Source organism: Bradyrhizobium sp. 21 (assembly GCF_023073335.1).
GTDB lineage: Bacteria > Pseudomonadota > Alphaproteobacteria > Rhizobiales > Xanthobacteraceae > Bradyrhizobium.
On record NZ_JADPJG010000002.1, the window covers coordinates 246,172 to 303,842 of the forward strand.

Below are 57,671 nucleotides of genomic sequence, written 5' to 3' on the forward strand. Positions count from 1 at the left end.
ATTCCTCGGCAGGGCCGGCAAGAACTCCACGCTCTTCGGGGTCTTGAAGCCGGCGATGCGCTCGCGGGTGAAGTTGATGATGTCGGAGGCGGTCGCCTGCTTGCCCGGCTTCAGCACCACGACGGCCTTCACCGCCTCGCCCCATTTGTCGTCGGGGATACCGATCACGGCGGCTTCGGCGACATCAGGATGATCGCACAGCGCGCTCTCGACCTCGGCCGGATAGATGTTCTCGCCGCCGGAGATGATCATGTCCTTGATGCGGTCGTGGATGTAAAGATAGCCGTCCTCGTCCATGTAGCCCGCATCACCGGTGCGCAGCCAGCCGTCGCTGCGCAGCGTCGACGCGCTTGCTTCAGGCAAATTCCAGTAACCGGCCATGTTGGAGCCCGAGCGGGTCGCGATCTCGCCGACCTCGCGCGGCGGCAGCGGCTTGCCGTCGGCGTCCAGGATCGCGATCTCGACGCCCGGCAGCGCCTTGCCGGCCGAGCGCATCCGCTCCAGGCCCTCGACGTGATCCTCCGGCGGCAGCGCGACGATGGTGCCTGTGGTCTCGGTCATGCCGTACATCTGCACGAAGCCGCATTTGAAGATCGCGATGCATTCCTTCAGCAGCGCCGCCGGAATAGGCGAGGCGCCGTAGAGCATGTATTTCAGCCGCGAGAAATCGACCGTTTTCGCACGCGGCTGCCGCACCACGAATTGCATCGCCGCCGGCACCATGAACAGCTTTGTGATGCCGGACCGTTCGAAGAAGTCCAAAACCTTGGTCGGGTCGAACTCGCGCGCGATGACGCCGCGGGCGCCGTGATAGAGCCCCATGACGCCCCAGCCCGAACCGCCGATGTGGAAGATCGGCATCGCCACCAGCGACACGTCGTCGGTCGACCACCGGTTCCATTCCGGCTTGTCCGCGGCATTGCCGGTCTGCACGAGATTGAGGAAGTTCGCGTGCGACAGCATCGCGCCCTTCGGCTTGCCCGTCGTGCCTGATGTGTAGAGCTGGATCGCGATGTCTTTCGTGGCGATCGCGACCTTGGGATCGTCGCTGCTCTGCGCATCGCGCCATGCTGTGTAGTCCGGCCACTCCGGCGCGCCGCCTTCGGTGGTGATGATTGTGCGGACGCCCGGCAGCCTGTCCTTGATCTGGCTGACCTGCGTGATGAACTCCGGGCCAACGAACAGCACCGGCGCCTTGCAGTCTTCGACGATGAAGGCGACCTCGGGTCCCGCGAGACGCCAGTTCACCGGCGCCATCACCACGCCGGCCTTCACCGCGCCCATCAAGAGCTCGAAATAGATATCGCTGTTCTTGCCGAGATAGGCGATGCGTTCGCCGCGTCTCACGCCCATCGCGAGAAGCGCGTTGGCGACGCGATTGGTCTTGATGTCGAACGCGGCAAAGCTGGTGACGCGGCCTTCGAACTCGAAGGCGATGGCCTTGCCGCGGCTCGTCGCGCGCTCGCGCACCATGTCGGCGAGGTTCGCCAGAGGCTGTGTGGTCATGTTTCTCCCGCGGCGTCTTGTTCTTATGCCGCGGAGTGTGGCGTCATCCGCGGGCAAAGACAAGATGGGGGAGGTTCGTGGCCCCGCTCTCTCAACACGTCGTCCCGGCGAAGGCCGGGACCCATAGCCACAAGACGCAATTTGGCGAAGACTGGTCATGACCGATCTCGCCAAACAACATTCGGTGGTTGTGGGTCCCGGCCTTCGGGAGGACGACGGAGTGTGAAGCGACGTCGTCACGTCTTACGTTGCAGAGAGCACTATCCCCGCTTCGCCCGATCCTTCTCGTTCTGCGCCATGATGCTTTCGCGCGCCGTCTTCCAGTCGTCGTCGCTCCAGTCGCGGAGCTGGTAGAAATTGCCGCCCATCGCGAGGGCCTGGGCGCCGTCCATGGCGATGGTCTCGCCGGTGATCCAGTCGCAGCCGCCGGAAATCAGGAACACCGCGACGTTCTGCAATTCCTCCATGGTGCCGACGCGGCCCATCGGGTTCATCGCCTTGGTGCGCGCGCCGGCCTCGTCGCCGGGCTTGATGCGCTTGCTCATGCCCTCGGTCGGGATCTCGCCGGGCGCGATGGTGTTGAGACGGATGCCGTATCGGCCCCATTCGGCCGCGAGCGACATCGTCATGGCGTGGATCGCGGACTTGCTCATCGCCGACGGCACCACGTAAGGCGAGCCGTTGCGCACCCAGGTCGTGGTGATCGACACCACATTGCCGGGCTGCTTCAAAGCGATCCAGCGCTTGCCGACGGCCTGCGTCACGTAGAACGTGCCGTGCATGACGATGTTGGCGACCGCGTCGAAGCCGCGCGGCGACAGCTCTTCGCTGCGCGAGATGAAATTGCCGGCGGCATTGTTGATGAGGTCGGTGAGGGGACCATCGCGAAAGATGTTCTCGGTCATTTCCTCGACCGCGAGCGCGTTGCGGATGTCGACGCCGTGGCTGGTGACGCGGCCGCCATACTGATCCATCAGCTCGGTCGCGGTTTCATCGCAGACGATCTTGCGCCGGCCGCAGATGTGCACCTCGGCGCCGAGCTCGAGGAAGCGCGCCGCCATCGACTTGCCGAGACCGGTGCCGCCGCCGGTCACGAGAATGCGCCGGCCCGCCAGAAGATTTTCCTTGAACATGGCTGTTTCCTCTGTCGCTATTGTCAGTTAATTGGTCGATTGACTAAATCCGGCCGTGGTCTTCCTGTAAAGCGGCACCGAACAAGAACAGGCAAGAACTGGGGGAGAATTCATCCATGGAAGAGCGCGTCTCGATATCGATCTCGGAAGGCGTCGCCGACGTGCGCCTGATGCGTGCGGACAAGATGAATGCGCTCGATCAGGCCATGTTCGAGGCGCTCGTCGCTGCGACCGAGCGGCTTTCGAAGGACAAGAGCGTACGCGTCGCCGTTCTCTCCGGCGAGGGCCGCGCCTTCTGCGCCGGTCTCGACATGGGGCGTTTTGCCGCCATGAAGGAGAAGGGCGGCAACGGAATTCCGGGTGGCGAAAATCGCGACCTCACCGCGCGCACCCACGGCCAGGCCAACTTCGCGCAGCAGGCGGTCTGGGGCTGGCGCCAGCTTCGGGTCCCCGTGATCGCGGCTGTGCACGGTGTTGCCTTTGGCGGCGGCTTCCAGCTCTCGCTCGGCGCCGACATGCGTTTCCTGTCGCCCGATGCGCGGATGTCGGTGATGGAAATCAAATGGGGTCTGGTGCCCGACATGGCGGGCACGCCGATCCTGGCCTCGCTGGTGCGCGACGACATTTTGCGCGATCTCACCTACACCGGCCGCATCTTCTCGGCGCAGGAGGCGATGGCTTACGGCCTCGCCACGCGCATCTGCGACGACCCGCGCGCCACGGCGCTCGAAGTTGCGCGCGAGATCGCCGGCAAGAGCCCCGATGCCGTCCGCGCCGCGAAGCGCCTGCTCAACAATCTCTCGGTCGATCCGGGCCCGGCACTGCTCGCCGAATCCGTCGAGCAGCAGAAGCTGATCGGCAGTGCAAACCAGACCGAAGCGGTGCGCGCCAATCTGGAGAAGCGCGCGCCGAGATTTGCGGACTGATACAGACCTCATCCCGAGGAGCCGCAAAGCGGCGTCTCGAGGGATGGGCCGCAGGCTCTCATGGTTCGAGACGGCGCCTCGCGTCTCCTCACCATGGGGGGCAATTTCATCAACGAAGAAAAGCAAAAATGAGCGAAACGTCCCAATTCCTCGGCATCGTCTCCGGCGACCGCCGTCGCACCCATGCCGAAATCGCCGGTCGAGCCGATCGCATTGCAGCCGGTCTCGCAAGGATCGGCGTCAAGCAAGGCGATTGCGTCTGCATGCTGATGCGCAACGACATCGCCTTCCTCGAGGCTGCGTACGCCGCGATGCGGCTCGGGGCCTATGGCGTGCCGATCAACTGGCACTTCAAGCCCGAGGAGATCGACTACATCCTGAAGGATACCGGCACGTCCGTGCTGATCGGACATGCCGACATGCTGCATGCCTTGCGCGGTGCGATCCCGAAAGGCGTCACCGTGCTCAGCGTGTCGACGCCGCCGGAGATCCTGTCCAACTACAAGATCGATCCCGATCATCTGAAGACACCGGACTTCGCGATCGATTTCGAATCCTGGCTTGCACAGCATCAGCCCTATGACGGCCCGATCGTGCCGCAGCCCATGAACATGATCTACACCTCGGGGACAACAGGCCACCCCAAGGGCGTACGGCGCAATGCGCCGACGCCGGAGCAGGCGGCGGCCGGCGAACGCATGCGCGCCATGATCTATGGGCTCAAGCCCGGTGCCCGCGCAATCCTGCCGGGCCCGCTCTATCATTCCGCGCCGAACTCGTTCGGCATCCGCGCGGGAAAGCTCGGCGGCGCGCTGGTGCTGATGCCGCGTTTCGAGCCGGAAGAATTCCTGGCGCTGATCGAGCGATACAAAATCGATACCATCTTCATGGTGCCGACCATGTTCATCCGCCTGATGAAATTGCCGGAGGAGATCCGCAAAAAGTACGACGTCTCCTCGCTGCGCCACATCATCCATGCCGCCGCGCCCTGTCCGGCCGATGTCAAGCGCGCCATGATCGAATGGTGGGGGCCGGTGATCTACGAGTTCTACGGCTCGACCGAATCCAGCGCCGTCACCTTCGCGACCTCCGAGGACGCGCTGAGGAAGCCCGGCACCGTCGGCAGGATATCGCCCGGGGCCGAACTGCGCTTCATCGGCGAGGACGGAAGCGTGCTGGGCGTGGGCGAGATCGGCGAGATCTACTCACGCATGGCCGGGATGGCGGACTTCACCTACCACAACAAGCCGGAGAAGCGCGCCGAGATCGACCGTGACGGCTTCATCACCTCGGGCGACGTCGGCTATATCGACGAAGAGGGCTACGTCTTCATCTGCGACCGCAAGCGCGACATGGTGATCTCCGGCGGCGTCAACATCTACCCGGCCGAGATCGAGTCGGTGCTGCACGCCGTTCCCGGCGTGCACGATTGCGCGGTGTTCGGCATCCCCGATGCCGAGTTCGGCGAAGCGCTGATGGCGGTGGTCGAGCCGCAGGCGGGCGTCACGCTCGACGCCGGCGATATTCGTGCACGGCTGAAGGCGTCCCTCGCCGACTACAAAGTACCAAAGCACATCGAGATCCGCGCCGGGCTGCCGCGCGAAGATTCCGGAAAAATCTTCAAGCGCCGCCTGCGCGATCCCTATTGGGAGCAGGCGGGACGGAAGATCTGAGGGCCTCGTAGCCCGGATGGAGCGATGCGCAATCCGGGGCGGTGCTTGCGATTAAAACCCCGGATTACGCTGCGCTCCATCCGGGCTACAGGAACCGGCGAAGACCTGGGTGGCGTCACGGGCCACTGGTCATGCTATACCAACGGGATCATCGAACCTCGGATCGTCCCATGGCTCCCGTTTCCATCCTGCTCAACCTGCTCTGGATTTTCATCGGCGGCGCCTGGATGGCGGTCGGCTGGCTGATCGCCGCGGTCATCATGGCGATCACCATCATCGGCCTGCCTTGGGCGCGGGCGGCGTTCAACATCGCCGTCTACACGCTGCTGCCGTTCGGCTCGAAGGCGGTCAACCGCTACGACGTCACCGGCATGAGCGATATCGGCACCGGCCCGCTCGGGGTGATCGGCAACATCATCTGGTTCGTGCTCGCGGGCTGGTGGCTGGCGCTCGGCCACTTATTGACCGCACTGGCGCTCGCCATCACCATCATCGGCATCCCCTTCGCCTGGGCCCATCTCAAGCTCGCGGGCATCGCGCTCTGGCCGATCGGAAAGGTGATCGTGCCGGCGTGAGGGCGGATGCGTAGGATGGGTAGAGCGCCAGCGAAACCCATCAGACTGTCTGCCGTCGACGAAGCATGATGGGTTTCGCAAGGGCTCAACCCATCCTAGCGTACTGATCAGTCATTCGCGTCGATATCCGTAAAAAGGAACCCCGCCGGCGTCTTGGTAAAGACGAAGATGAGCTCGCCGCAGAAGACGAAGTAACTGTCATTGTTCTCTTGATCGCGATCGTAGACGGCCTTGCCGCGCTGGATACACGCGCGATTTTTCGCCGTGAACGAGGTCGGATAGGTCTTGGCGCGAAATTGCGCGGCGTCGCGAATTGCGCTGTCGTTCATGAACGGCAATCGTGTCATACCGGCGACGGCGGCGGAATCGTTTGTCTTCAGCGCCGCGCGAAACTTCTCGATGAAGCCATCGAATTCCTTCTGCAAGGCAGGAGAAGCGACGGCTTCCTTGGGCGCCTTGGCGACGGCTGGAGCAAGGTTCACGAAAGCGGTTGCGAGCATAATTCTCAGCAAAAATCCCACGGGTCGGCTCCGTCCATCGATCAATCAAGGTGTTCCGACCGATCCAAATCCACGGTGTTCTGTCGCGTCAAGGACTTTCTGGCTCGCCGGCGCAGCGTTAACTCCGCTGAGTTCTTCGCATCTTGACCCGAAGACGACACGGCTGCGTGGCTTCGTGCGTCATCCCGACGGCATCGCGCGACAGCGTGCCTCGTCGGACACTTCGTTGGAGCGATCACCTACTGCCCAGATCTTCCGCAAAACGTAGCAGATAACCATCTGGGTCTTGCACCAGGAACTGCCTATTGCCCCGCTCTTCGCCCGCAATCCTGTACCAGGCATCGTGACAATCTCTGAACAGCGGCCAATTCGTCCGCCGCAGGGCTTCGACAAGAGGAGCCACGGAATTGACGAACATTTGGAAGTTGATCCCGCGCCCCAACGGACGTTCAAGGGCCCCGGTCTCCCAATTGCCATTTCGTTGGCTCAACATGACTTGGGAGCCCTGCAACTCGATGTACATGAAGCGGCTTTCAGGTCGCCGATATGCAATCTGGAAACCTAGCATTGCGCACCAAAACGCCTCGCTCTGCTCCAAGTCAAACACGTCGAGTTCAGGGACGAGCCGGGCGAAGCCGCCATTGGGCAATCTATCCCTCGATGCTTCCATGACTCGCGAACTCCCAGAGTAACTTCGCTGCAGCGCCACTGCGGCTGCGGCGCCATTCACGCAGGGATATTCTACCATTGGTTGGCGCGTCGAGGAACACATCTCACCTTGTGAGAGCCCTCGGTCAGTGCCGGAGATGTCCACTTCTGGCCAAAGTACGCGCCATGGGGTCATCGGCATCTCTTATGCTCCCCGATCAGTCTGGGCGTGGGCCCGAGGACAAGCCGCGAGATCCTTAGGCTACGACGTTGCAGGTGTTCGATGCCGTCGTTGGGAAGCGGCCGAAAGTGGCAATGTCAATTGTTGGTATTCGAGTTTTGCGCTCGGAGCTCGTAGGATGGGTAGAGCGCCAGCGAAACCCATCAAACCATCTGACGGTGACGAAGCATGATGGGTTTCGCAAGGGCTCCAGATTAAGACGACGAGGCGATCCCGTTTTCCAGCAACACTCTGGCTGCATCGCGGTTAGCCTCGATTATGGCGAGGTCACGCGTTGACTGTGCAATCACGAGCGAACCTTGGAAGAGCGACAGGATCTGCATCACGACTCTTTCGGGTTTGCTCAATGACAAGGGCTCGATGAGTGACGCAACGAAGTCGTGCAACCTTGTAAAATACGCTGCGATGGCGGCCTCTACGTCCGGGGAGTTTGCCTCCGGGCCGAATTCGGCCATTCCTTTCGCGAACGGACAGCCGCGGAACGAAGGCGCAAGGAGAGGTTGTTCGAGTGCGTCGAAAACAGCGAGAACGCGCTCCAGTGGCGAGAGACCAGCCCGCTCGGTGGAGGTCGAAAGCATCTGAAACCACACGGCGCTCTTGTAGCGCAGATAGGTCGCGATGAGGTCCGCCTTCGATGGAAAGTGCTTGTAGAACGTCATCTTGGCCACGCCGCTTTCGGCGATGATCCGATCGATTCCGACGGAGTTGATGCTGAACCGGTAAAACAGGTCTGACGCTGTCTTCAAAATGCGCTCTCGCGGGGCGAGCGCATCGAGCGGTTGGATGTCTACGTCCACGAAATCGAGCACCCTGCCCATCTACTGTCCTTACCCGGAGCCATTTGCACCTCTAGACAGACTATTCTGTCAATAAAGGTATTGCAAATACATACAGGTCTGTCTATAGCCCTTTCCGCCCTTGGATTTCAGAGAAAGGTCTTGAGATGAGCGGAAAAATCGTTGTTGTGACTGGTGCGAGCAGTGGTTTTGGAAAACTCACCGCCTTGGAGCTCGCAAAGCGGGGTCACACGGTGGTTGCCACCATGCGCGATGTCGCAGGAAGAAATAGCCGTGTTCGCGACGAGCTTGTCGAAGCAGCAAAGGCTGAAGGGCATGCGCTCCAGGTCCTCGAGATGGACGTCGCCGACGAACTATCCGTCAACGCCGCGATCGCGGATGTCATCCGGCAGCACGGCAGGGTCGATGTCTTGGTCAACAACGCGGGAATGATGCCCGTCGGTGTCACGGAAGCTTATACGGTCAAGGAAATCGAAGCGCAGTTCGCCGTGAACTTCTTCGGCGCCGTTCGGACCGATCGCGCCGTTCTGCCGCACATGCGGGCCGCCGGCAGCGGCGTCCTCGTCCACGTCACGTCGCTCATGGGTCGGGTGGTCTTCCCGTTCTTCGGTGTCTATTCCGCCAGCAAGTTCGCGCTCGAAGCCCTCGCGGAAGCCTACCGCTACGAGCTTTCGAGCTTCGGCATCGATTCGGTCATCGTCGAACCAGGCCCGTTCCCGAGCAACCTTCTTCCATCCAGCCCCGAACCCTCCGACCATGTCGTGCTGAAAACCTATGGCGATGTCGCGGCGATCCCGGGTCGGATCAAGGAGCACTCCAACGATGGAAACGATCCGCAGAATCCGCCACAGCCCCACCGCGTCGCGAATGCCATCGCGCAGCTGGTCGAGGCCACGGAACGGCGGCCTCTGCGGACAGTCGTGATGCCCGAAGGCATGGATTTCGGTGTCCAGCGGCTGAACGAGGCCGTCGCCCCGATTCAGAACGACCTCCTTCGCGCGCTCGGCATGGCGAGCATGATTTGACGGGACGACGACGAGGAACAAACTCCACAGCACCAGGGTCACCGCGATGGGCGGGCGAAGCGGCAGCATCCGTAGCGAGGACGGGGTCCTCGAGCTTCCGCTGGCGCTTCCCGAGAGATGGGCGGCAAGGGCGCCGCAACCAATCCGGAGCAACTCTTTGCAGCCGGCCTATTCCGCCAGTTCGCGCATGACCTTGATGAGATCCGACTTGCCCTCGAAGCCGATGCCCGGAATGTCCGGCATGACGATGTGACCGTCCTGAACCCGGACCGAATCCGGGAATCCACCGTAGGGCTGGAAGAGGTCCGGGTAGCTCTCGTTGCCGCCGAGCCCTAGACCGGCGGCGATGTTCAACGACATCTGGTGACCACCGTGCGGGATGCAGCGCGACGGCGACCAACCGTGTTGGGCTAGGACGTCCAGGGTCCGGAGATATTCGACGAGACCGTACGACAGGGCACAGTCGAACTGCAGCCAGTCGCGGTCCGGGCGCATGCCGCCGTAGCGGAGCAGGTTGCGAGCGTCTTGATGCGAAAACAGGTTCTCGCCCGTGGCCATCGGACCGGGATAGAATTCGGCGACGGCGGCCTGGAGGGCGTAGTCGAGCGGATCGCCAATCTCCTCATACCAGAACAGCGGGTACTGGCGCAGCATTTTGGCATAGGCGATGCCGGTCTCGAGATCGAAGCGGCCGTTGGCATCGACGGCGAGCTTGGCCTGCGACCCGATTTCCTTGAGCACGGCCTCGATGCGGCCGCGGTCCTCGTCGATCGACGCGCCACCGATCTTCATCTTCACGACGTTGTAGCCGCGGTCTAGATAGCCGCGCATTTCTGCCTGCAATGCGGAGTTGTCCTTGCCGGGATAGTAGTAGCCGCCGGCAGCGTAGACGAAGACCCGCGGGTTGGCCTCCTTGCCCTTCATTTCGGCCAGCAGCCGGAAAAGTGGCTTGCCGGCGATTTTGGCGGTCGCATCCCAGATTGCCATATCGAGCGTTCCGACGGCGACGGAACGCTCGCCGTGACCGCCGGGCTTCTCGTTCGACATCATCTTGGCCCAGATGCGATGCGGATCGAGATTGGTACCGTCGTCGTTCAGCAGGCTGACGGGTTCGGCTTCCAGAATGCGGTCGCGAAAGCGCTCCCGGATCAGTCCACCCTGACCGTAGCGGCCGTTCGAATTGAAGCCGTAGCCGATCACTCGCCGCCCGTCGCGGACGACGTCGGTTACGACGGCGACGAGGCTGGACGTCATCTTCGAGAAATCGATGTAGGCATTCCGGATCGGAGACGAGATTGGCTTGGTCGCCTCGACGACATCTACGATACGCATGGCATTCTCCGTTTTGAGTTGCTGACTCGGGTTAGTGGATTGTGTCGGGAAGTTCGCATTCGCCTGTGATGGGCTCCTTGCCATGAAGGCGCATGGCCTCCGCTGCCTGCTTCTGGTCAAAGGCGCCGTCCCACTTGGCGATCGCGATCGTCGCGATCCCGTTGCCGATCAGGTTGGTCACGGCGCGGGCTTCGTTCATGAAGCGATCGACGCCGAGCAGTAGAACGAGCCCGGCTACGGGAACGGTGTGGATCGAAGAGAGGGTCGCGGCGAGCGTCACGAATCCCGCGCCAGCGACGCCAGCGGATCCCTTCGACGTCAGAAGAAGCACGCCCAGCAGAACAATCTGGTCGCCGAAGGAAAGATCGGTGTTCGTCGCCTGGGCTACGAAGATGGCGGCCATGGAAAGGTAGATCGACGTGCCGTCGGCATTGAACGTGTAGCCGGTGGGCAGCACCATGCCGACGACGGTCTTGTCGCAACCGAGCCGTTCGAGCTTGACCAGCATCTGCGGCATCACCGCTTCGGTCGAGCAGGTGCCCAGGACGATGAGGATCTCGTCCTTGAAGTAACGGAAGAACTGCGGCAGCGAAAAACCGGCCCACCTCGCGATGCCGCCGAGCACCACGACGACGAAGAGAATGGTGGTGACGTAGACACCGAGCATCAGATAGCCGAGCGACCAGAGCGTCGCGATCCCGTACTTCCCGATCGTGAACGCGACCCCCGCCCCGGCTCCTAGCGGGGCCAGGCGCATCACCATGGCCACGATCCGGAACAGGGCGTGCAGCAGGATGTCGATCACGTTCACCAGCGGCTTGCCGTAATCGCCGAGTTGAACCATGGCGATGCCGATCAGCACCGAAACCAGGATGACCTGCAGCATCATTCCCTTGGCGAAGGCGTCGACGATTGTCGTCGGGATGATGTCGAGCAGGAACTGCACGAAACCGTGGTTGCCGTCAGCGGCCTTTACGTAGGCCGAGATCGATCCCGCGTCGATGTGGCTGGCGTCGATGTTCATGCCGACGCCCGGCTTGATCACGTTGACGACGACCAGGCCGATCACCAAGGCCAGTGTCGAGACGACCTCGAAGTAGATCAGCGACTTGACACCGATCCGGCCGACTTCCTTGATGTCGCTCATCTTGGCTATGCCGACGACGACCGTACCGAAGATGATCGGAGACAGCAGCATCTTGATCAGTTTGATGAAGCCGTCGGCGAGCGGCTGAAGGCTCGTCCCGACCTGAGGCCAGAGATAGCCCACCAAACCGCCGAGCAGGATGGCAAGGAGGACCTGCACATACAGTTCGCTCAAAAGTCCGAATGATAGCGCTTTTCTCAATGTTTTCTTCCCTGATGGCTGAGCTGTGCTGGGCCGTGGATCGGCCTCTATAGCTGTTTGGAAAGAGCCACTCCGATGTCCGGAACGACTTCCGTCCTGCTGCGGTGTTGTATAGCCTGCAGTGATCCGTAGGCTTCAGGCGGGGAGAAGGCTAATGCTGTTGCCGAGAATAGTTATGCCGATTTGGCATTACCGATGGAGCTGATCTGGTTTGAGGACTATCTGGCTCTCTCCGAGACCTTGAGCTTCTCCAAGGCGGCCGAAGCCCGTCACGTCACCCAGCCGGCCTTCAGCCGGCGTATCCGGGCATTGGAGGACTGGGTGGGGGCGCCGCTATTCGTTCGCACGACGCACAGCGTGACGCTCACGCCCGCCGGCGAGCATTTCCACGCCCAGGCAGAGGTCCTGACCAGAGCGCTTCACCAACTGCGCCGCGAGTCCCTCGAAGTGGCCGGCCGGGGCGTGGGGCCGCTGTCGATCGCGGCGACGCATGTATTGTCGTTCACGTTCTTTCCGAAGTGGGTCCGGAGCAGCGAGAAGATCCTCGCCTTAGGCAATCTCAATCTGGTTTCCGACAGCATGCTGGCGTGCGAGCGGATGATGCTCCGGGGCGACGTGTCGTTCTTGTTGTGCCACTATCACCGCAGCATGGGCAGCCGGCTCGATACCAGGCAATTCAAGAGCATTGTCGTAGGGACCGACACGCTACTTCCGCTCAGCGCAGCGGGCACCGGCCGGAAGCCGCGGTGGTCGCTGCAGAGCGACGAGACCATTCCCTACTTGGCCTACAGCCCGCAGTCAGGGCTGGGCCGTATCGTTGCAAGTCAGTTAGCGAAAAGAGACCTGAAGAAGATCTTCACGTCGCATCTCGCCGCGACGCTGCTATCGATGGTCAGGTCCGGAGACGGTGTCGCCTGGCTTCCTCGAACGTTGGCCGAAGACGACATCAAGGCGGGTTCGCTGGTCGAGGCCGGCGATGCCAAGTCCGTAATCCCGATCGAGATACGGCTCTTTCGCCCGGCTGCACGACAGAGTCACGAAGTTGAAGCTCTCTGGTTGGCATTCGAACCTGCAGAGGTCGGCTGAAGAAACATTCGGCTCCCATGGTGGCTACTACGCCCACGGTCTTCCGACGCCAAAACACACGACATGCAGGTCAAGGAGTGGCACCGACAAATATTCTGATTGACCGAATTCACGGCTTCGGGTAAACCGCAAGACGTCCCGGCCCGCTAAAAGGGCGTTTCGCGATCGTCACGATACGTAGGCCGGGATGCGATGGACGCGGTAGCGCCGGCGCGTGACGGGATGGCAGGGCGGGCTAAACCTCGTGAGCCATCGCGATCCGCGGGATCGACACGGCGCGGTCACAGCGTTTCCTTTCGGCTTCGGGAGCGGGCACGCGCAAGCTTCCGGATGTTCGGGGAGGGACGTCCGCGGACGGCAAAAGCGTGTGGTCCTGACGCCCGGGGTCTGTGCGTCAAGGCTTGCGGTGATGTGCGGCCCGACCGGGTGCGCGCGTCGATCATCCGCGAGGCGACGGGGGCAATAGTGCATCGCTCCCCGGGGAGAGCGCGCCATAAGCCGTAAAACCGTTGCGCAGGGAAGGCCGGGATGTCCCGGCGTCACCTGTGGTCACCCCGCGTGCGTCTTTCGTATGCGGATCCTGGGTGCCAGCCGGCGCCCGGCCTTCCCTGCGCCCTTTCATCTCGATGAGGGCTAAACGGACAGCAAAGCTCGGGCGTCTGCGCCGCGAGACCGAGGATGTGTGTCCGCCGGTCAGCAGGACGTATTCCCGCCCATGGACGGCGATGTTGCCGCACCGCTCCCAACTTCATCTTGCGCTGCGGCAAAAAACTTGCACACTCAGCCGGGCCGGGGAGCCAAGGGTCCTCTTAGAGCGGAGCGAGCCATGTCCCTCCAGACCGTACCATCCGACGCCACCGATCAGCGCCCCAACCGCCCTGAGGACATCCAGGCGCTGGAGGCGGATGCGCGGCTGCGCGACGACATTCGCCTGCTCGGACGCATCCTGGGCGACACGGTGCGCGACCAGGAGGGCGCCGAATTGTTCGACCTGGTCGAGCGCATCCGCCAGACCTCGATCCGGTTCCACCGCGACGAGGACCGGGTCGCCCGCCGCGAGCTCGAGCAGATCCTCGACAGCATGTCGACCTCGGAGACGGTGCGGATCGTTCGCGCCTTCAGCTATTTCTCCCACCTCGCCAACATCGCCGAGGACCAGAACAACATTCGCCAGATGCGCGCCCGTAGCGTGGCCAACGGCTCCGGCGTGCTGGCCGAGACGCTCGCCCACGCCAAGGCCGCGGGTATCAGCTCCGACGAGCTGCGCAACTTCTTCAAGACCGCGCTCGTCAGCCCGGTCCTGACCGCGCATCCGACCGAGGTCCGCCGTAAGAGCACGATGGACCGCGAGATGGAGGTCGCAGCCCTGCTCGACCGCCGCGAGCGGGTCGCGCTGACCGCGGACGAGGCCGACGCCAGCGACGAGCAGCTCCGCCGCGAGGTGCTGACGCTGTGGCAGACCAATCTGCTGCGCCGGACCAAGCTCACCGTGCTCGACGAGGTCGCCAACGGCCTGTCGTTCTACGACTACACCTTCCTGCGCGAGGTGCCGCGCCTGGTCAACGTGCTGGAAGATCGGCTGGAGGAGGGCGGCGAGGCGGCGGCCAGCGAACTCGCCTCGTTCCTGCGCATGGGAAGCTGGATCGGCGGCGACCGCGACGGCAATCCCTTCGTCACCGCGGACGTGATGCGCGGTACGCTGCGGCTGCAGTCGAGCCGGGTGATGCAGTTCTATCTCAACGAGCTCCATGTGCTCGGCTCCGAGCTGTCGATCGCGGCGCATCTCGCCGACGTCTCCGAGGAGCTGCGGACGCTGGCCGAGCGCTCGCCGGATACCTCGCCGCACCGCAGCGGCGAGCCCTATCGCCTCGCGGTCTCCGGCATCTATGCGCGGCTGACGGCGACGGCCGAAAAGCTCGAGGTCGAGATCACGCGCCGGCCGGTCGGCAAGGGCGCGCCGTATGACAGCGTGAGGGAGCTGCAGGCCGATCTCGACGTGCTGCACCGCTCGCTGATCTCCAACAACGCCCGCGTCATCGCCCGCGGCCGGCTGCGGTTGCTGCGCCGCGCGGTGGACTGTTTCGGCTTCCATCTGGCGCGGCTCGACATCCGCCAGAACTCGGCGGTGCACGAGCGCACCATCGCCGAGCTGATGGATGCCGCCAATCCCGGCATGTCCTATCTCGCGCTCGGCGAGGAGGCGCGCATCTCGCTGCTCACCAACGAGCTGCGCAGCACGCGTTCGCTGGTGTCGCCGTTCGTCAAATACAGCGACGAGACCATGGGCGAGCTCAACGTGTTCCATGGCGCGGCGGAAGCTCATGCGAAGTTCGGCTCGGACTCCATTCCCCAATGCATCATCTCGATGTGCAAGGGCATGTCCGACATGCTCGAGGTCGCGGTGCTGTTGAAGGAGGTCGGCCTCGTCCATCCGTCCGGGCGCAGTGCCATCAACATCGTGCCGCTGTTCGAGACCATCGAGGATTTGCAGGCCTCCAGCAGCATCATGGACCGCATGCTGTCACTGCACGATTACCGCCGCCTGGTCGACAGCCGCGGCAGCGTGCAGGAGGTCATGCTCGGCTATTCCGATAGCAACAAGGATGGCGGCTTCGTCACCTCGGGCTGGGAGCTCTACAAGGCCGAGATCGGCCTGGTCGACGTTTTCGAGCGCCACGGCGTCCGGCTGCGCCTGTTCCACGGCCGCGGCGGCTCGGTCGGCCGCGGCGGCGGCCCAAGCTATGACGCCATCATCGCCCAGCCCGGCGGCGCGGTGAACGGCCAGATCCGCATCACCGAACAGGGCGAGATCATCTCCTCGAAATATTCCAACGCCGAAGTCGGCCGCAACAATCTGGAGATCCTTGCTGCCGCGACGCTGGAGGCGAGCCTGTTGCAGTCGCGCGAGAGCGCGCCGCGCCGCGAATATCTCGCCGCGATGGACGAGCTGTCGAACCTCGCCTTCAAGGCCTATCGCGGCCTCGTTTACGAGACCGACGGCTTCGTTGAATATTTCTGGGAATCCACCGTCATCAACGAGATCGCGACGCTCAACATCGGCAGCCGTCCGGCCTCGCGCAAGAAGACCCGCGCGATCGAGGACCTTCGCGCGATCCCCTGGGTGTTCTCATGGGCGCAATGCCGCCTGATGCTGCCGGGCTGGTACGGCTTTGGCAGCGCGGTCGAGCAGTGGATCGCGGAGCATCCCGACAAGGGGATGCCGTTCCTCAAAGAACTCTACCGGGAATGGCCGTTCTTCCGCATGCTGTTGTCGAACATGGATATGGTGCTGGCCAAAAGCTCGATCGCGATCGCCTCGCGCTATGCCGAACTGGTGCCGGACGAGGCGCTCCGCGAAAAAATCTTCGGGCGCATCCGCCGCGAATGGCATTCCTGCATCGAGACGCTTCTGGACATCATGGGCCAGGATCGGCTGCTGCAGGGCAATCCCCTTTTGGAGCGCTCCGTGCGCCATCGCTTCCCCTATCTCGATCCGCTCAACCATGTGCAGGTCGAGCTCTTGAAAGAGCACCGCGCGCAGAACCCGGACGAGCAGGTGCTGCGCGGGATTCAGCTTACCATCAACGGGATTTCGGCGGGGCTGAGGAACACGGGGTAGAGCGCGAATAGTAAAGTGGCGAATGGCGAATGGAGTCCATTCGCCACTCACCATTCGCGTCACTCAACAGAAATGCGCGCCTTGCGTCTCCACATAGACCGAATACAGCGATTGGCTGGCGGTCATGAACAGACGGTTGCGCTTTTTGCCCCCGAAGCAGAGATTGGCGCAGGTCTCGGGCAGCAGGATCTGCCCGATGCGCGCGCCGTCGTTTGGTGCGAACACCTGTACGCCGTCATAGCCCGGTCCGACCCAGCCGGCACCGACCCAGATGTTGCCCTCGGTGTCGACGCGCAGTCCGTCGGGGAAGCCGGACTTGCCGTCGAGCTTCATGTCGATCAGCCGCTTCGGGTTCGATAGCTTCGCCCCGTCGATGTCGTAGGACCACACCACGTTCTCGGCTTGCGGATAATGTGTGATGCCGGTGTCGCAGACATAGAGCTTCTTGTAGTCGTGGCTGAAGGCGATGCCGTTCGGCTTGAACGGCTCGTCCGCGACCTTCGCGACCTGTCCGGTCTGGGTGTCGAGGCGATAGACCGCCTCCTTCTGGAACGGCTGCAGCGAGCCGGTATTGGCGAGCTTGCCCTCGTAGATGCTGATCGCACCGTAGCCGGGATCGGTGAACCAGATCGCCTTGTCGTTGGGATGCACGACCATGTCGTTCGGCCCGTTGAGCGGCTTGCCATTGGCCTGCTCGGCCAGCGTCGTGACCGAACCGTCGTGCTCGTAGCGGACGAGGCGGGTGCGCTCGGCGGTGATCTGGCGCCCCTCGGTGTCGAACGAGTTGCCGTTGGCCTCGTTCGACGGCTTGTGGAACTGCTCGGAGATGTGGCCGTCGTCGTCGAGATAGCGAAGCTGCCGATTGGCGGGGATGTCGCTCCAGACGAGATATTGCCCTTGCGCATTCCACGCCGGCCCTTCCGCCCAGAGGCAGCCGGTGTAGAGCCGCTTGATGGCGGTGTTGCCGACCTTGGCCTTGAAGCGCTTGGGATCGATGGCGACGATATCAGGATCGGGATAGCGCTGCGGCTCGGCATTGGCGCCGAAGTCGCGGGCGTCCGCGCGTGAGACGAGCAAGGCGGATGCGGCCATCGTCGCCGCACCCTTGAGGAGCGTGCGGCGGCCGAAGCCGCCGGCTTCTGTTGCAGTCGTACCGTTGTTGGTCAGTATTCTTGTCATGGTTTCCTCCCAAGATTGTGTTGGGAGGTCACCATTCGCCCGCAATCGGGCGTAAAGCGGGGCGATCTCCGGACAAGACAACCGGAGATCGCAGGGCAGGGATGCCGATAATGCGGCTGGACGGATCCTTAGACGGGATCCCAAGGGAAGATATCGGCGGAGCGATCGAGCTTGTAGAACGACCCCTTGAGCGCCGGCATGCCATGTTCGGCGATCGACTGCGGCGTCCAGCCTTCGCTCCGATGCACCGAGCGCAGCGGACGGTTCTGGCTGAACAGGAACAGCTCGTTCATGCGCGCGCCAAAGATCTGCCCGGAGACGTCCTTGGCGGCATCGGAGAGCAGATAGGCGCAGACCGGCGCGATCTTCTCCGGTCCCATCTGCTTGATCTTCTCGACGCGCGCCTTCTCGGCTTCGGTCTCGGTCGGGATGGTGCCGATCATCCGGGTCCAGGCGAACGGCGAGACGCAGTTGGAGCGGACGTTGAAGCGGCCCATGTCGAGCGCGATCGACTTCGACAGGCCGACGATGCCGAGCTTGGCGGCGGCGTAGTTGGCTTGTCCAAAGTTGCCGATCAGGCCCGAGGTCGAGGTGAAGTGCACGAAGGAGCCAGACTCCTGCTCGCGGAAAATGCGCGCCGCAGCGTGCGAGACGTAGAACGAGCCCATCAAATGCACCTTGATGACGGCCTCGAACGCTTCCACGCTCATCTTGTGGAAGATCATGTCGCGCAAGATGCCGGCATTGTTGACGACGCCGTCGAGCCGGCCGAAATGATCGGTCGCGGTCTTCACGATCTTGCTGGCGGGAATCGCCTCCGCCACCGACTCGAAATTGGGAACGGCCGTGCCGCCGCGCTTCTTGATCTCCTCGACCACCTCCTCGGCGGGGGAAGCGCTCGAGCCGGCGCCGTCGGCGGCCACACCGGGATCGTTGACGACGACCTTGGCGCCCTCGCCGGCGCAGAGCAGCGCGATCTCCCGCCCGATGCCGCGGCCCGCGCCGGTGACGATGATGACCTTGTCTTGTAGTGATTTCGTCATGTCGATTACCTCTCGTTCGTAAACACGATCGTGCCTGACGCGGCGAACATGCCGCCGACGCCATGGCACACTGAAATCTTCGCGCCCGCGACCTGCGCCGGCGCGATGCCGCGCATCTGCCGCACGCTCTCCTGGAGCGCGTACATGCCGTACATGCCCGAATGCATGTAGCTCAATCCGCCGCCATTGGTGTTGAGCGGCAGCTTGCCGCCAGGCCGCGTGTTGCCGTCCGCGATGAACCGGCCGGTCTCCTCATGCGGCATGAAGCCGAGGTCGCCGAGGCCGAACAACGGCAGATGCGCAAACGCGTCGTAGATCATGAGATGATCGACGTCCTTGTGCGCGATGCCCGCCTCCTTGAAGGCCAGCGGCCCCGCGGTCTTGAACGCGCGCGAGGAATTGAACGTCTCCATCTGGCTGACCATCGGCGTCTCCACGCTCTCGCCGGTGCCCATGATATAGACGGGCTTGCGCGGAAAATCCCTGGCGCAATCGGCCGAGGTCAGGATCAGCGCGCCGCCGCCGTCGGTGACGAGGCAACATTGCAGCAGACGGAACGGATAGGCGATCATGCGCGAGTTGAGCACGTCGGCGACCGTGATCGGGTCCTTCATCATCGCCCGCGGATTCTTCGCCGCCCATTCCCGCTGCACCACCGCGACCGAGGCCAGCTGCTCATGGGTGATGCCGTAGGTCTTCATGAAGCGCAGCACGGGGATCGGGAACATGCTAGGCGGCCCGTAGACGCCGAACGGCGCCTCGAACTGGCCTTGCAGGCTGTCGGCGGGGATCGAGCGCGGCGCCTTGCCGATCATCGACTTGCCGCTCTCGGCATGGGTGATCAGCACGGTCTTGCAGAGGCCGGCCTCGATCGCCGCGGCGGCATGGCGGACGTGCAGCATGAACGAGCAGCCGCCGACCGAGGTGCCGTCCACCCAGGTCGGCTTGATGCCGAGATAGTGGCAGACTTGCTGCGGCGTTTCGACCGCGGTGGCGAAGCCGTCGATGTCCGACAGCTTCAGCCCGGCATCGGCAATGGCATTGAGCGCCGCATCCGCGTGGAGCTGGAGCTGCGAGACGTTGGGGATGACACCGAGCTCGGTGGTCTCGGCCGCGCCGACGACGGCAACCTGATTGCTGCGCATGGGCTTACCCCTTCGCCGGACGGAATACGGGAAGGGTGATCTTGTCGTCGAGCGCCTCGAAGGCGACCTCGAGCTTCATGTCGAGTTCGAGCGCCTCCGGCGTCTGCGGGCAATCGATGATGTTGCTCATCATCCGCGGTCCCTCGGCAAGCTCGACCACGGCGATCGCGTAAGGCGGCGTGAAGCCGGGCGCGGCGGGACGGTGGTTGATCACGTAGCTGTAGAGAAAGCCCTTGCCGCTCGCCTTGAAGATGCTGACCTTGCGCGAGGCGCAGGAGGGGCAGAACGGGCGCGGCGGGAAATAAACATGGGCGCAGGCATCGCAGCGCTGCAGCCGCAATTCGCCCGCCTTGGTGCCGTCCCAGAAATGTTGGGTCTCCGGCGTCGGTTTCGGTCGTGCGCGCTGCGGTTCGGCCATCTCGGAAAGCCCTCCCAAATAAGGCAGGGGCTCTACGCCCGCCTGTTTCGATCTTGATGCGACAATCGACCATCGCGCGTCAACGGTCCAGCAATGCGCATGCATGCCATCATGCGCACAATGCTTGTGTCGAACTGAGGCGGCGTTATAAATGCGCGCGAAATATTCCGTGAGACAGACATGCCCGATTTTCCGACACTGGCGAAGCTTGCCGAAGACCTCGAAAGCGGCCGAACCACCTCCCGCAAGCTGGTCGAGGCCTGCATCGCCAGAATCGCCGATCCGGCCGGCGAGGGGCAGCGTGCCTTCATCCATGTCGACAAGGACGCCGCGCTCGCGGCGGCGGATGCGATGGACGGTTTGCGCAAGGTGAAGGCGGCGCCGTCGCGCTATGCCGGTATTCCGATCTCGATCAAGGATCTCTTCGACATCAGGGGCCAGGTGACGCGCGCCGGCTCCCGCGCGCTCGACGATTCCCCGCCGGCCGAGCAGGATGCCGCCACGGTGGCGCGGCTGCGCAAAGCCGGCTTCGTCGTCATCGGGCGCACCAACATGACCGAGTTCGCCTATTCCGGCATCGGCATCAATCCGCATTACGGCACGCCGAAGGGTGCCTGGAACCGGACTGCGGGCCACGTGCCCGGCGGGTCTTCCTCGGGCGCCGCGGTCTCCGTGCTCGACGGCATGGCGCATGGCGCGCTCGGCACCGACACCGGCGGCTCCTGCCGGATTCCGGCCGCCTATAACGGCATCGTCGGCTACAAGCCGACGCAACGCCGCGTGCCGCTCGACGGCGCGGTGCCGCTGTCATTCTCGCTCGACAGCATCGGACCGCTGGCGCGATCGGTCAGCTGCTGTGCCATACTCGACGCGGTACTCGCCAACGAGCCGGTCGTCGCGCTGAAGCCGCGCGCCGTGAAGGGCATGCGACTGGCGGTCCCGACCACGATTGCGCTCGACGATCTCGACCCGGACGTGGCCGAGACGTTCGAGCGTGCGCTCAAGAGCCTCGCCGATCACGGCGCCATCATCGAGCGTATCGAGATGGCCGAATTCCACGACATCGGCCCGATGAACGCCAAGGGCGGCTTTGCGGCTTCTGAAAGCTTCGCCTGGCACCGCTATCTCATCACCGCCAAGGGCGACGTTTACGATCCCAGGGTCTCGGTGCGCATCATGCGCGGCGAGGCGCAGAGCGCGGCCGACTACATCGATCTCCTCAACGAGCGGCGCTCGCTGATCGCCCGCGTCAATGCGCGCATCGCGCCCTATGACGCCTTGGTGCTGCCGACCACCGCCAACACGCCGCCGAAGATTTCCGATCTCGCCGACGACAAGGCGTTCACCAGAGAAAACCTGCGGGCGCTGCGCAATTGCACCCTGATCAACATGATCGACGGCTGCGCCATCTCGCTGCCCGCGCATCGCGAGGGCGATGTTCCGGTGGGCCTGATGCTGGCGGGCGCGGGCGGGTCCGACCGTCGTATCTTTGAACTTGCTGCCGGCATGGAGGCCGTAATTCGTGTTTGACCTGACTTTCACCATCGACGCCCAGGACACCACCACGCCGCTGACATTGGCGATCGACCAGATGGTCATCGCCGGCTGGACCGGCCGCGATCCGATCGCGCGCGACAAGCACATTGCCGAGCTGCAAGAGATGGGCATCGCCCCGCCGGCTTCGACGCCGATCTATTATCGCGCCTCGGCGCGACGGCTGACGCAGGAAGACAGCATCGAGTGCACCGGCGGCGATTCCTCCGGCGAGGTCGAGTTCGTGCTGATCGGTTGGCAGGGCCGCATCTTCGTCGGCTGCGGCTCCGACCACACCGACCGCAAGGTCGAGGCCTACAATGTCACCGTGTCCAAGCAGATGTGCGACAAGCCGATCGCCTCGACGCTGTGGGAGCTCGAGGACGTCCTCGGCCATTGGGACAAGATGATTTTGCGCTCCTGGGCCACGATCAAGGGCGAGCGCGTGCTCTACCAGGAGGGCACGCTGGACGCGATGCTGCCGGTCGCCGATTTGATTGCGCGCGGGTTTGACGGCAAGAAGCTCCCCGACGGCTGCGCCATGTTCGGCGGCACCTTTGCCGCCAAGGGCGGCATCCGCCCTGCCGACCGCTTCGAGTTCGAGCTTGAGGATCCCGTGCTGAAGCGGACGATCAAGCACGGCTACGACGTGGTGACGCTGCCGGTGAGGGGCTAACCTCTCTCCACCCTCATTGTGAGTGCAACTCTCTCCGCGTCATTGCAGGGAGCCCTTGCGACGAAGCAATCCAGACTGGTTCCGCGGAGGATTCCGGATTGCTTGGCCGCGCTCGTAATGACGAGGAGATCGTCATCGGAATTCGGGTGGCGGGGTGAACCTGAGACTGCAAAGGTGATTGCTATGACAATGACCGCACGAAAATCAGTCCGCCCCTCCGCCGACCTCGCCACCCACGTCGATGCCCTCGACTGGCCGGAGATCACCAGCGAACTCGATACCCAGGGCTGCGCTGTCCTGGAGGGGCTGCTCACCCCGGAGCAATGCCGCGCCATCGCCGAGCTCTATCCGGACGACACGCATTTCCGCAGCCGCATCGTCATGGGCCGCCACGGTTTTGGTCGTGGTGAGTACAAATATTTCTCCTATCCGTTGCCCGATCTGATCGGGGAACTGCGTCCGGCGCTGTATGCGCACCTGCAAGGCATCGCCAATCGCTGGAACGAGGCGATGGGGATCGATATCCGCTATCCCACAGCGCATGCGGCGTTCCTCAAGCGCTGCCACGAAGCAGGGCAGGCGCGGCCGACGCCGCTGCTGCTGCAATACGGGGACGGTGACTTCAACTGCCTGCACCAGGATCTCTATGGCGAGCATGTGTTCCCGATTCAGGTCGCGATCCTGCTCTCTGAGCCCGGCCGCGATTTCACCGGTGGCGAGTTCGTGCTGACCGAGCAGCGTCCGCGCATGCAGTCCCGCGCCGAGGTCGTGCCGCTCGCGCAAGGCGATGCGGTGGCTTTTGCCGTGCATCATCGACCGGTGCAGGGGACACGCGGCACCTACCGCGTTAACCTGCGCCACGGGGTCAGCCGGATTCGCTCCGGCCAGCGCCACACGCTGGGTGTGATCTTTCATGATGCCAAATGAGCGCGACGATTGACGTCTGACTTGTTCGATAGCGTGGCCGAAGCACAGCCATCGCGCGAAAAAATCGCCGACGGCGCGGTGCTCCTGCGCGGTTTCGTCAAGCCGATCGAGAGCGGGCTGATCGCCGCGGTGCGCGCCATCGTGGCGCAATCGCCGTTCCGGCGGATGACCACGCCCGGCGGCTACCAGATGTCGGTGGCGATGACCAATTGCGGCGAGCGCGGCTGGATCACCGATCACACCGGCTATCGCTACGATCCGATTGATCCGCGCAGCGGCGCGCCGTGGCCCGTGATGCCGCCCGTGCTCGGCGATCTGGCCCGCCGTGCGGCGGAGCAGGGCGGTTTCAAAGACTTCGCGCCCGATGCCTGCCTCGTCAATTGCTACGAGCCCGGCACGCGGCTGTCACTGCATCAGGACAAGGACGAGCTGGACTATTCGGCGCCGATCGTCTCGGTTTCGCTTGGGCTGCCCGCGACGTTCCTGTTCGGCGGCCTGGCGCGCAGCGACAAGCCGCGCCGGTTTCGGCTCGTCCATGGCGACGTCGTGGTCTGGGGCGGGCCCAGCAGGCTCGCCTATCACGGCGTCGCACCGCTCGCCGACGGCGAGCATGCGCTGCTTGGACGGAAACGGATCAATCTGACGTTCCGCAGGACGCGGTGAGGATCAAGGCTTCGGCGGGTGGATAAACGCCCAGGGGCTGACTTCGGAATCCCGCGTCACTTCCACCGAGATCAGATACGGCCCGCTGTGGCTAAGCGCTTTCTCCATCGCCGCCTTGAACTGATCCGGCGCGGTCACGCGCGCAGCCGCGACGCCAAAGGACTCCGCGAGCTTGACGAAATCGGGGTTGACCAGATCGGACGCGACCACGCGGCCGTCGAAGCGTTCGCGCTGGTCGCGGCGGACATTGCCATAGGCGTTGTTGTTGAACACCAGCGTGACGACGCCGATGTTGAACTGCACGGCGGTGGCAAGCTCCTGCACGCCGAACATGAAGCCGCCGTCGCCGGTGATCGCCACCACCGGCTTGTCGGGATTGGCGACCTTGGCGCCGAGCGCGGTCGGGAAGCCCGATCCGAGCGTGCCCTGATAACCCGAGGTGATGAAGGTGCGTGGCTCGTAGATCGGAAAGCCGTACCAGGAGGCGAAGCCGAACTGCGACAATTCATCGGTCACGATCGCGTTTGCCGGCAGTACCTCGCGCAGGATGTTGAGATAGGCCATCTGCGGCTGGATGCGCTGGATCTCGGCTTGCGCCGTCGCAGTAGCCTCGCGGATGTCTTCCCGCCGGCCGCTGGTCCTGGCATAGCCGGCCCTCTTCACGGCGGTGAGCAGATCGGCCGTGCCGGCTTTGGCGTCGGCAACGATAGCGACATCGGAGGCGAGCCGGCGCACCTCGGCTGGATCGATATCGACACGAATGGATTTCAGCCCCTTCGGCTGATACGGCCAGCGGAAGCCCGATGCTGGCAGTTCGGCGCGCGTGCCGATTGCGATCATCACATCGGTTGTCGGCCACAGCTTGTAGGCCGCCGCCATCGTGAGCCCAAGCTCATGCGCGTTGGAGACGATGCCGCGGCCGCTGCGGAAGGCGACGACAGGCGCATCGATCATCTCGGCGAGCTCGAGGATTTCCTCGCGCGCCTCGATCGCACCGCTGCCGACGAAGATCATCGGCGCCTTGCTGGCTTTGATGAGGGCTGCGGCCTGCCTGATCATGTCGGGGTCGGGGAGCGGCGCGGGCAGCGGCTCCAGCACCTGCGCGGCGGCGGTGTCTGCACGCTGGGTGAAGACATCCCAGGGCATTTCGACCGAGGCCGGGCCGCGGCGGCCGGACGTCATTTCCTGGAACGCGCGCGCGACGACCGTCGGCGCATTGCCGGGATATTCGATTCGGTCGGCCCATTTCACGTAGGTGCGCAAGGTCGCGAGTTGGTCCGGCATCTCGTGCAGATGGCCACGGCCCTTGCCCAGAAACTGCGTCGGCACCTGGCCGGTGACGCATAGCACTGGCTCGTTGCAGCCGAACGCCGTGAGCAGTGCGGCGCTGGCGTTGAGCACGCCGGGGCCGGGCACCACGCTGAATACGCCGGGCCTGCCGCTGGAGCGCGCATAGCCGAACGCCATGTAGCCGCAGGCCTGCTCGTGCCGCGCGCCGATCACCTTGAGCTGGGCCTGGTGGAAGGCGTCGAACAGGCCGTAGACCTGCGCGCCGGGCAGGCCGAACACGGTGTCGACGCCATGGGCGACAAGGCCGCTTACGATCGCTTCGCCGCCGGTGAGGGTGGTCATTGCATCATTCCACTTCGATTGTTGTTCAGGCTTCGTCGACGATGCCATTTCGGAGCATGCCGATACCCTCGGCTTCGATCTCGACGACATCGCCAGGCTTCAAATAGCGCGGCGGATCGAACCGCGCACCGGCGCCGGTCGGCGTGCCCGTGACGATGACGTCGCCGGGAACGAGCGTTGCGAAGGTCGAGATATAGCTGATGAGATAGCGGAACGGGAACATCAGCCTGCTGGTGCGGTCGTCCTGCCGCAGCTCGCCGTTGACATGCGTCGTCAGGCGGATGTCGGCGATCTGCGATTCCTGTGTGTAGGGCACCAGCCACGGGCCGAGGCTGCCGCTGGAATCGAAGTTCTTGCCTTGGGTGACGTTGAACTTGGCGTGACGGAGCCAGTCGCGCACCGAGCCTTCGTTGCAGAGCGTGAGCGCCGCGATATGATCGAGCGCGGCGCTTTCCGCAATGTGCCGGCCGGCCTTGCCGATCACGAGCACGATCTCGCCTTCATAGTCCAGCTGCACTGATGCGCGCGGGCGCACCAGCGGCGCGTCGTGGCCGACGAAGGAGCGTGGGCTCCGCATGAACATGCTCGGATATTTCGGCGCGTCCTGGCCGTCCTTGTACTCGGCGTTGCGGTCGGGATAGTTGACGCCGATGCAGATGATCTTTTCCGGCGCCGGCACCGGCGGCAGCCAGACGATGTCACCGAGCGCAAGATCCGGCTTGCGGCCGGCAGCTTCCTCGGCAAAGCTCGCGAGCTTTCCGGCCGCGATCACCTCGCGCAGCGTCGGGTACTCCTTGGCGTGGTGCGGGGACAGATCGACGATGCCGCTCCCCAGGACGGCGCCGTAGCGGATTTCACCCTTGACGGAATAGGTGGCGAGGCGAGGGAGCTTCATCGCTTAATCCGCCACCAGCACGTCGGCCACGAATTTCGGCTCACGCACGGCTTGCCCTGAGAACGGCGAGCCTTGCTCGAACCAGGAGCGCGGGGCAGGCGCGCCCCACAACGTCTGGCGGCGCGGATCGCGCAGCGACCAGCGCAGCGGTTCATGGTCGTGATCGCCGGTGAAATAATCGCTGGTATAGAGCTCGAGCCGGTGTCCATCGGGGTCGCGGACGTAGAGGAAGAACGCATTGGAAATGCCGTGGCGACCCGGACCGCGCTCGATGTTCTTCACAAATCCCTGCGACGCCATCACGTCGCAGAGATGGATGATGTTCATCGCCGTCGGCGTCCAGTAGGCGAAGTGGTGCAGCCGCGGGCCCTTGCCGTTGGTGATCGCAAAATCGTGGACATTGCCCTTGCGATGCATCCAGGCCGCGGCGATGCGCCCCTGCGGTCGGTCCTCCTCGGCGTATTCGGTGAGACGGAAGCCGAGCCGGGCATAGAAGTCGACGGTGTCCTGCACCTCGGCCGCGAACACGTTGAAATGGTCGAGCCGCTGCGGGTGGCAGCCCCTGTAGAGGTCGTAGCGGCGCAGCAGATGCGGCCGCCGGTCCATCGACGCATACAGCTCGATCTGGAAGCCAAAGGGATCTGTGAATTGCAGTGTGCGGCCCTGGAAGGGCTGGTCGACGAAGGCGTAGCCAAGGCCGCTCTCGGAGAGGAAGGCAGCCGCCTTGTCGAGATCCCCGTCGTTGCCGACCTTGAAGCCGAGCCGGTTGCAGGCGGCGACCGCCGCCTTGCGCAGCACCAGCGAGTGATGCTGATGCTCCTCGGAGGCGCGCAAGTATACGACCTTGTCGTCGGAATCCTCGACATGCAGGCCGACGGTGTTTTCGTAGAACGCGCTGCTGAGCTTCAGATCGGTCACGTCGAGCACGACGTGACTCGAACGGATGATGTTGAACGGCGGCTCGAAGATGTGTTGCGGTACGGGCATTGCGTTTCCCTCGGAACGACGAGCGTCAGATTCCCAGTCTCTGAATCTTGTGCGTGCCCCGCGCCAGCGAGACGTGCTTGGTTTCCATGTAGAAGTCGAACGAATAGTCGCCGCCGTCGCGGCCGATGCCTGAGGCTTTCATGCCGCCGAACGGCGTCGGCAGATGGCGGACGTTTTCCGAATTCAGCCAGATCATGCCGGCCTCCAGCGCATCAGCCACTCGGAGTGCGCGGCCGACGTCGTTAGTCCAGACATAGCCGGTCAGGCCGTAGCGGATGTCATTGGCGATCTCGATCGCATCCATTTCGTCCTTGAAGGGCAGCACGGTGAGGAAGGGGCCGAACACCTCCTCCTGCGCCACCCGCATCTTGCCGTTCGCGCCGGTGACCAGCGTCGGCTCGACGTAATGGCCGCCGCCGGGGCCGTCATAGGCCCTGCCGCCGACGGCGATCACAGCACCGTCCTGGCGCGCGACGTCGAAATATGAACAGACCTTTGCCAGATGCCGCTCGTGGATCAGCGGCCCGATCTCGGTTACGGGATCGAGGGGATGGCCGACCTTCAAGGCCTTGACGCGCGCGGTCAGCTTCTCCACGAACTTCTCGGCGATGTTTTGCTGGATCAGCAGGCGGCTCGACGACGTGCAGCGCTCGCCATTGAGCGAGTAGATCATGAACACGACGGCGTCGAGCGCGCGATCGAGATCGGCGTCGTCGAACACGATCACCGGGTTCTTGCCGCCGAGCTCGAAATGCACGCGCTTCAAGGTCGGCGCGCCCTGGATCATGATCGCCGATCCCGTCGCGCTTTCGCCGACAAAGCCGATCGCCTTGATCGCGGGATGCTCGGTCAGTGCCTTGCCGGCCTCTTCGCCAAAACCGTGCACGGTGTTGAGCACGCCGTCGGGCACACCGGCCTCCTTGACGAGCCTTGCGAGAATAGCGGCCGTGACGGGCGACCACTCCGCCGGCTTGTGCACGACGGTGCAGCCGGCTGCGAGGGCGGGGGCGATCTTCCAGGTCGAGAGCATGAACGGCGTATTCCACGGCGTGATCACGCCGACGGGGCCGATCGGCACGCGGGTCGAGACGTTCCAGTGCTCGTCGCTCGGCGTGTTCTGGCCGTCGCGAGCCTCGGCGCATCTGTCAGCGAAGAAGCGAAAGTTTTCGGCGGCCCGGACCGCGGCCTTGGCCATGAAGCGATAGGCCTGGCCGGTGTCGATGCATTCGAGCACGGCGATGTCTTCGGCATTGTCCTCGATGGCGTCGGCGACGCGATGCAGCAGCTTCTTCCGCAGCGCCGGTCCCATGTCGCGCCAGGATTTGAAGGCGAGGGCAGCCGCCGTTGCCGCGGCGTCGACGTCCTCGGCCTTGCCGCGCGCGACGCTTGCGAGCGTCGCGCCGTCGACCGGCGACTTAGTCTCGAAGGTTTCGCCTGATATCGACGGCACGATCTTGCCGTCGATCATGTGACCGATGCCGTCGGCACGCAGCGTCTTCAGCAGCGGCGCGACGCGGTCGCGGTTGGCCTGGAACACATCGGCTTTCGGCGTGGGCTTATCCATGGGCAGCCTCTACTTTCAGGGCGTCGTGGATGTTGTTGCGCTTCCAGCTGGTGTCCTTGTCGTTGATCTGCATGTCGAACGACAAAGCGAATTTGCTGGCGGTAAAGACCGGATCGAGGTGTTTTGAGAGTACCTGAAAGACATGCTCGCCGGCTGTCTGGCGCGTCTTGAGGTCGCGGCCTTCGCCGATGCGCAGCACCATGTCGAGAAAGCCGTAATCCTGCCGCGCGTCCGCGATCGCGTAATGCTCGCACCTGACGGCACGGACGCGGATGCCGCCGAGCGGGAAGATGCCGGTCTCGACCGCCGCCTTGCGCACGATTTCGCAGACAGCACCGATGTCGAGGCGGCCGTCGAGATTGGCCGAATATTCGATCGTGAAATGCGGCATCGCGGTTTCACTCCCTGTGTATTCTTGTTCGTCAAGCGAAGTAGCAGCTCACCGAGCCGTAGGCGCCATAATCGGCTTGAATTGTGTCGCCCTTGCGGGTCTCGATCGGACGGATGAAGGAGCCCGCGAGCACGATTTGCCCGGGCTCCAGCGCGAGGCCGAGCGGCGCGATCTTGTTGGCGAGCCAGGCGACAGCGGTCGCGGGATGATTGAGCACGCCGGCGGCAAGACCGGTTTCCTCGAGCTGACCGTTCTTGAAGCACAACGCGCCGATCCAGCGCAGATCGGCATCCAGCGGGCGGATCGGCCGTCCGCCGAGCACGATGCCGGCATTCGCCGCATTGTCGGCGATGGTGTCGAAGATTTTTCGCGTCGCTTTGGTCGTGGGATCGACGCGCTCGATCCGCGTGTCCAGAATCTCCAGCGCCGGCACCACGAAGTCGGTGGCGTTGAGCACGTCGAACATGGTGCAGCCGGGCCCCGCGAGGCGCTTGCTCATGACGAAGGCGAGTTCGGCCTCCACGCGCGTCGCGATGAAGCGCTCCGTTGGGACGAGGCCGCCATCGGCGAAGAACATGTCGTCGAGCAGCACGCCGGAATCCGGCTCGTTGATGTCAAGCGCGCTCTGCATCGCCTTCGAGGTCAGGCCGATCTTGTGACCTTTGACGACGCGTCCTTCGGCGATCTTGAATTCGACCCAGGCCTTCTGAATCGCATAGGCATCGGCAATGGTGATGCCGGGAAAGGCCTGCGAGAGCTGCCGGATCTGCGTACGGGTCTTCTCCGCCTGGTGCAGACGGTTCGCGCAAGCTCGGATATCGTCGTCGGAAAGCGCCATTCGTGATCTTACAAATCGTGGTGCCGGGAAATACTTAACATGTTAAGTGAATGCGTCAAACACAATTTGGGCTTGCTGCACTGCAAACGTTTTGCGGGTTGAAGGGGCGTCATGGCGAAGAGACCGGCTGATCCAGCGGACGAAGCTGCGGCTGCGGCGCGGCAGGTGCCGATGCGCGATTTTTCGCGCTCGCTGCCGATGTCGCTGCTGCGGGCGCGCGAGGCGGTGATGCGGCAATTCCGTCCCTCGCTGCGTGAGCATGGCCTGACCGAACAGCAATGGCGCATCCTGCGCGCGCTCGCGGCGATCGACACGGTCGAGGTCACGGAACTCGCGCGCACCGCATTTCTGCTCGGACCGAGCCTGTCGCGCATCCTGCGCGATCTGGAGGCGCGCAATCTGATCGAGCGCAAGACGGCGAAGGCGGACCAGCGCCGCAGCATGGTCTCGATCTCGGAAAAGGGCGTGAAGCTGATGGCCTCGGTGGCACCATCCTCCGAGGCGATCTATGCGGAGATCACGCGACGCTTTGGCGCACGCAAGCTCGTCGAACTGCAGGAAATGCTCGGCGAGCTCGAACGGAATCTCGCAGAGCTGGGCGCGGGCGAGGAGGCAACCGCCGACGAGTGAAAGCAGATATGCGCGGGCGCGCGGCAACAATCATGGACATGGCCGCATTTTTTCGCTCAAGTGCCGCTCAAGCCGATCGCTGCAAAATCGGCACCGAGGAAGAGGCAAGCAGACCATCATGGTCACCCTTCAGGTTCGGAAGCTGATCGACTTCGTCACCGAGGTCTTTTCGCATGCGCAGTCCTCCCCTGAGGAGGCGCGGCGGATCGCCACCTATCTGACGACGGCGAATCTGACCGGCCATGACAGCCACGGCGTGATCCGCGTCCCCGTCTATATCCGCTGGCAGAAGACCGGCGCGGTCGTGCCCAACCAGAACGCAGAGCTGGTGCTCGATACGCCCTCGCTCGCGGTGGTCGATGGCAAGTTCGGCTACGGCCAGACCGTGACGCCGCAGGCCGTCCAGATCGGCATCGAGAAGTGCAGGAAGGCCGGGCTTGCCGCCGTCGCGCTACGCAATGCCGGGCATATCGGCCGCGTCGGCGACTGGGCCGAGATGGCTGCCGCGCAAGGGCTGATCTCAGTGCATTTCGTCAATGCGGCGGGCTCGCTGCTGGTGGCGCCATTCGGCGGCGTCGAGAAACGGCTTTCCACCGCGCCCTATTGCGTCGGCATTCCCCGTGAGGGCCAGGATCCGATCGTGCTCGACTTTGCCACCTCGGTCGTGGCCGAGGGCAAGGTGCTGGTCGCGAGCCGTGGCGGCAAGAAGCTGCCGAAGGGAGCACTGGTCGATTCCGACGGCACGCTCAGCGAGGATCCGGCCGTGCTGTACGGGCGGTACACCTCGGAAGGCCCGCGCGATCACACCAAGGGAACGGGGGCGATCCGCGCGTTCGGCGAGCACAAGGGCTCGGGCCTGGCCTTCATGTGCGAGCTGCTCGGCGGCGCCTTGACCGGAACCGGGGCCACGTCCGGCGGTCGCCGCTTCGCCAACGGCATGCTGGCGTTCTACGTCGATCCGAAAGTGGTCGATACCTCCCATGTCTTCGACGCAGAGGTGTCGCGCTATGCCGACTTCATCCGTGCCACCAAGCCGATGGCGGGGGTCGATCAGGTGCTGATTCCCGGTGATCCCGAGCGGAAAACCCGCGCTGAGCGCACCCAAAACGGCATCCCCTTGCCGGATGACACCTGGGCGGCAATAGTGAACACCGCCCGCGAGGTCGGCGTCAGCGAAGTCAGCATCCAGAGGGCGACCGCATAGGTCTTGCGTCATTGCGAGCGTAGCGCGGCGCCCCGGTTCGCGGTAACAGCGGGTTGTGCTGTCGCGGCGCTCGTCATGGTGACGATGGTCCAAATAACACGGTCCAAACAACAAAGAAGGAAGGCAACGTGGCGAACAAGGTCAAGGAAATCTGGAAGTCGGGTAAGGCCGTGGTCAACGCGTGGCTCGCGATTCCCTCCGGCTTCTCGGCCGAGATGATGGCGCAATGCGGCTTCGACAGCGTCACCGTCGACATGCAGCACGGCGTGCAGGACTATCTGTCGATGGTGCAGTGCTTCCAGGCGATGGACAAGCATCCGGTCACGCCGATGGTTCGCGTGCCCTGGAACGAGCCCGGCATCATCGGCAAGGTGCTCGACGGCGGCGCCTATGGCGTGATCTGCCCGATGGTCAACACGCCGCAGGAAGCCAGAAACCTCGTCTCCTATTCCAAATATCCGCCGCAGGGCGTCCGTTCCAACGGTCCGATCCGCGCCGGCATGTACGGCACCGCAGGCTCCTATCAGAAGACAGCCAACGACGACATCGTTCTGCTGCCGATGATGGAGACCAAGACCGCGGTCGAGAACATGGAAGCGATCCTCGACGTCGAAGGCCTCAACGGCGTCTATATCGGCCCGTCCGACCTCGGCTTCTCCTACGGCCTTGAGCCCAAGCTCGATCGCACCGAGCCGGAGATCCTCGCGATCTACGACAAGATCATCAAGGAATGCGACAAGCGGGGGCTCTTCCCGGGTATCCATTGCAGCGGCGCCGAAGGTGCTGCGCGCGCCATCAACATGGGCTTCAAGCTGGTGACGCTCTCGAACGAGGTCGGCTTGATGACGACCTACGCCAAGATGCAGGTCAACGCGACCCGCAAGGATGCCGGCGGGAAGGCCTGATCTCTCTCTTTCCCTCTCCCCGTTCTTACGGGGAGAGGGTGAGGGTGAGGGCCTCTCTCAACACGAACCAATCTAACGATCGAGCGCGCGGCTGCCCCTCACCCGGCTCGCTGCGCGATCCGACCTCTCCCCGTAAGAACGGGGAGAGGTGAAGAGAAGACCCAAGGAGAACTTCAATGACCATCAGCCCTGTCATCCGCCTGCATCCCGATGATGGCGTGCTGATCGCGCGCGCCAGCCTGCCGCCCGGCACGTTGGTGGCTGACGGAGTGACCACGGTCGAGCGCATTCCCTCCGGCCACAAGGTCGCGATCAAGCCGATCGCAATGGGCGAGCCGGTGATCCGTTACGGCCAGATCATCGGCTTTGCGACCATGCCGATCGCGCCGGGCCAGCACGTGCACGTGCAGAACATTGGCATGGGCGATTTCGCCAAGGACTACGCCTATTGCGCCGACGTCAAGCCGACGCCGAATTTCGACCTGCCGGCGACGTTCGAAGGCATCCGCCGCCCGGACGGCCGGGTCGCCACGCGCAACTATATCGGCATTCTCACCTCGGTGAATTGCAGCGCGCATGTCGCGAGCCTCGTCGCCGACGTCTTCAAGAAGAATCCCTTCACCGGCGACAATCCGCTGGCCGATTTCCCCAATGTCGATGGTGTGGTCGCGCTGACCCACAAGACCGGCTGCGGCATGACGCAGAACGAGCCCTTGGCGCTGCTCCGCCGCACGCTCGGCGGCTATGCGCGTCACGTGAACTTCTCTCATGTGATCGTGCTCGGCCTCGGTTGCGAGGTGAACCAGATCGGCGGGCTGATGGAGGAGCAGAAGCTTGCCGGCCGTCTGCGCGCAATGGACATCCAGGAGGTCGGCGGCACCCGCAAGACGGTGGAGGCGGGCATCGCCTTCGTGCGCGAGGCACTCGCGGAGTCCAACAAGGTCAAGCGTGAGTCCGTCCCGGTGAGCGAATTGACCGTGGCGCTGCAATGCGGCGGCTCCGACGGCTACTCCGGCGTATCCGCCAATCCGGCGCTGGGTGCTGCCAGCGATCTCATCGTGCGTCACGGCGGCACCGTGATCCTGTCGGAGACGCCGGAGACCTATGGCGCCGAGCATCTGCTCACGCGCCGCGCCGTCAGCCGCGAGGTCGGCGAGAAGCTGGTCGATCTCATGCGCTGGTGGGACGAATACACCGAGCGCGAGGGCGCCGAGATGAACGCCAATCCGAGCCCCGGCAACAAGGCCGGCGGCCTCACCACCATTTTGGAGAAGTCGCTCGGCGCGATGGCGAAGGCCGGCACCACCAACCTCGTCGAGGTGCTGCGCTACGCCGAGCCCATCACCAAGAAGGGTTTCGTGTTCATGGACACGCCCGGCTACGATCCGGTTGCCGCGACCGGGCAGGTCGCCGGCGGCGCCAATCTCGTCTGCTTTACGACCGGCCGCGGCAGCGTGTTCGGCTGCAAGCCGGCGCCCTCGATCAAGCTCGCCACCAACACGCCGATGTACAAGCGCATGGAAGAGGACATGGACGTCAATTGCGGCACCATCCTCGAAGGTGAGGAGAGCGTCCAGGAGTGCGGGCAGCGCATCTTCGAGATCATCCTCAAGACCGCCTCGGGCCAGCCGACCAAGAGCGAAAGCTTTGATTTCGGCGGCGCCGAGTTCGCGCCCTGGGTGCTGGGCGCGACGATGTAAGAGGGTTAATGGCGAATAGAGAGTAGCGAATAGAGCCCTTCTCTCGGCTATTCGCCATTCGCTACTCACCACTCGCCCGTGCCGTAGGCACGGTCTGCCCGTTGTTAATGCTTGATCGAGGTCGCCAGCGGTGTTCTGCTCAAAAAAGCTGCTGGAGTACCGCACCCCGTGTCGATCTACGTCGCATTGCACCACGTCACGCATTACAAATACGACCGTCCGATCGATCTTGGCCCGCAGACGATCCGCCTGCGGCCGGCGCCGCACACGCGGACGCCGGTCCTGAGCTATTCGCTCAAGGTCACGCCATCAGATCATTTCGTGAACTGGCAGCAGGACCCGCAAGGCAACTGGCTCGCGCGCTACGTCTTTCCGGAAAAAGCCACCGAGCTGAAGATCGAGGTCGATTTCACGGCGCAGATGACCGTGGTCAATCCGTTCGACTTCTTCGTCGAGCCTTATGCCGACAGCTTTCCGTTCGAATATTCGAAAGACCTGAAGACGGAGCTTGCGCCTTATCTCGAGACCATCAAGCCGGATCGCCTGTTCGCGAAGTTCCTCGACACGATCCCGCACGAAGCCCCGAACACCGTCAACTTCCTGGTCGATCTCAATCGCGAGCTCCAGAAGCACGTCCGTTACATCATCCGCATGGAGCCCGGCGTGCAGACACCGGAGGAAACGCTGTCCTCCGGCGCCGGCTCGTGCCGCGACTCCGCCTGGCTTCTGATCCAGACTTTCCGTCATCTCGGTCTCGCCGCCCGTTTCGTCTCCGGCTATCTGATCCAGGTCCGTCCCGACATCGATCCGATCGAGGGGCCGCCGGAGGTCGAAAATGATTTCACCGACCTGCACGCCTGGGCCGAGGTCTATCTGCCCGGCGCGGGCTGGATCGGCTTCGACGCGACCTCCGGCATGCTCGCGGGCGAGGGGCACATCCCGGTTGCCGCCACGCCGCATTATCGTTCGGCGGCGCCGATCTCCGGCGGCGCCGGCTTTGCCGAGGTCGATTTCGCCTTCGACATGAGCGTCCGGCGCATCCGCGAGGCGCCGCGCATTACAAAGCCGTTCTCCGACGAATCCTGGACACGGCTCAACGATCTCGGCGAGCAGGTCGACGGCGATCTTGCCGCGCAGGACGTGCGGCTCACCATGGGCGGTGAGCCGACCTTCGTCTCGGTCGACGATCTCGAAGCGGCCGAATGGAATACGGAGGCGGTCGGCCCGACCAAGCGGGCGCTCGGCGACGATCTGATTCGCCGCTTGCACGCGCGCTTCGCGCCTGGCGGGCTGCTGCACTACGGCGAGGGCAAATGGTATCCCGGCGAGAGCCTGCCGCGCTGGGCGTTTGGCCTGTACTGGCGCAAGGACGGCGTGCCGATCTGGAAGAATGCCGATCTGATCGCCAAGATCGAGAATCCGCGGCGCGCCGAGGTCAAGGACGCCCAGGCGTTCGTGGAGGGCACCGCGTTGCGGCTCGGGCTCGATCCCGGCTACGTCATGGCGGCCTATGAGGACACCGCCTACTGGCTGCAGAAGGAGGCCGAGCTTCCGGTCAACGTCGATCCCTCCGACTCCAAATTGTCCGATCCGGAAGCCCGCGCGCGCATGGCGCGTGTGTTCGACGAGGGTCTCAACACGCCGCGGGGCTTCGTGCTGCCGGTGCAACGCTGGAACGCACCGCCGCGTTGGCGCAGCGAGCGCTGGCAACTCCGGCGCAATCATCTGTTCCTGATGCCGGGCGATTCACCGCTGGGCTTGCGCTTGCCGATCGGCTCGCTCGGCTATGTCCCGCCCAACCAATATCCCTACATCGTCGAGCAGGACCCGATGGAGCCGCGCGGCAAGCTGCCGGTGTTCACTCTCCCGGCGCTTCCGGAACCGCCGCCGCGGGTCGCGCCCGAGCAGCTCAACACGGCGGTCCCGGTCCGCACCGCGATGTCGGTGGAAGTCCGCAACGGCGTGCTCTGCGCCTTCATGCCGCCGGTCGAGCGCATCGAGGATTATCTCGAGATGATCGCAGCCCTCGAAGCCACCGCCGAGGAGATGCAGCTCCAGGTCCATGTCGAGGGCTATCCGCCGCCGTTCGATCCGCGCGTCGAGGTCATCAAGGTGACGCCCGATCCCGGCGTGATCGAAGTCAACGTCCAGCCGGCAAAGAATTGGCGTGAGGCCGTCGACATCACTGTCGGGCTCTACGAGGATGCCGCCAAGAATCGTCTCGGTGCCAACCGCTTTCTGGTCGACGGCCGCCACACCGGCACCGGCGGCGGCAATCACGTCGTGGTCGGCGGCTCGAGCCCGCAGGACTCGCCGTTCCTGCGCCGGCCCGATCTCTTGAAGAGTCTGGTCTTGTACTGGCAGCGGCATCCGTCGCTGTCCTACTTCTTCTCCGGCCTGTTCATCGGCCCGACCAGCCAGGCGCCGCGCATCGACGAAGCCCGCCACGACAGCATCTACGAGCTCGAGATCGCACTCTCGCACGTGCCGCCGCCGGGCACCCAGGCGCCGCTGTGGCTGGTGGACCGGTTGTTCCGGCACCTGCTCGTCGACATCACCGGCAACACCCATCGCGCCGAGATCTGCATCGACAAGCTCTATTCGCCTGACGGACCGACCGGCCGGCTCGGCCTCGTCGAATTCCGCGCGCTCGAAATGCCGCCGGATCCGCGCATGTCGCTGGCGCAGCAGCTCTTGATCCGCGCTCTGATCGCAAAATTCTGGCGCGAGCCGCAACAAGGCAAGTTCGTGCGCTGGGGTACCGCGCTGCATGATCGCTTCATGCTGCCGCATTTCATCTGGGAAGACTTCCTCGAAGTGCTCTCCGAGCTGAAGCAATCAGGCTATCCGTTCGAGCCGGAATGGTATCTGGCCCAGCTCGAATTCCGCTTCCCCGCCTTCGGCCGTGTCCATCATGGCGGCGTGACGCTGGAGCTGCGGCAGGCTCTGGAGCCCTGGCATGTGCTCGGCGAGGAGGGGTCTGCCGGCGGCACCGTGCGTTACGTCGACTCATCGGTCGAGCGGCTCCAGGTCAAGGCGGAAGGCTTCGTCGAGGGCCGCCATATCGTCACCTGCAACGGCCGTCGCCTGCCGATGACCTTCACCGGCCGCTCGGCCGAAGCCGTGGCCGGCGTCCGCTTCAAGGCCTGGCAGCCGGCCTCAGGCCTGCACCCGACCATTCCCGTTCACGCGCCCTTGACCTTCGACCTGATCGACACCTGGAACGGCCGCTCGCTCGGCGGCTGCGTCTATCACGTCGCCCATCCCGGCGGCCGCAGCTACGACACCAAGCCTGTCAACACCTACGAGGCCGAGGCGAGGCGGCTGGCGCGCTTTCAGGACCATGGCCATACGCCGGGCCCGATGCAGCCGCCGCCCGAGGAACGCACAAATGAGTTTCCGCTGACCCTCGACTTGCGGACCCCGCTCCTGCAATGAGTATGATGCCGGGGCAGGGAGAGGCGCATGGGCGAGGGCGCAGCCGAACAGGACGACAAGGCGGACAGGGCGCAAGGACAGCGTGAAGGCCAGCGCCGCCTTTCGCAATGGGTCCGCGACTATCGCCGTCTGCCCGGCATTCCCGACGAGTTCCTGGGCTCCGATGGCGCCCCGCGCGCGGTCTGGAGCCGTTTCTTCGATGCTTTTGGCGCGCTTGCGCCCAACGAGGTCGAGCGGCGGTTCGGCATGGCCGACCGTCATCTGCGCGAGGCCGGCGTCACCTATCGCGCGCCCGGCGAGAGCGCCGACCGGCCGTGGTCGATCAGCCATCTGCCGCTGCTGATCGACGAGGCCGACTGGAAGCAATTGTCCGACGGCATCACCCAGCGCGCCGAGCTGCTCGAGCTCGTGCTGGGCGACATCTATGGCGAGGGCCGGCTGGTCGCGGAAGGCGCGTTGCCGGCGGCCGCGATCGCCGGCAGTCCCGAATATCTCCGTCCTGTCTGCGGCGTGCCGCCGCCGGGCGGGCGTTATCTTTCGCTCTACGCGGCCGACGTCGGCCGCGGACCCGACGGGCGCTGGTGGGTGCTCGGCGATCGCACGCAGGCCCCCTCGGGCGCGGGCTATGCGCTGGAGAACCGCCTGGTGCTCTCGCGCGCCTTCTCCGATCTCTACAAGTCGATGAACGTACCGCGGGTCGCGCCGTTCTTCGAGGCTTTTCGCGATAGTCTTCGTGCGCGCGCCGACCGCGACGAGCCGCGCATCGGCGTGCTCACCCCCGGCAGTTTCAGCGAGACCTATTTCGAGCACGCGACGTTGGCGCGCTATCTCGGCTTCCTGCTCGTCGAGGGCGACGATCTCGCCGTAAGCGACGACCGCATCCACATCCGCACGGTGGCGGGCCTCAAGCGCCTCGACGTGCTGCTGCGCCGTGTCGATTCCAACTCGCTCGATCCGCTCGAGCTCGATGCCTCCTCGCATCTCGGCGTGCCCGGCCTGATCGACGTGCTGCGCAAGGACGGCGTCGTCGTCGCCAACATGCCGGGCTCCGGCGTGCTGGAGGCGCGTGCGATGCTCGGCTTCCTGCCGGCGCTCAGCCGCCGCCTGCTCGGTGAAGAGCTGAAGATGCCGCACATCGCGACCTGGTGGTGCGGCCAGCGCTCGGCGCGCGACGAGGTGCTGTCGCGGCTCGACGAGGTCGCGATCGAAGGCGCCTATGGACGCGGCGTGCCCGGCTTTGACAGCAACGGTCCGGTGTTGGCGAGCGAGCTCGACGCCGCCGGACGCAAGCGCCTGATCGACTCCATCGCTGCGCGCGGCATGGACTATGTCGGCCAGGAGGTGGTGCGGCTCTCGACCATGCCGGTGTGGGACCAGGGACAGATCACGCCCCGTCCGTTCGTGCTGCGCGTGTTCGCAGCCGCGACGCCCGACGGTGGCTGGGCCATCATGCCCGGCGGCTTCTGCCGGATCGCCGAGCAGGCGGATGCGCGCGCGGTGTCGATGGGCGACGGCGCGCGCTCCGCCGACGTCTGGGTGGTCTCGGACAAGCAGGTCTCGACCGCGACGCTGCTGCCGGCGACCGACAAGGTGCGCATCCGCCGCATCGCCGGCGTACTGCCGAGCCGCGCCGCCGACAATCTGTTCTGGCTCGGCCGCTATCTCGAACGCGCCGAGGCGACGCTGCGGCTGGTGCGGGCCCTGGGCTCGCCGAGCGGACCCAACAAGGGCACCGCGGCCTCGCTGCAATCCGCCGAGCGTATCCAGCGCTTGCTGGTGGCCTGGGGCGCGATCTCGCAAACATCGCGCGCGGCGCCCGGACGCATCGTTGCCGAAGCGCTGCAGAGCCCGGAGCGTTCCGGCTCGGCGCTGTCGCTGGTCCGCGCGGCCCAGCGCACGGCGACCTCCCTGCGCGAGCGGTTGTCGCCCGACGCCTGGCAAGTCATCACCGAGATGGCCGAGCGGCTGGCCTGGAAGGTCGAGGGCGACGACAGCGTGTTGAGCGCGGCCGAGCTGACCCTTCAGGAGCTCGCGAGCTTTGCCGGCCTTGCCCATGAAAACATGAACCGCGCCGCCGGCTGGCGCTTCCTCGACGTCGGTCGCCGCACTGAACGCGCGATCAACACCACGCGTTTCGCCCGGCAGTTTGCCTATGACGAAGCCGGCGACGAGGATCTCGATATCCTGCTGACGCTGGTGGATTGCCAGATCACCTACCGCTCGCGCTATCTGCTGGCGCCGATCCTGGCGCCGGTGCGCGACCTCGCCGTGCTCGATCCCTACAATCCGCGTTCGGTGGCGTTCCAGGTGACGACGCTGAACGAACACATTGCCGCGCTGCCGAGCCTGAAGGAGCACGGCCTGATCGAGAAGCCGCAGCGGCTTGCGGTCGCGATGCAGGCGATGCTCGCGACCGCGGAGGCCGAGAAGCTCGAGGTCAAGTCGCTGTTCGCGCTGGAGCAGGATCTGCTCAGCCTCGCCGAGGCGGTCGGCCAGCACTACTTCCCGCACGGCCCCAATGCCAGCCGGCCGGAAAAGCTGACGGGGCTCGCGTGATCTACGACATCCGTCACGTCACCACTTACGAGTATGAGAGTCCGGTCAGCTTCGCCCGCTGCACGCTGCGGCTGGAGCCGAGGAGCGGCAATGGCCAGGAGCTGGTCTCGCACAATGTCGAGATCCGTCCGCGCCCGGCCGAGCGTCACGTTCGCCGCGATTTCTTCGGCACCTTGACCGAGAGTGTCGTGATCGAATCGCCGCACCGCAATTTGCGCATCGACTCGCGCTCGCGCGTGTCGGTGTCGCGCCAGCCGCCGGCGCGCGCCGCTGTCAGCCCGGCCTGGGAAAGCATTCGCGACATCGCCTTCGAGGCGACGAGCCTCGGACCGTCCTCGCCGGTCGGCTATGTCTTTGCGAGCCCGCTGGTGCCGGTGCTGGGGCCGGTCAGCGCCTATGCGGCGGAAAGCTTTGCACCCGGCGCGGGCATCCTCGCCGGAGCGGTCGATCTCATGCATCGCATCCGCACCGAATTTCGCTACGACCCCAAGGCGACGGTGATCTCGACACCGCTCGACGAGGTCTTCGCCAAACGCCATGGCGTCTGCCAGGATTTTGCCCATGTGATGATCGCAGGGCTGCGCGGGCTGGGCCTGCCCGCGGCCTATGTCAGCGGATATTTGCGCACCATCCCGCCGCCGGGCAAGCCGCGCCTGCAGGGCGCCGACGCCACCCATGCCTGGGTGTCGCTGTGGTGCGGGGCGGAGCTTGGCTGGGTCGATTTCGATCCGACCAACGATCTTATGGTCGCTGGCGACCATATCGTGCTCGCGGTCGGCCGTGACTTTTCCGACGTTTCGCCGGTCGACGGCATCATCGTCGGCTCGCCGAAGCAGAAGCTGAGCGTGGCCGTCGACGTGTTGCTGGTGGAATGATTGCGGGGCCTGCGGTCCCGGCGAGGCTCCCGTCAGGTGTATCGAACCGGCCCGCAACCGCGATATCGCGGGGCACAACCGCAACATATTTCCGTATTTTCGTCCCAGGATTTGGTCACCCGGCCCAAGATGCGCTATGCTCGCTATTGCGTCGAGGACAAGAACGAGACTTCGGGAGCTGACGTGGGACACCACCGACAAGCGGGGCTGCATCCATGATGACGTTACCGAGACTGGCGGCGGAATCCCTGGAGAAGTTGCTCGGTACGTTCATGCGTCGCCGGTACGACGAGACTTCCGCAAGCATCGTCGAGAGCGCGACCCGCACCGCGATGGAATGCATCGGCAACAGCGATGCGCTCTATCACAATATCGAGCACACGATGCTGGTGACGCTGGCCGGCCATTCCATCCTCAGTGGCCGAAGTCTTCATACGCATCTGTCGGCCGAGGACTACGTCCATGTCCTGATCGCCTGCCTCGCCCACGACATCGGCTATGTGCGCGGCCTGTTCGAGGAGGACGACGCCGACGGTTTCGTGATCGACGCGTCGGACGCCAAGGTCTCGTTGCCGCGCGGCGCATCGGACGCGAGCCTGATGATGTATCACGTCGACCGTTCCAAGCTTTATGTGACGCGGCGGCTGCGACATATTCCCGGACTGGATCCGGATCGCATTGCCCGCGCCATCGAGGGCACGCGGTTTCCGGCCCGGGAAGGCCAGGACTATGACGACGAGGCCTCGATCCTGCGCGCTGCCGACTTCATCGGCCAGCTCGGCGACCCCAACTATCTGCGCAAGGCGAACGCGCTCTACTACGAGTTCGAGGAGGTCGGCATCAACCGCCAGCTCGGCTACGACTCGCCGGCCGACGTCGTGAACCGCTATCCCCAGTTCTACTGGAACAGCGTCGCGCCGCACATCCAGACCGAGATCGGCTATCTCAACAAGACCGAAATCGGCCGGCAGTGGATCGCCAACCTCTACAGCAACGTATTCCGCGCCGAGCGCGACATCTCGCTGTCCGGGCCGCAAAAATAGCTCCGCTTAGTAATGCAACAAAAATCAGTCACCACCGACATCCTCGACATCGCCTATCGTGAATACGGCGCGCCGGACGGCTGGCCCTGCATCATGGGCCACGGCTTTCCCTACGATGTGAACGCCTATGCCGAGGCCGCGCCGGTCATCGCGCAAGCAGGCGCGCGGGTGCTGGTGCCCTGGCTGCGCGGCTACGGTCCAACGCGTTTTCGCTTCCCGGAGACGCCGCGCTCCGGCGAGCAGGCGGCGCTCGGCGCCGATCTGCTGGCCTTCATGGACGCGCTTCACATCGCGCGCGCGGTCGTGGGCGGTTATGACTGGGGCGGGCGCGCTGCCTGTGTGGTCTCGGCGCTGTATCCCGAGCGCGTGGTCGGGCTCGTCTCCGGCAATTCCTACAACATCCAGAACATCGCCCGCGCCATGGAGCCGGCCTCGCCGCCGGAGGAGGCGGCGCTCTGGTATCAATATCTCTTCCACAACGAGCGCGGCCGCCGCGCGCTGGAACGCAACCGGCGCGGCTTTGCGCGCCAGCTCTGGGCGATGTGGTCGCCGACATGGGCGTTCGATGATACGACCTTCGAGACAAGCGCAGCTTCCTTCGACAATCCTGATTTCGTCGATGTCGTGATCCATTCCTATCGTCACCGTTACGCGCTGGTCGCGGGCGACCCCGCCTACGCGGGAATCGAGGCAAAGCTCGCCGCCCAACCACAGGTCCGCGTTCCCACGATCGCGATCGACGGCGACAGCGACGGCGTCAATCCCGGCACCGCCCATCACGCGCACAAGTTCGAAGGCTTCTTCGAGCGGCGCGTGTTCGCGGGTGCCGGTCACAATCTGCCGCAGGAGCGGCCGGCCGAATGGGCGCAGGCCGTCCTCGATGTGCGGAAAGCGGCCTCGTAGAGCCGGGTTTCTCGTTTCGCTGTCTTGCCGCGCTCGTAGCTTCCAATTTTTCCTGATCCCGGGAACCTTTTCCAATTGCAGCCGTCCAAGCTGTGGGCCGCTTTCTGGATGCGGTTCGTTGCAGGGAGATTCTCGATGAAGACGCAAACGCGCAGGCTGGAACGTGTCGCCGTTGCGCAGGCGCCGAGCGAGCGGCCTGAGAGGGCGGAGGTCGAGCAGGCGATCCGGACCATGATCCGCTGGGCCGGCGACGATCCCGCGCGCGACGGTCTACGCGAGACGCCGGACCGGGTCGCGCGCGCCTTCGAGGAGTATTTCTCCGGCTATGCGCAGGATCCGACCGAAATCCTGCAAAAGACGTTCGAGGAGATCGAAGGCTATGATGAGATGATCGTCCTGCGCGGCGTTCGCTTCGAAAGCCATTGCGAGCACCACATGGCACCGATCGTCGGCCGCGCCTGGGTCGCATATATCCCGCAGGGGCGCGTCGTCGGCATCTCCAAGCTCGCGCGTCTCGTCGACATCTACGCCAAGCGGCTTCAGATCCAGGAGAAGATGACGGCGCAGATCGCCAACACGATCAACGACGTGCTGAGGCCCGAAGGTGTCGGGGTCATCATCAAGGCAACGCATCACTGTATGACCACGCGCGGCGCGCACAAGCCCGGGACCGACCTCGTCACCAGCCGCATGCTCGGCGTGTTCCGCGACAATGCGTTGTCACGCCAGGAGCTGCTGGGGCTGGCCAATTCGGACGATTGATCCGCGACGGCTCAAGGAGGCCACGCCATGACCGAAGACAAGAAGCCAAGCGGGCCCGACCTGAGCAGTGGCGTGACGCTCGCCGAGTTCAACGACGGAAAATTGCTCGGCCATGTCGGCGAGGAAGACGTCCTGCTGGTGCAGGCCGGCAGCGAGATCTTTGCGATCGAGCCGGCCTGCAGCCACTATCACGGCCCGCTCGCCGAAGGACTGGTGGTTGGCGACACCATCCGCTGCCCGTGGCATCATGCCTGCTTCTCCTTGCGGTCAGGCGAGGCGACCCGTCCGCCGGCGCTGAATCCGCTGGCAGTGTGGGAGGTCTCGCGCGATCAGGACAAAATCGTCGTTCAGCGCAAGCGCGAGATGCCGAAGCCTTCTGTGCCTCACCGTACGGCGCCAACGCCGGAAAAATTCGTCATCATCGGTGGCGGCGCGGCGGGTTTCGCGGCGGCACACACGCTGCGTCGCGAGGGCTTTGCCGGCGCCATCACGATGCTCAGCCATGACAGTGCGGTGCCGGTGGACCGGCCCAATCTCTCCAAGGATTACCTCGCAGGCAATGCGCCGGAGGATTGGCTGCCGCTGCGGGGCGAGGACTACTATCAGGACGCCGGCATTGATCTCAGGCTCAACACGACTGTGGCCGCGATCGAGGCGAAGACGCGCAGCGTGATCCTGGGCAACGGCGACAGGCTGCCGTTCGATCGGCTCCTGCTCGCGACCGGCGCCGAGCCGGTCAGGTTGCAGATTCCGGGTGTCGACCAGCCTCATGTCCACACCCTGCGCTCCCTCGCCGACAGCCGCGCTATCATCAAGGCAGCCGGCAGCGCGAAGCGTGCGTTGGTGATCGGCGCCAGCTTCATTGGCCTCGAAGTTGCGGCGTCCTTGCGGGCACGCAAGATCGAGGTGCACGTGGTCGCGCCGGACGAACGGCCGATGCAAAAGGTGCTCGGTCCCGAGATGGGCGACTTCGTGCGCGCGCTGCATGAGGAGAATGGCGTCAACTTCCATCTCGAGGACACGGTGGAGAAGCTGGACGGCGCGCGCGCCACGTTGAAGAGCGGCGGCGTGATCGAGGCCGAACTTGTCGTGGTCGGCATCGGCGTCAAGCCGCGCCTTGCGCTCGCCGAACAGGCGGGGCTTGCGGCCGACCGGGGCGTCAGCGTGAGCGAATATCTGGAGACCAGTGTATCCGGCATCTTCGCGGCCGGCGACATCGCGCGCTGGCCAGATCCGCATTCGCGGCAAACCATCCGCGTCGAGCACTGGGTCGTGGCGGAGCGGCAGGGCCAGACCGCGGCGCGCAACATGCTCGGCAAGCGCGAGCGCTTCGACGCCGTGCCGTTCTTCTGGTCGCAGCACTATGAGGTGCCGATCAACTATGTCGGCCACGCCGAGAGCTTCGACGACGTCGCGATCGACGGCAGCATTTCCGGCAAGGACTGTCTTCTGAAGTACCGCAAGGGCGGCCGCGTCCTTGCGATCGCTTCAATTTATCGGGATCTCGACAACCTCAAGGCCGAGCTGGAGATGGAGCGGACGCGCGGCTGAGACGCCGCATCCGATCTTGATTTACGTCAATGTGCTGCCCGCGAGGGCTGCCGTGCTGGCTATCGCCCCGGTGCGGCCCGCGCTATCCTGGCGTGCGCTCGCGGGCTTCCCATGCAGGAGTAACTGTCATGACAAGTGCCTCGGAAATCTCCCATCCTTCCAGCCTGGGCTCCGGCATCTCGGCCTTGCATGCCAAATGGGGCTGGATCGTCGCGCTCGGTCTCGTTTACCTCGTCGCCGGCTTCGTCGCGCTCGGCAGCATGGTGATGGCGACGGCGGCGAGCGTCATCGTCGTCGGTGCCATGATGATCGTGGCTGGTATCACGGAGGTGATCGGCGCGTTCCAGATGAAGAGCTGGGGCAAGTTCGTGATCTGGGCCTTGCTCGGCGTGCTCTACATCGTCGCGGGCTTCCTCACCTTCGAAAATCCGCTGTTTGCTGCAGCGTTGCTGACGCTCTTCCTCGGCGCATCGCTGATCGCCTCGGGCGCCGTCAGGCTGTTTCTCGCCTTCAGCATGAAGCGCGAAAGCCCGTGGGTGTGGGTGGCGCTCTCGGGCGCCATCACGCTGTTGCTCGGTCTGCTGATCGTGGCGCGCTGGCCGGTGAACAGCGTCTACATCCTCGGCCTGTTCCTCGGAATCGACTTGATCATGGCGGGCGCGGGTTGGGTCTCCTTGGGCTTCAGCCTGCGGCGACGCCACTAGCTGATCAGCAACTCGACGCAAGACCGTCTTGTGGAACTCCGCTGATCTGACGTGCTGACAAAAGCAGCACGCCGCGCTGTCGCCTCGCGCGGAGGATCATCACCGGGGAGAAACCATGAAAGCCGCTTTGGTCCTGGCCGCAGCGCTCGTTGCCGCCTGTCTGTCCACGCCCGTCTCCGCGCAGAAATCCTACGGTCCCGGCATCACGGACACCGAGATCAAGATCGGCAACACCATGCCCTATAGCGGGCCGGCCTCGCTGCTCGGCATTACCGGCAGGGTGATCTCGGCCTATTTCGACGAGGTCAACGAGAAGGGCGGCGTCAACGGCCGCAAGCTCAATCTCTTGTCGCTCGACGACGCCTTCTCGCCGCCGAAGACCATGGAAGCCGCGCGGCGGCTGGTCGAGGGCGATGGTGTCGCCTTCATCTTCGCGACCATGGGCACGGCGCCAAGCTCGGCGATCGCGAAATATCTCAACAGCAACAAGGTGCCGCAGCTGTTTCTGATCAGCTCGGCCTCGAAGTGGAACGACCCCGCCAACATGCCGTGGTCGATGGCGCTGCCCTGGGCGCCGAACTACACCAGCGAGGCCGCGATCGACGTCGCCTATGCCCGCGCCAAGAACCCGAATGCGCGCTTTGCGGTGCTTTATCAGAACGACGACGCCGGCAAGGAATATCTGCGCGGCGTCAAGGAGGCGCTCGGTGCAGACGCCGACAAGGCGATCGCGATGGCGTCGAGCTTCGAGGTCGCCGATCCCACCGTCGATTCCCAGGTGCTGACGCTCGCCAACACCAAGGCCGACGTGTTCATGATTTACTCTGTGACGCCGCGCGCCTGCGCGCAGGCGATCCGGAAAGCGCATGAAGTCGGCTGGCAGGCCACGCGCTTCCTCGCCTCCGGCTGCGCCAACAAGGCCACCGTGATGGTGCCGGCCGGGCTCGATGCCGGCAAGGGCGTGCTGTCGCTCGGCTCGCTCAAGCCGTTCGTCGAGGTGCCCAGAGACGATCCGGCGATGACGGCCTATATCGACTTCATGAAGAAGCGCCTGCCCAATGCCGATATCAACAACGTCGCCGGGCTCTACGGCTACACCGTCGCCGAGGCATTGGTGGTGCTGCTGAAACAGTGCAAGGACAATCTCACGCGCGAGAACATCATGGCGCAGGCGGCGAACCTGAAGAGCGTGCCGCTGTCGCTGCTGATGCCCGGCATCACGCTCAACACCACGCCGCAGGATTTCCGGCCGATCAAGGACGGCTACATGCTGCAGTTCGACGGCAACGACTGGATCGTGGCGAGCGAGCTGTTGCGCGGGACGTGACGCGCTGACCGCGAACGGAGGATGCCATGGACTTTCACCACTCCGCGCGTTCGCTGGAGCTGCAGGAGCGCGTCCGCCGGTTCATGCGGACGCATGTCGAGCCGGTCGAGGAGCTCTATTACGAGCAGGTCAAGCCGGAAGCCACGCGCTACAAGACGCCGCAAGTGTTGCAGGATCTGAAGCGGCTCGCGCGCGAGCAGGTGCTCTGGAACCTGTTTCTCTCCGGCGAGCACGGACCCGGATTGACGAACCTCGAATACGCCCCGGTGAAGGAGATCATGGGCCGTATCCTCTGGGCGCCCGAAATCTTCAATTGCTCGGCGCCCGACGTCGGCAACATGGAGGTGCTGGCCAATTACGGCACGAAGGCGCAGCAGGAGCGCTGGCTGAAGCCGCTGCTGGAAGGGCGCATCCGCTCCGGCTTCTCGATGACGGAGCCGCAGGTGGCCTCCAGCGATGCCACCAACATCCAGTGCCAGATCAGGCGCGATGGCGGCGACTACGTCGTCAACGGCCGGAAGTGGTTCACGTCAGGTGCGATGAACGAGGATTGCGAGATTTTGATCGTGATGGGCAAGACCGCGCCCGACGATCCCGACCGCCATCGCCAGCAATCCATGATCCTGGTGCCGAAAAACACGCCCGGCGTCCGCATCATCCGCGACATGCTCACCTACGGCTATGACGACGCGCCGGTCGGCCACCCCGAGATCGTCTACGAGAATGTCCGCGTGCCCGCCGAGAACATCCTGCTCGGCGAGGGCCGCGGCTTCGAGATCGCGCAGGGCAGACTCGGCCCCGGCCGTATCCACCATTGCATGCGGCTGATCGGCTGCGCCCAGCGCGCGCTCGAATTGATGTGCCAGCGCGCGGTCTCCCGCACGGCCTTCGGCAAGCCGCTCGCAGACCAGGGCTCGGTCCGCGAGGACATCGCAAACTCCTTCTGCGAGATCGCGCAGGCGCGGCTGTTGACCTTGCAGGCCGCCGACAGGATGGACCGTGACGGCAACAAGGCCGCGCGCGACCTGATCGCGGCAGCCAAGATCGTGGTGCCCAGCATGGCGGCCCGCGTCATCGACCGCGCCATCCAGATCCACGGCGCCGCTGGCGTCTCGCAGGATACGTTCCTCGCCCGCGCCTATGTCTACGCCCGCTTCATCCGCATCGGCGACGGACCGGACCAGGTGCATCTGGCTGCGGTCGGGAAGGAGCTGATCAAGCGGGGCGGGGTGATGGCGGGGTAGGGCTGTAACCCCTTGGCTTGGCGCGAGTGACAGGTTTCATAGGGGGAAACCGGGAACCCGGACGCTCCTGCAGGGTCCGTAGCAGGGCGGCGGCGTGGGGTGATAGGCCGATATCTTCCCTTGGGCGCGTACTCACGGAATGGCAAAACTCCGGCGACTAGCGGCGTTTTCTTCGCGCGTCGTGATGGCGTAGCGCATCGACGATCACCTTGAATGCCGCCGAATTCTGCCGCGAGGTCGGATAATAAATGTAATAGCCGTCGAATTTCGGCGACCAGTCGTCGAGCACGACGACGAGCTCCCCGGACCGGACCTGCGGCGCTACCATGTCTTCGGGGAGATAGGCGATGCCAAACCCTTTCACGGCGGCGTCGATCATCGCGCGGGAGTCGTTGAAGGTGAGCTGCCCTTCGACACGGACCCTGAGATCGGGACCGTTCTTGGCGAACTCCCAGACATAGTGACCGCCGGCCGCCACGCGCCGCTTGATGCAGGCGTGCTTCAGAAGGTCTTGCGGGTGCCTCGGTCTCGGATGCTCCTTCAGATAGGCCGGCGAGGCGACCGCGACGAGCCGCCAGTCCGGGCCGATCCGCACCGCGATCATGTCCTTCTCGATGCTCTCGCCGAGGCGGACGCCTGCATCGAAGCCGTCTTCGACGATGTTGCGGAAGGCCGTATCCAGACTGAACTCGACCTTGATGTCGGGGTATTCCTTCAGGACCGGTGACAGCTTCGGCCAGACGACCTTTTCGAGGGCGTGGTCCGACAGCGTGATCCGGATGGTCCCCGACGGCGTGTCGCGCAGCGACATCAGCGCCGCGATGTCGCGCTCGATCTCCTCGATGCGGGGCGCAACCGACGCCTGAAGCCGCTCGCCCGCCTCGGTCAGGCCGACGCTCCTTGTGGTTCGCGTCAGCAGCCGCAGGCCCATCTGCGATTCCAGCCGCTTGATCGTATGGCTGAGCGTCGACTGCACGACGCCCAGTTTCGCGGCGGCCTTCGTAAAGCTGCGCTCGCGGGCGACGGCCACGAAAGCCAGCAAATCGTTGAAATCCTGGCTTGCCATGGCAGCCAGTATTCATGGCCTACATCGATCAATGCAAGCAAATTATATCGGCTAATCGAATGCCGGTCCCGGGCCTATGTGTTGCCGTGAACGGCGCCAGATGGGCGCTTCCCGACATATGGATGCCCGATGGACGTCACGACCGATCAGAAGACGACGCGGCCGACGGCCGCGTGGAGTGCGGTTTTCGCGCTGTCGCTTTGCGCCTCGACGCTGGTGGCATCCGAGTTCATGCCTGTCAGTCTGCTCACGCCCATCGCGCACAGCCTGCATTTGACCGAGGGGCAGGCCGGGCAGGCCATTTCCATATCCGGACTCTTCGCCATCCTCACCAGTCTTTTCATCTCGGCCGCAACGCGCGGGATCGATCGCCGGCGTGTCCTGCTGTGCCTCACCGGCGTCACGCTGGTCTCGGGAATCGTCGTGGCCTTCGCGCCCAATTATCCGCTCTTCATGGCCGGGCGTGCGCTCGTCGGCATGGCCGTCGGCGGCTTCTGGTCGATGTCGGCTGCAACGATGATCCGCATCGTGCCGTCCAAGGATGTGTCGCGCGCACTTGCGGTCCTCAACGGCGGCAATGCCCTTGCAACGACGATTGCCGCGCCTCTCGGCAGTTTCCTCGGCCAGTACATCGGCTGGCGCGGCGCGTTCTTTTGCGTCGTGCCGATTGCCGCGCTGACCCTGCTTTGGCAATTCGTCACGCTGCCCGGCATGCCGAGCCGGGAGCACGCAAGCGCCTCGGCGGCATTCAGGGTCCTGCGCCGCCCCGGCGTGGCCTACGGCATGCTCGCGGCGGCGCTTTTCTTCCTCGGACAGTTTTCGCTGTTCACGTATTTGCGGCCCTTCTTCGAAACGGTGACCCGCATCGACGTCACGACCATTTCGGCACTGCTGCTCGTGATGGGCGTTGCCGGCCTTGCCGGCACGTCCCTGATCGGATTTGTCATCCGCCAGCGTCTTTATGCCTGCCTCGTCATCATGCCGTTAGCCATGGCCGCGATTGCCGTTGCGCTGACGGCCTTCGGCGCCTCACTCGCCGCGACAGTGGCGCTGATGTTCCTGTGGGGCTTCGTCGGTACGGCGGCACCCGTGGGCTGGTGGACGTGGGTCAGCACTGCGCTGCCAGACGACGCCGAAGCGGGCGGCGGCGTGATGGTCGCGGTGGTTCAGCTCGCGATCACCATGGGTGCGGCTGGAGGCGGTGTAATGTTCGACCACAGCGGTTATCGCGCCACGTTTCTGTTCAGCGCCGTCATCCTCGTGCTCTCGTCCCTGGTCATCTTGATCGGAGCCCTTCGTCGCAGGGCAAGAGCTGACGCGCCATGCGCCGCCTGCGTGCCGGCAAGCCGGGCTTTGTAGTCAAGCCTTGTGATCAGGCCTTGTGACTGGCTTCGCGTGCGACAGCCCGGCAAGGTGTTCGATCCCACGCTGCCGATGGACCAAGTTGCCGCGGGCAACAAGGCGAGGGACCAGCGCCGCGCGATCAAGACCCTGCTGATGGTGTCACGACCGGTAGGACAGCTCCTCTCGTCTGAAGCGACATTTTGTCGACCCAACCCCGTCATCATCCGTTCAAGATTCGCGGCTAATCTTCCATGCGACGATTGGTTCGCCGGATGTACGCGGGTTGGATCGCAAGCCCCGGCATCCGTGCTGGGGTTTTTTGTGCGGCCTCGCGCGATGAGCCAAGACATCGATCGAAGCGCGGCCGGGCGATTGATGCTGCGCGTTCCCGGCGCTCATGGGAATCCGGCAATCGGTGAAGCCCGCGCCGGGAGGTTCAACCCGGCGGGATTTCGTCGAGCGGCCAGATGGGACGGCGGACTTTTCGGTAGGAAAGCTTGGTGTGATCGTTGGTGGCAAGGCCGCCGCTATCGGCCAGGATCACTTCCTTGGCCATCGGCCCGAAGGCAGCCCGGAAGTGGTGCGCAGACTTGACTGCGACGATCCGGAATTGAGCCGGTTCTGCTCCGAGAATTCGAAACATTTCCTGATCGTAGGTTTGCAGCGTGTTGGTCGAAATCGCGATGGAGATGCCGTCGACCTCGAGCAAGGCCGTGGGCCCGAGCGTCATGGGCTGACCGGCATTCATCGGTCCCTCGCATACGAAGGCGCCGTCCGACAGGCCGGTCACCCGCCCGGTCAGCATGAGCGGAGGTCCGTAGCTGGCGGGATGGCGCTTGGCGCCGACAACAACATCCAGGCTGGCCCCGAGGCCCGCGGCATGGCAGACCGCCGCGGCTTCGCCGTCGCCGAGGACGCCGAAGAGCACGCTTCGGATTTCGGCCTGCAGCAGCGCCTCCAGCAGGCGGACGCCATCGCCGTAGGCGCCTGAACCCGGGTTGTCGCTGAAGTCGGCGATCACGAGGGGACGGGTATCCGCGACGTCAGCTGCGGCTGCGGCGGCAAGCTTCGTTGCGGTTGGCAAGTCGAGCGGCGTGACGGTGACTTCGGCGCGCCGGCGGACCATCTCGTCCTGGAGCGCGGCCGCGGCCTGCCGCGCGGCCGCTTCGGCGGCGTTGTGGGAGGCATCGTAGGTGATCTGAACGCTGGGGCCGACCTCGGCAATGTCCGAGCGGCTGAAGCCCGCGCAGACATCGACGGACAAAAGGCCGGGCGTTTGCGCCTGCATGTCCGCGGCGCGCGTCAGCAAATCACTCATCACGCCGCCCTGGGTCCGTCCGTGATTGCATCCGTCGAGCAGGAGTCCCTGCAGGCGGAATACCCTCGGGCGGGTCGTGCCGTCCATCGCCGACTGCAGCAGTTCAGCGGCGCGGAACGCCGTCTCATACTGGTCGATGTGCGGATAGGTGCGGTAGGGCAGCATGATGTTGGCCAGCCGGCCCATGCGTTCCGTGACGTTGGCATGCAAATCGAGCGTCACCGCAATCGGGATCGTTTCGCCGAGATGCTCGCGCAATCCTTCGAGCAGTGCCCCCTCGGCGTCGTCGTCGGTCTCGGTCACCATCGCGCCGTGCAGTGCGAGGATGACCCCGTCGAGCGGCCTGGTTTCGCAGGCCTCGTAGACCAGGCGCTGCAATTCGGCCCAGCACTCGGCCGTCACCTTGCCGGATGGCGTGGCCGCGGCGGCGAGCGGCTGCACCAGGGTCCAGCCGTAATTTTTGGCTGCGGCCAGATGCGCGGCGATCTCCATCCTGGTGTCGGCCAGCGCCGCGGCGATCTCGGCATCACGCAGAAACAGCCGCTTGCGATAGTCCTCGAGCGTCGTCGGAACGATCGAGAATGTGTTGGTCTCGTGGGCGACTTGCGCCGAGAGAACGCGCCGCGTCTGGCTCATGGGAATCCTTCTTGGTCTCGCTTTATACAATCTGACGAAAGCTCACATGCAAGGGGCTTGCCGCTATCGATCGTGCATCTGCAGGCGTCCGTTCAATAGCCCAACCCGCTCGTCGATCCTGGCCAGCGCCGTCGCAGGATCGAGATGTTCGATATCATCCACGTCCCAGTCCCGTGCGTGGCGCCGCCTTCCGACCGACGGCAAGAATTGATTGCAGCTCACCATTGCCACGATGACATCATGCCAGTGTTTTGCCCGACGCGTCAAACCGGTTTCGTAAAATCAGCAGCCATCTTCGTTGGCCGCAAAGCCCTTGATATGGCAGGCCCCGTCTACTGTGCATGGGGTTGTTTTCGAGATTCTATCGGAGCAGGCGGCGGCGCTGCCGCCGTCGCAGGCCGCGCCGTCATCCCGCCTTGGCGATACGGCCGTCCGCCGAACCCGAGCGCAGGTTCTGGAAGAATTTCTCCACCTCGCGCGACAGCGTCTCGGCCGTCGCGGTCAGGCTGCTCGCCGCCGTCAGCACGGAGGAGGCCGCCGTGTCGGTCTCGCCGATGGCGTCGCGAAGCGAGGTGATGTTGGCCACAAGCGTCTCGTTGCCCTGCGCAGCCGATTGCGCGTTGGACGAGATCTCTCGTGTCGCCTGGTCCTGCTGGCCGATGGCGCCGGCGATCGCCGAGGTGACATCGTTGATCTCGCGCACCGCGCCGCCGATCTCGCGGACGGCGTCGACGGCATTGCGTGTGGAGGCCTGGATCTGGCTGACGTTCTCGCCGATCTCGGCGGTCGCCTTCGCGGTCTGGCCTGCCAGTGCCTTCACTTCGTGGGCGACGACGGCGAAGCCGCGGCCGGCGTCACCGGCGCGGGCGGCCTCGATGGTGGCGTTGAGCGCCAGCAGATTGGTCTGCTCGGCGATCGCCTGGATCAGGCTGAGCACGCCGTCGATGCGTTGTGTGGCCGCCGCAAGGCTCTCGATCTCGGCGATCGATTTCTCGGTGCGCTGGCCGGTCTGCTCGACCGCGCTGGCCGACTGCCGCACCTGCCGGCCGATCTCCACCACCGACGCCGACAGCTCCTCGGCCGCGCCTGCGACCGCCGTGACGTTGTGGGAGGCCTGCTCGGTGGCGTTCGCCGCCGTGCCGGCGCGGCTGCTCGCGTCCGCGGTGACGCGGGTGATGGTCTGCGCGGTCTCGCGCATGACGGAGGCGTTGTCGCTCAGCCCGCGCATGATCGCGCCGATCGCCTCGCCAAACGCCTCGACGGATTGCTCGATGTGGCGGGTGCGTGCCTCGCGCGCGGCGGAATCCTGCGAGACCTGCGAGGCGAGGTTGCGGTTGCGTCCCATCGCGTCCTGGAAGATCTGGATGGCACGGGCCAGCGCGCCGATCTCGTCGGCGCGGTTGCTATGCGGCACCACGACATTCTCGGCGCCGTCGGCGACCTGCTTGATGGTCGCTGTGATCGCCGAGAGGGGACGTGCGATCGAGCGGGCAATGATGACGATGCCGATCACGACCAGCGCCAGCGCCACGCCGCCGAGGCAGGTCAGCACCAGCGACAGGATGCGGTTGGTCTCGGTCTGGTGCGCGATCTGCATGGCGCGTTCGGCATAGACCTTGGACAGCGCCTCGAGATCCTTGTTCAGCGCCGAGCGCACCGCGCGGTTGGCCTCGTTGTCGCCCCATTCGCGGCCCGCGGCCGCATTGATCTCGACTCCGCGGCGCACCAGCTCCTTGCGGAACTCGACGAACTGCTCGATGCGCTTCTTGAAGGTGGCAAACTGCTCGGAATCGTCGGCCTTGACGATGCCCTCCCAGTGCTTCACGACGCTCAGGATCTGTTCGTTGAACTTGAGCAGGCCGTCGCCGTATTTCTTCACGACGGCGGGCTCGGTCGACATGTAGACGCCGCGCGATTCCATCACGACCGCATAGACGAGCGAGTTGACCCGCTCGACGTTGAGCGCGGCGGCGTTCGCCGTCTCGATCGCGCTGGTCAGCTCGGCGCCGCGCCGGCTGTTGTAGTCGGACAGCATCGCGATCGCCGCCGTCAGCAGCGCGAATAGCGCGAAGATTGCGTACAGCTTGGTCGCAAGCGAGAAACGGCCCGCCAGGCGAGCGGCATTCCCAGATTGGTCTGATGTCATGGTGCAGGGCCCGAATGGCCGGGAGCGGCCGGAGAGCGCGGTCGTACAAATCGATGCAGAACTATGCAGAATGAAGATGGACGCTGTGTTAACGCAGGGTCTGGCCCCTTCGCCCCTGGTCGAAAGAAAGGTAAGATATTTCAGCGTCTTGATCTGAAGGTATAGTCTTGGAGGTATAGTCTTGGGATCACGCGGAAGTCGGTCACTGGCCGAACGAACCCCGGAGGGGCCTTTGATCTACCGCCACAGCATCGACGCCACGACCTACACATTCCCTGATTTGCGCGATCTGCTCGCCAAGGCGACGCCGCCGCGCTCCGGCGACCGGTTGGCCGGGATTGCCGCCGCCAGCGCCGAGCAGATGATCGCGGCGCGGATGGCGCTCGCCGACGTCCCGCTCGGACAGTTTCTGCAGGAAGCCGTCGTCCCCTACGAGGCCGACGAGGTCACCCGCCTCGTCATCGACAGCCACGACGCCAGGGCGTTCGCGCCGGCGACATCCCTCACCGTCGGTGGCTTCCGCGACTGGCTGCTGTCGGACGCCGCGACGCCCGAAATCCTGCGCAAGCTCGCACCCGGCATCACCCCGGAGATGGCGGCGGCGGTCTCAAAGCTGATGCGCAACCAGGATCTGATCCTGGCGGCGCGGAAATGCGAGGTCACCACCGCTTTCCGCAACACCATCGGCCTGAAGGGCCGGATGAGTACCCGGCTCCAGCCCAACCATCCCTTCGACGACGCCAGGGGCATCACTGCCTCCATCCTCGACGGCCTCCTGTTAGGTGCCGGCGATGCCTGCATCGGCATCAACCCGGCGAGCGACGATCCGGCCGTGATCGGGCAATTGCTGCGGCTTCTCGACGAGGTCATCGCCCGGCTGAAGATCCCGACGCAGGCTTGCGTGCTGACCCACGTCACCACGACGCTGGCCCTGATCGGGCAGGGCGTGCCGGTCGACCTCGTCTTCCAGTCGGTCGCCGGCACCGAGGCCGCCAACCGCAGTTTTGGCATCGATCTGCCGCTTCTGAAGGAGGCACAGGCGGCCGGGCTGTCGCAGAAGCGCGGCACGGTTGGCGAGAACGTGATGTATTTCGAGACCGGGCAGGGCTCGGCGCTCTCGGCCAATGCCCATCACGGCGTCGACCAGCAGACCTGCGAGGCGCGCGCCTATGCGGTCGCCCGCGCCTTTGCGCCATTGCTGGTCAACAGCGTGGTCGGCTTCATCGGCCCGGAATATCTCTACGACGGCAAGGAGATCATCCGGGCGGGGCTGGAAGATCACTTTTGCGGCAAGCTGCTCGGCCTGCCGCTCGGGATCGACATCTGCTACACCAACCATGCGGAGGCGGACCAGGACGACATGGACAACCTCCTGACGCTGCTCGCCGCCGCCGGCGTCACCTTCATCATGGGCGTTCCCGGCGCCGATGACGTCATGTTGAACTATCAGTCCACGTCTTTTCACGACGCGCTCTATGTCCGCGACGTCTTCGGCCTGCGCCGCGCGCCGGAATTCGACGACTGGCTGGTGCAGTCGGGCATTGCGGGCGCCGATTTCCGTCTTGCCGGCGATGCAGGCCTGTTGCCCGATTTTGCCTCTCGGCTGATCGCCTGACGCCGCCGAACCAATTCCCTTCAGGAAACCATTGGGGCCTCTGGCGAATTAAGATGATGCCACAATATTGAGAAATTCCGGCGGCAGCATTACGCTATGTGTCTGGCTGGCAATTTCCGCAGCTATGTCGAGCGTGGCGGGGGACCTTTGATGCGAGCTGAAAGCAACGGGACGGCCCGGCGGATTCTCTGCGTGTTTCCGCGTTACACCTCGTCGTTCGGGACGTTCGAGCACTCCTACCCGCTGACCGACGGCGTTCGCGCCTTCATGCCCCCGCAGGGGCTTTTGCTGCTCGCGGCTTATCTGCCCGTGGATTGGCAGGTCAAATTCGTCGACGAGAACCTCCGCCGCACGACGAGGGAAGAGTTCGAATGGGCGGAAGCGGTCTTCGTCAGCGGCATGCA

At 64.5% G+C, this 57,671-nt stretch carries 47 protein-coding genes and 1 pseudogene (1 of these 48 running past the window's edge); 28 read left to right on the plus strand and 20 right to left on the minus strand.

The genetic code is table 11. The features are described 5' to 3' along the window. Positions 1-1,506 (minus strand): fatty acid--CoA ligase (locus IVB31_RS01115; RefSeq protein WP_247317556.1); only part of this gene is annotated, 1,506 nt, incomplete at its 3' end. 260 nt (positions 1,507-1,766) lie between these two features. Beyond that, positions 1,767-2,639 carry an SDR family oxidoreductase gene (locus tag IVB31_RS01120; protein WP_247317558.1) on the minus strand — a complete coding sequence of 291 codons (873 nt, stop codon included), beginning with the start codon at positions 2,637-2,639 and terminating at the stop codon, positions 1,767-1,769. Positions 2,640-2,755: 116 nt separating this feature from the next. Here IVB31_RS01120 and IVB31_RS01125 point away from each other — a divergent pair, with 116 nt between their 5' ends. From IVB31_RS01125 to IVB31_RS01135, 3 genes are all read left to right on the plus strand, one after another. Continuing rightward, a complete protein-coding gene (locus IVB31_RS01125; RefSeq protein WP_247317561.1) occupies positions 2,756-3,565 on the plus strand; it encodes a crotonase/enoyl-CoA hydratase family protein in 810 nt (269 codons plus the stop codon). Positions 3,566-3,693: 128 nt separating this feature from the next. Further along, positions 3,694-5,238 carry an acyl-CoA synthetase gene (locus tag IVB31_RS01130; RefSeq protein ID WP_247317562.1) on the plus strand — a complete coding sequence of 515 codons (1,545 nt, stop codon included), beginning with the start codon at positions 3,694-3,696 and terminating at the stop codon, positions 5,236-5,238. A gap of 170 nt (positions 5,239-5,408) precedes the next feature. Next, positions 5,409-5,813 (plus strand): YccF domain-containing protein, encoded by a 405-nt coding sequence (locus IVB31_RS01135; protein ID WP_247317565.1) that lies wholly within the window; start codon positions 5,409-5,411, stop codon positions 5,811-5,813. 107 nt (positions 5,814-5,920) lie between these two features. Here the strand turns inward: IVB31_RS01135 and IVB31_RS01140 are convergent, their stop codons facing one another. From IVB31_RS01140 to IVB31_RS01150, 3 genes are all read right to left on the minus strand, one after another. After that, entirely contained in the window at positions 5,921-6,358 is a 438-nt protein-coding gene (locus IVB31_RS01140) for a hypothetical protein (protein ID WP_247317568.1), read from the minus strand. Between the two features lie 190 nt (positions 6,359-6,548). After that, complete coding sequence (locus IVB31_RS01145) at positions 6,549-6,983, minus strand: VOC family protein (protein WP_247317570.1); 435 nt, start codon at positions 6,981-6,983, stop codon at positions 6,549-6,551. A 413-nt stretch (positions 6,984-7,396) separates the two neighbouring features. After that, positions 7,397-8,020 carry a TetR/AcrR family transcriptional regulator gene (locus tag IVB31_RS01150; protein ID WP_247317571.1) on the minus strand — a complete coding sequence of 208 codons (624 nt, stop codon included), beginning with the start codon at positions 8,018-8,020 and terminating at the stop codon, positions 7,397-7,399. A 125-nt stretch (positions 8,021-8,145) separates the two neighbouring features. Here IVB31_RS01150 and IVB31_RS01155 point away from each other — a divergent pair, with 125 nt between their 5' ends. Together IVB31_RS01155 and IVB31_RS01160 are read left to right on the plus strand one after the other, a co-directional pair. Beyond that, positions 8,146-9,024, plus strand: coding sequence for an SDR family oxidoreductase (locus tag IVB31_RS01155; protein ID WP_247317574.1), 879 nt, complete (start codon positions 8,146-8,148; stop codon positions 9,022-9,024). 46 nt (positions 9,025-9,070) lie between these two features. Continuing rightward, positions 9,071-9,192: pseudogene (locus IVB31_RS01160) on the plus strand (Ohr subfamily peroxiredoxin); the annotation flags it as partial. On the opposite strand, the gene IVB31_RS01165 reads toward IVB31_RS01160, so the two are convergent. After that, entirely contained in the window at positions 9,193-10,356 is a 1,164-nt protein-coding gene (locus IVB31_RS01165; RefSeq protein WP_247319331.1) for a mandelate racemase/muconate lactonizing enzyme family protein, read from the minus strand. Positions 10,357-10,387: 31 nt separating this feature from the next. Further along, positions 10,388-11,704, minus strand: coding sequence for a C4-dicarboxylate transporter DctA (dctA, locus tag IVB31_RS01170; RefSeq protein ID WP_276576600.1), 1,317 nt, complete (start codon positions 11,702-11,704; stop codon positions 10,388-10,390). A gap of 195 nt (positions 11,705-11,899) precedes the next feature. Between dctA and IVB31_RS01175 the strand changes: the two genes are divergently transcribed. Together IVB31_RS01175 and ppc are read left to right on the plus strand one after the other, a co-directional pair. After that, positions 11,900-12,790: a LysR family transcriptional regulator gene (locus IVB31_RS01175; RefSeq protein WP_247317575.1), complete on the plus strand. Its 891-nt coding sequence runs from the start codon at positions 11,900-11,902 to the stop codon at positions 12,788-12,790. Between the two features lie 826 nt (positions 12,791-13,616). Then, a complete protein-coding gene (gene ppc / locus IVB31_RS01180) occupies positions 13,617-16,409 on the plus strand; it encodes a phosphoenolpyruvate carboxylase (protein ID WP_247317577.1) in 2,793 nt (930 codons plus the stop codon). A 63-nt stretch (positions 16,410-16,472) separates the two neighbouring features. On the opposite strand, the gene IVB31_RS01185 is transcribed toward ppc, so the two are convergent. The 4 genes from IVB31_RS01185 to IVB31_RS01200 form a co-directional block, all read right to left on the minus strand. Beyond that, on the minus strand, positions 16,473-17,588 hold the full coding sequence (locus tag IVB31_RS01185; RefSeq protein ID WP_247317579.1) for an SMP-30/gluconolactonase/LRE family protein: 1,116 nt from the start codon (positions 17,586-17,588) through the stop codon (positions 16,473-16,475). Positions 17,589-17,716: 128 nt separating this feature from the next. Then, complete coding sequence (locus IVB31_RS01190; RefSeq protein WP_247317581.1) at positions 17,717-18,631, minus strand: SDR family oxidoreductase; 915 nt, start codon at positions 18,629-18,631, stop codon at positions 17,717-17,719. A 5-nt stretch (positions 18,632-18,636) separates the two neighbouring features. Beyond that, positions 18,637-19,776, minus strand: coding sequence for a thiolase (locus tag IVB31_RS01195; protein ID WP_247317582.1), 1,140 nt, complete (start codon positions 19,774-19,776; stop codon positions 18,637-18,639). A gap of 4 nt (positions 19,777-19,780) precedes the next feature. Then, positions 19,781-20,194, minus strand: coding sequence for an OB-fold domain-containing protein (locus IVB31_RS01200; protein WP_027568974.1), 414 nt, complete (start codon positions 20,192-20,194; stop codon positions 19,781-19,783). Positions 20,195-20,374: 180 nt separating this feature from the next. Here IVB31_RS01200 and IVB31_RS01205 point away from each other — a divergent pair, with 180 nt between their 5' ends. From IVB31_RS01205 to alkB, 4 genes are all read left to right on the plus strand, one after another. Next, entirely contained in the window at positions 20,375-21,724 is a 1,350-nt protein-coding gene (locus tag IVB31_RS01205; protein ID WP_247317583.1) for an amidase, read from the plus strand. After that, positions 21,717-22,403 (plus strand): DUF2848 domain-containing protein, encoded by a 687-nt coding sequence (locus tag IVB31_RS01210; RefSeq protein ID WP_247317585.1) that lies wholly within the window; start codon positions 21,717-21,719, stop codon positions 22,401-22,403. Before IVB31_RS01205 ends, IVB31_RS01210 begins: the two co-directional genes overlap by 8 nt. 183 nt (positions 22,404-22,586) lie before the next feature. Beyond that, the gene (locus tag IVB31_RS01215; protein ID WP_247319348.1) at positions 22,587-23,330 is read left to right on the plus strand and encodes a 2OG-Fe(II) oxygenase; all 744 of its coding nucleotides are present in this window, start codon (positions 22,587-22,589) and stop codon (positions 23,328-23,330) included. Positions 23,331-23,339: 9 nt separating this feature from the next. Then, positions 23,340-23,993: a DNA oxidative demethylase AlkB gene (alkB, locus tag IVB31_RS01220; protein ID WP_247317587.1), complete on the plus strand. Its 654-nt coding sequence runs from the start codon at positions 23,340-23,342 to the stop codon at positions 23,991-23,993. Between the two features lie 3 nt (positions 23,994-23,996). Here the strand turns inward: alkB and IVB31_RS01225 are convergent, their stop codons facing one another. From IVB31_RS01225 to hpaH, 6 genes are read right to left on the minus strand one after another with little or no spacing between them, the layout of a single operon-like run. Continuing rightward, positions 23,997-25,625 (minus strand): thiamine pyrophosphate-dependent enzyme, encoded by a 1,629-nt coding sequence (locus IVB31_RS01225; protein ID WP_247317589.1) that lies wholly within the window; start codon positions 25,623-25,625, stop codon positions 23,997-23,999. Positions 25,626-25,650: 25 nt separating this feature from the next. Then, complete coding sequence (locus IVB31_RS01230; protein WP_247317591.1) at positions 25,651-26,520, minus strand: fumarylacetoacetate hydrolase family protein; 870 nt, start codon at positions 26,518-26,520, stop codon at positions 25,651-25,653. 3 nt (positions 26,521-26,523) lie between these two features. Then, complete coding sequence (gene hpaD, locus IVB31_RS01235) at positions 26,524-27,507, minus strand: 3,4-dihydroxyphenylacetate 2,3-dioxygenase (RefSeq protein WP_247317592.1); 984 nt, start codon at positions 27,505-27,507, stop codon at positions 26,524-26,526. Positions 27,508-27,532: 25 nt separating this feature from the next. Beyond that, positions 27,533-29,071 carry a 5-carboxymethyl-2-hydroxymuconate semialdehyde dehydrogenase gene (gene hpaE / locus IVB31_RS01240; RefSeq protein ID WP_247317593.1) on the minus strand — a complete coding sequence of 513 codons (1,539 nt, stop codon included), beginning with the start codon at positions 29,069-29,071 and terminating at the stop codon, positions 27,533-27,535. Next, a complete protein-coding gene (locus tag IVB31_RS01245; RefSeq protein WP_247317595.1) occupies positions 29,064-29,462 on the minus strand; it encodes a 5-carboxymethyl-2-hydroxymuconate Delta-isomerase in 399 nt (132 codons plus the stop codon). Before IVB31_RS01245 ends, hpaE begins: the two co-directional genes overlap by 8 nt. Before the next feature lie 31 nt (positions 29,463-29,493). Continuing rightward, a complete protein-coding gene (gene hpaH, locus IVB31_RS01250) occupies positions 29,494-30,300 on the minus strand; it encodes a 2-oxo-hept-4-ene-1,7-dioate hydratase (RefSeq protein ID WP_247317597.1) in 807 nt (268 codons plus the stop codon). A 111-nt stretch (positions 30,301-30,411) separates the two neighbouring features. Here hpaH and hpaR point away from each other — a divergent pair, with 111 nt between their 5' ends. From hpaR to IVB31_RS01320, 14 genes are all read left to right on the plus strand, one after another. After that, positions 30,412-30,930 (plus strand): homoprotocatechuate degradation operon regulator HpaR, encoded by a 519-nt coding sequence (hpaR, locus tag IVB31_RS01255; RefSeq protein WP_247317599.1) that lies wholly within the window; start codon positions 30,412-30,414, stop codon positions 30,928-30,930. A 118-nt stretch (positions 30,931-31,048) separates the two neighbouring features. Continuing rightward, positions 31,049-32,134 (plus strand): malate/lactate/ureidoglycolate dehydrogenase, encoded by a 1,086-nt coding sequence (locus IVB31_RS01260; protein ID WP_247317601.1) that lies wholly within the window; start codon positions 31,049-31,051, stop codon positions 32,132-32,134. Positions 32,135-32,262: 128 nt separating this feature from the next. After that, the gene (locus tag IVB31_RS01265) at positions 32,263-33,039 is read left to right on the plus strand and encodes an aldolase/citrate lyase family protein (protein WP_247317603.1); all 777 of its coding nucleotides are present in this window, start codon (positions 32,263-32,265) and stop codon (positions 33,037-33,039) included. A 176-nt stretch (positions 33,040-33,215) separates the two neighbouring features. Next, positions 33,216-34,739, plus strand: a complete 1,524-nt coding sequence (locus IVB31_RS01270; protein WP_247317604.1) for an altronate dehydratase family protein — start codon at positions 33,216-33,218, stop codon at positions 34,737-34,739. A 168-nt stretch (positions 34,740-34,907) separates the two neighbouring features. Then, positions 34,908-38,177, plus strand: coding sequence for a transglutaminase family protein (locus IVB31_RS01275; protein ID WP_247317606.1), 3,270 nt, complete (start codon positions 34,908-34,910; stop codon positions 38,175-38,177). 27 nt (positions 38,178-38,204) lie between these two features. Continuing rightward, a complete protein-coding gene (locus IVB31_RS01280; RefSeq protein ID WP_247317608.1) occupies positions 38,205-40,733 on the plus strand; it encodes a circularly permuted type 2 ATP-grasp protein in 2,529 nt (842 codons plus the stop codon). Further along, positions 40,730-41,608, plus strand: a complete 879-nt coding sequence (locus IVB31_RS01285) for a transglutaminase family protein (protein WP_247317610.1) — start codon at positions 40,730-40,732, stop codon at positions 41,606-41,608. The genes IVB31_RS01280 and IVB31_RS01285 overlap by 4 nt, the downstream gene beginning before the upstream one ends. A gap of 215 nt (positions 41,609-41,823) precedes the next feature. Then, positions 41,824-42,651, plus strand: a complete 828-nt coding sequence (locus IVB31_RS01290; protein ID WP_247317612.1) for a metal-dependent phosphohydrolase — start codon at positions 41,824-41,826, stop codon at positions 42,649-42,651. A 12-nt stretch (positions 42,652-42,663) separates the two neighbouring features. Beyond that, complete coding sequence (locus IVB31_RS01295) at positions 42,664-43,554, plus strand: alpha/beta hydrolase (RefSeq protein ID WP_247317616.1); 891 nt, start codon at positions 42,664-42,666, stop codon at positions 43,552-43,554. Between the two features lie 135 nt (positions 43,555-43,689). After that, positions 43,690-44,316 carry a GTP cyclohydrolase I FolE gene (gene folE / locus IVB31_RS01300; protein WP_247317618.1) on the plus strand — a complete coding sequence of 209 codons (627 nt, stop codon included), beginning with the start codon at positions 43,690-43,692 and terminating at the stop codon, positions 44,314-44,316. 27 nt (positions 44,317-44,343) lie between these two features. After that, on the plus strand, positions 44,344-45,867 hold the full coding sequence (locus tag IVB31_RS01305) for an FAD-dependent oxidoreductase (protein ID WP_247317621.1): 1,524 nt from the start codon (positions 44,344-44,346) through the stop codon (positions 45,865-45,867). Positions 45,868-45,995: 128 nt separating this feature from the next. Continuing rightward, positions 45,996-46,571 carry an HdeD family acid-resistance protein gene (locus IVB31_RS01310; RefSeq protein ID WP_247317622.1) on the plus strand — a complete coding sequence of 192 codons (576 nt, stop codon included), beginning with the start codon at positions 45,996-45,998 and terminating at the stop codon, positions 46,569-46,571. A 115-nt stretch (positions 46,572-46,686) separates the two neighbouring features. Continuing rightward, positions 46,687-47,898 carry an ABC transporter substrate-binding protein gene (locus IVB31_RS01315; RefSeq protein ID WP_247317624.1) on the plus strand — a complete coding sequence of 404 codons (1,212 nt, stop codon included), beginning with the start codon at positions 46,687-46,689 and terminating at the stop codon, positions 47,896-47,898. A gap of 26 nt (positions 47,899-47,924) precedes the next feature. Further along, entirely contained in the window at positions 47,925-49,142 is a 1,218-nt protein-coding gene (locus tag IVB31_RS01320) for an acyl-CoA dehydrogenase family protein (RefSeq protein ID WP_247317625.1), read from the plus strand. Positions 49,143-49,299: 157 nt separating this feature from the next. Here the strand turns inward: IVB31_RS01320 and IVB31_RS01325 are convergent, their stop codons facing one another. Next, a complete protein-coding gene (locus IVB31_RS01325) occupies positions 49,300-50,208 on the minus strand; it encodes a LysR family transcriptional regulator (protein ID WP_247317629.1) in 909 nt (302 codons plus the stop codon). A gap of 129 nt (positions 50,209-50,337) precedes the next feature. Here IVB31_RS01325 and IVB31_RS01330 point away from each other — a divergent pair, with 129 nt between their 5' ends. Continuing rightward, the gene (locus tag IVB31_RS01330; RefSeq protein WP_247317631.1) at positions 50,338-51,567 is read left to right on the plus strand and encodes an MFS transporter; all 1,230 of its coding nucleotides are present in this window, start codon (positions 50,338-50,340) and stop codon (positions 51,565-51,567) included. Positions 51,568-51,988: 421 nt separating this feature from the next. Here the strand turns inward: IVB31_RS01330 and IVB31_RS01335 are convergent, their stop codons facing one another. Further along, positions 51,989-53,506, minus strand: a complete 1,518-nt coding sequence (locus IVB31_RS01335) for a M81 family metallopeptidase (protein ID WP_247317632.1) — start codon at positions 53,504-53,506, stop codon at positions 51,989-51,991. Positions 53,507-53,912: 406 nt separating this feature from the next. Further along, positions 53,913-55,652: a HAMP domain-containing methyl-accepting chemotaxis protein gene (locus IVB31_RS01340; RefSeq protein WP_247317634.1), complete on the minus strand. Its 1,740-nt coding sequence runs from the start codon at positions 55,650-55,652 to the stop codon at positions 53,913-53,915. A 232-nt stretch (positions 55,653-55,884) separates the two neighbouring features. On the opposite strand from IVB31_RS01340, the gene IVB31_RS01345 reads away from it, so the two are divergent. Continuing rightward, positions 55,885-57,267: an ethanolamine ammonia-lyase subunit EutB gene (locus tag IVB31_RS01345; RefSeq protein ID WP_247317636.1), complete on the plus strand. Its 1,383-nt coding sequence runs from the start codon at positions 55,885-55,887 to the stop codon at positions 57,265-57,267. A gap of 150 nt (positions 57,268-57,417) precedes the next feature. Then, positions 57,418-57,671: the 5' end (the start) of a B12-binding domain-containing radical SAM protein gene (locus IVB31_RS01350; RefSeq protein ID WP_247317638.1), read on the plus strand. 1,333 nt of this gene lie beyond the right edge of the window; only the first 254 of its 1,587 coding nucleotides appear in the window; the start codon lies at positions 57,418-57,420; its stop codon lies off the right edge, out of view.

Bases quoted from the DNA above. Each gene is read 5' to 3' on its own strand.
- IVB31_RS01120 (WP_247317558.1), bottom strand. From the start codon at position 2,639: ATGTTCAAGGAAAATCTTCTGGCGGGCCGGCGCATTCTCGTGACCGGC.
- IVB31_RS01125 (WP_247317561.1), top strand. From the start codon at position 2,756: ATGGAAGAGCGCGTCTCGATATCGATCTCGGAAGGCGTCGCCGACGTG.
- IVB31_RS01130 (WP_247317562.1), top strand. From the start codon at position 3,694: ATGAGCGAAACGTCCCAATTCCTCGGCATCGTCTCCGGCGACCGCCGT.
- IVB31_RS01135 (WP_247317565.1), top strand. From the start codon at position 5,409: ATGGCTCCCGTTTCCATCCTGCTCAACCTGCTCTGGATTTTCATCGGC.
- IVB31_RS01145 (WP_247317570.1), bottom strand. From the start codon at position 6,983: ATGGAAGCATCGAGGGATAGATTGCCCAATGGCGGCTTCGCCCGGCTC.
- IVB31_RS01150 (WP_247317571.1), bottom strand. From the start codon at position 8,020: ATGGGCAGGGTGCTCGATTTCGTGGACGTAGACATCCAACCGCTCGAT.
- IVB31_RS01155 (WP_247317574.1), top strand. From the start codon at position 8,146: ATGAGCGGAAAAATCGTTGTTGTGACTGGTGCGAGCAGTGGTTTTGGA.
- IVB31_RS01165 (WP_247319331.1), bottom strand. From the start codon at position 10,356: ATGCGTATCGTAGATGTCGTCGAGGCGACCAAGCCAATCTCGTCTCCG.
- IVB31_RS01175 (WP_247317575.1), top strand. From the start codon at position 11,900: ATGGAGCTGATCTGGTTTGAGGACTATCTGGCTCTCTCCGAGACCTTG.
- ppc (WP_247317577.1), top strand. From the start codon at position 13,617: ATGTCCCTCCAGACCGTACCATCCGACGCCACCGATCAGCGCCCCAAC.
- IVB31_RS01185 (WP_247317579.1), bottom strand. From the start codon at position 17,588: ATGACAAGAATACTGACCAACAACGGTACGACTGCAACAGAAGCCGGC.
- IVB31_RS01190 (WP_247317581.1), bottom strand. From the start codon at position 18,631: ATGACGAAATCACTACAAGACAAGGTCATCATCGTCACCGGCGCGGGC.
- IVB31_RS01195 (WP_247317582.1), bottom strand. From the start codon at position 19,776: ATGCGCAGCAATCAGGTTGCCGTCGTCGGCGCGGCCGAGACCACCGAG.
- IVB31_RS01200 (WP_027568974.1), bottom strand. From the start codon at position 20,194: ATGGCCGAACCGCAGCGCGCACGACCGAAACCGACGCCGGAGACCCAA.
- IVB31_RS01205 (WP_247317583.1), top strand. From the start codon at position 20,375: ATGCCCGATTTTCCGACACTGGCGAAGCTTGCCGAAGACCTCGAAAGC.
- IVB31_RS01215 (WP_247319348.1), top strand. From the start codon at position 22,587: ATGACAATGACCGCACGAAAATCAGTCCGCCCCTCCGCCGACCTCGCC.
- IVB31_RS01225 (WP_247317589.1), bottom strand. From the start codon at position 25,625: ATGACCACCCTCACCGGCGGCGAAGCGATCGTAAGCGGCCTTGTCGCC.
- IVB31_RS01230 (WP_247317591.1), bottom strand. From the start codon at position 26,520: ATGAAGCTCCCTCGCCTCGCCACCTATTCCGTCAAGGGTGAAATCCGC.
- hpaD (WP_247317592.1), bottom strand. From the start codon at position 27,507: ATGCCCGTACCGCAACACATCTTCGAGCCGCCGTTCAACATCATCCGT.
- hpaE (WP_247317593.1), bottom strand. From the start codon at position 29,071: ATGGATAAGCCCACGCCGAAAGCCGATGTGTTCCAGGCCAACCGCGAC.
- IVB31_RS01245 (WP_247317595.1), bottom strand. From the start codon at position 29,462: ATGCCGCATTTCACGATCGAATATTCGGCCAATCTCGACGGCCGCCTC.
- hpaH (WP_247317597.1), bottom strand. From the start codon at position 30,300: ATGGCGCTTTCCGACGACGATATCCGAGCTTGCGCGAACCGTCTGCAC.
- hpaR (WP_247317599.1), top strand. From the start codon at position 30,412: ATGGCGAAGAGACCGGCTGATCCAGCGGACGAAGCTGCGGCTGCGGCG.
- IVB31_RS01260 (WP_247317601.1), top strand. From the start codon at position 31,049: ATGGTCACCCTTCAGGTTCGGAAGCTGATCGACTTCGTCACCGAGGTC.
- IVB31_RS01270 (WP_247317604.1), top strand. From the start codon at position 33,216: ATGACCATCAGCCCTGTCATCCGCCTGCATCCCGATGATGGCGTGCTG.
- IVB31_RS01280 (WP_247317608.1), top strand. From the start codon at position 38,205: ATGGGCGAGGGCGCAGCCGAACAGGACGACAAGGCGGACAGGGCGCAA.
- IVB31_RS01290 (WP_247317612.1), top strand. From the start codon at position 41,824: ATGATGACGTTACCGAGACTGGCGGCGGAATCCCTGGAGAAGTTGCTC.
- IVB31_RS01295 (WP_247317616.1), top strand. From the start codon at position 42,664: ATGCAACAAAAATCAGTCACCACCGACATCCTCGACATCGCCTATCGT.
- folE (WP_247317618.1), top strand. From the start codon at position 43,690: ATGAAGACGCAAACGCGCAGGCTGGAACGTGTCGCCGTTGCGCAGGCG.
- IVB31_RS01305 (WP_247317621.1), top strand. From the start codon at position 44,344: ATGACCGAAGACAAGAAGCCAAGCGGGCCCGACCTGAGCAGTGGCGTG.
- IVB31_RS01310 (WP_247317622.1), top strand. From the start codon at position 45,996: ATGACAAGTGCCTCGGAAATCTCCCATCCTTCCAGCCTGGGCTCCGGC.
- IVB31_RS01315 (WP_247317624.1), top strand. From the start codon at position 46,687: ATGAAAGCCGCTTTGGTCCTGGCCGCAGCGCTCGTTGCCGCCTGTCTG.
- IVB31_RS01320 (WP_247317625.1), top strand. From the start codon at position 47,925: ATGGACTTTCACCACTCCGCGCGTTCGCTGGAGCTGCAGGAGCGCGTC.
- IVB31_RS01325 (WP_247317629.1), bottom strand. From the start codon at position 50,208: ATGGCAAGCCAGGATTTCAACGATTTGCTGGCTTTCGTGGCCGTCGCC.
- IVB31_RS01330 (WP_247317631.1), top strand. From the start codon at position 50,338: ATGGACGTCACGACCGATCAGAAGACGACGCGGCCGACGGCCGCGTGG.
- IVB31_RS01335 (WP_247317632.1), bottom strand. From the start codon at position 53,506: ATGAGCCAGACGCGGCGCGTTCTCTCGGCGCAAGTCGCCCACGAGACC.
- IVB31_RS01340 (WP_247317634.1), bottom strand. From the start codon at position 55,652: ATGACATCAGACCAATCTGGGAATGCCGCTCGCCTGGCGGGCCGTTTC.